The sequence below is a fragment of the Streptomyces roseoverticillatus genome, assembly GCF_000719265.1.
Taxonomy (GTDB): Bacteria; Actinomycetota; Actinomycetes; order Streptomycetales; family Streptomycetaceae; genus Streptomyces; species Streptomyces roseoverticillatus.
The window spans coordinates 54806-112476 of record NZ_JOFL01000009.1; the positions used below are offsets into that span (position 1 = coordinate 54806).

The following is a 57671-nucleotide window of genomic DNA, read 5'->3' on the forward strand; positions in this document are numbered from 1 at the left end:
TCAGGGGCTCCGACGTGGTCACCGGCGAGGACTGCCGCGCCTACGTCCGCCGCGAGTACCACGCCTGGAACCGCGCCCAGCTGTTCTGACTTCGCCCGGGGCAGCGGTCTACCCGGCAAGGACGCCCGCTGCCCCGGCCTCCCCATCCCGCAAAGGATTCAGGAGGTGCCACCAGCATGCACCACATCGACGACGCCCCGCCGCCCGGGGCCGCTGGAACCGGCATGGAGGCCACGTGACGACCCGTGGCCGTAAAGGCGGCGACAAGCTGACCGTGGACGAGCTCTGCGAGGAACTGCGCATCGCACGCTCGACCTTCTACGACTGGCGCCAGAAGGGCCGTGGCCCGCGCTGCATACGGCTCCCGAACGGAGCCCTGCGCATTCGCAGGGACGACCTGGACAACTGGCTCACCGACTGCGAGGACCGCGCATGACGACCCGGTCCTTCAAAGTCAGCTTCTACGAGACCGAGATCTACGAGGGCAAGCGCGGCACCACCTATACCGTCCGCTGGTCCGTCAACGGCAGGCGTCACGGAGAGACCTACAAGACGAGCCCTCTCGCGGAGTCCTTCCGCGCCACGCTCCTCGTCGCCGCGAACAACGGCGAGCCCTTCGACATGGAGACCGGTAGACCGGTCTCACACGCCACGCCGGCTGCTGAGGTCACGACCTGGTACGCGTTCGCCCTGCAGTACGTCGACATGAAATGGGCCCGCATCTCGGCGAACAACCGCAAGAACACCGCCAAGGCCCTCACCAAGGCCACTATCGCGCTGCTGCGCACACAGCCCAAGCAGTTCGACCCCGTCGCCGTGCGCAAGGCCTTACGCGAGTACGCCTTCAACAAGCTCCGCCGCGACGAAGCGCCGCCCGAGGTCCGCACGATCCTGTCCTGGATCCGGCGCCACTCCCTCGCCATGAGCGCCTGGGAGGACACGAAGCACGTGGACAACGTCATGCTCGCGCTCAACACGCTCCTGGACGGCAGGCGCGCGGCCGCCAGCTCGGTCAACCGCGAGCGACGGATCCTGAACGTGGTCATCAAGTACGCCATCCGAGAGAAGATCCTGAAGACCAATCCGCTGCCCAAGGGCAAGGACGACAACGCCCCGCCCAAGCCGGCCCAGGCCATCGACAAGCGCTCTCTCCTCAACCCCACCCAGGTCGCCCTCCTCCTCGCCTGGATCGCGGCCCGCCCCCGCACCGGCCACCGCCTCCACGCCTTCTTCGCCACCCTCTACTACGCGGGTCTGCGCCCGGAGGAAGCCGTGGCCCTGCGCCGCAAGGCCGCCACACTGCCCGAGTCCGGCTGGGGCGAGCTGCTCGTCCACACCGCCGAACCTGAGGTCGGCAGCGCCTGGACCGACAACGGAACGGTCCACGAGACCCGCGACCTCAAGGGCCGTGCCGCCGGCGACACCCGTCCCGTCCCCGCCCATCCCGCGCTAGTCGCGATCCTCCGCGACCTGATCGAGCGAGACGGCCTCAAGCCGGGCGACCTCCTCTTCGCGGGGGAGAAGGGCGGGCTGCTCGCCGGATCGGTGTTCCGCCGCGTCTGGCGCATGGCTCGCAGGGCCGTCCTCAAAGAGCACGAGTACGACTCACCCGTCGGCAAGCGCGTCTACGACCTCCGCCACACCTGCCTGACGACCTGGCTCAACAGCGGCATCCCGCCCGCCCAGGTCGCCGAGTGGGCCGGCAACAGCGTCCCCGTCCTCCTCGCCACCTACGCCCGCTGCATCACCGGTCAGCTGGCGGACCTCCAGAAGCGCATCGAGGGGCCGCAACAACTCCCCGGCACGGCTCGCGCCTCGCAGTGACCGCGGCGGGTCGCCCGTCAGAACTTCGGGAGGTTTTCGGGAAGAACACCCGCCGAGAGCCGTTCCAGGCCGGCTTCAGCCGGACGCAGCCGCACAGCAGTGCACCACGTGGTGCACTGCTCTGTGGGCTTCAGTCACCGTCTCACGTCGCTCTGACCAGCAAAAACGCCCCTCCCGACGGGAGGGGCGTGCAGTGTGGAGCGAGCGCCCCCGGCAGGACTCGAACCTGCGGCCAAGCGCTTAGAAGGCGCCTGCTCTATCCACTGAGCTACGGGGGCCGGTGTGTGCGGCGGTGTCGCGGACGGCTGAAGCCCCGGGCTCGGTGGTGCCGTGACCTTGCCGGGGACAAGGATAGGGCTCCGCTCACCTCGTCCCGGTTGCTTCACCTCCGTGCCACGATGTGGAGGTTTAGTGAAGCGGTCCTGATAATCGCAGGCAGGTACGAATCTTGCACCGTTTTTCACGCCTCAGGCGACGGGTGTTGTGTACTCGTTATGCCTGAGCCCCGTGCGCCACGCCTCGCGCGCCATGGCCTATACGCTTCAAAATCACACCAGAATTGGGCATTCTGCACGTGTGGCGACCTTGGACGTACGGCCCCGACTGCTCGACGCACTGTCCGCACTGCGTGACCGTGTCGACGCCGCACGCTTCCCCCTTCCCCTTCCCGGCGCCGCCCGCGCCCGCCGGAACCGTGCCGAACTCCTGGCGCAACTCGATGACTACTTGGTGCCCCGCCTGTGCGCCCCCGAAGCGCCGTTGCTCGCGGTCGTCGGGGGCTCGACGGGGGCCGGCAAGTCCACCCTCGTCAACTCCCTGGTGGGGCGGCGGGTCACTGAGGCGGGGGTGCTGCGGCCGACGACCCGTACGCCTGTACTGGTCTGCCACCCGGACGACCACCACTGGTTCGCGGGACAGCGCGTCCTGCCCGAACTGCGGCGCGTCTGGGTGCCCGCCCAGGACGTCTCCACCCTCTACGACCCGGACCCCGACGCCCGCCGCGGCGACGAGGAGGACGCCGGCGAGCCCCCGTCCCTGCGCATCGAGACCGATCGCGCGATGCCGCCCGGGCTCGCCCTCGTCGACGCCCCCGACATCGACTCCCTCGTCGCCCGCAACCGCGAACTCGCCGCCGAGCTGATCTGCGCGGCGGACATCTGGGTACTCGTCACCACCGCGACCCGGTACGCCGATGCGGTGCCGTGGCACCTGATGCGGACGGCCAAGGAGTACGACGTCACTCTCGTGACTGTGCTGGACCGGGTGCCCCATCAGGTCGCCACCGAGGTCTCCAAGCACTACGGGGCGCTGCTGGCCGCCGCCGGCCTCGGGGACGTCCCGCGCTTCACCATCCCCGAGCTCCCGGAGTCCACGGGCGGCGGCACCGGGCTGCTGCCCGACACCGCCGTCGCGGGGCTGCGCGCCTGGCTGCACCAGCGGGCGCAGGACCCCGCCGCCCGCGCCGTGGCCTCCGCCCGCACCGTCGCCGGACTGCTGGCCTCCCTGGGCTCGCGGCTGCCCGGGCTCGCCGGCGCCGCCGCCGTCCAGCACGCGGCCGCGGTCCGGCTGACCCAGCGCGTGGAGGACGCGTACGCGAAGGCCGCGGCGCGCGTACGGGACGGGGTCGCGGCCGGGGAGGCCCTCGCGGGCGACGCCCTCACCCACTGGCGCGGACACCCCGAGGACAGCACCTCCGACGAGCTGCTCGGCGCGCTCACGGCCGCCCTCGCCGCCCTGGTCGGCTGCGCCGTCGCCGCCGCCGACGAGGAGGTCGCCGCGGCCTGCGCGGGCGACCCCGCCGCGGACGCTGTCCTCGCCCCGCGCGACCCGGACGGCGCGGTCGGCCGGATCGGCGTCGCCGTGCGCCGCTGGCGGCGCTGCCTGGAGGAGCTCGCGGAGGAGGAGGTGCGGGCCGCCGAGCGCGGGGCCGGTCTCGACGCCGACCGGGCGGCCGCCCTCCTCGCCGCCGCCCTGCTGGGCGGCGGACAGGCCCGCCCGGCGGGGGAGAGCCTCGCCGAACTGCTCGGCGCCCAGGGCGCCCTGCGCCTGCGCGACCGCGGCGGTCACCTCCTCGCCGAGTGCCTCGACGGCGTGCTCGACGCCGAACGCGACCGCCGGACCGCCCCGCTGGAAGCCCTGGAGGTCACCCCCGACCACCAGGTCGAGCTCATCGCCGCGCTGTCTGTACTGCAGAGGGAGAGGTGACCACCGTGCGCCCCACCGACCGATCCGCCGACCGCCCCGCCGAGGGAGCCGCTCCGTCCGCCCCTCCGCCCGCGCCTCCAATGCCCCCTTCACCCCCTTCACCCCCTTCTTCTCCGTTCACCGATCCGTCCGCCCCTCCGGCCGCCGCCCGCCCGCGCACCTCCGCGGGCATCTGGGACGACGGCCTCATCGCCCGCCGCGCCCGCCCCGGCCGCCCCCCGCGCGCAGGCGGCGGCCCCGAGGTACGCACCGCGCCCCCATCGCGCCCGGAGACCGCCCCGCGCCCCCCGTCCATGCCCGCGCCGCACCCGGGCGCCGCCGTCCTCCGGCCGCGCCTGGACGCCCTGCGGGAGCTCGTCGGGCTCTCCCGGGCGCGCCTGGACCGGCGGACGCTCGCCGAGGCGGGACGCGTCCTGGACGAGGCCGTCGCCCGCCAGCGGCACCCCCTCGACCTCACCGTCGTGGCCATCGCCGGGGCGTCCGGCAGCGGCAAGTCCACCCTCTTCAACGCGCTCGGCCGGGCCCAGCTCTCGGAGGCGGGCGTCCGCCGCCCCACCACCGCCGCGCCCGTGGCCTGCGTGTGGACGGAGGAGCCCGAGCGCGCGGACGGCGTCCTCGACCGGCTCGGCATCCCCGCCCGCTCCCGCCGGCAGCCGGTCCGCCCGTACGACCCGGCCCTCAACGGGCTCGTCCTCCTCGACCTGCCCGACCACGACTCGGCCACACCCGGCCACCGCGAGCAGGTGGACCGCCTCCTCGGGCTCGTCGACGCGGTGATCTGGGTGGTGGACCCGGAGAAGTACGCGGACGCCGTCCTCCACGAGCGCTACCTGCGGCCCCTCGCGGGCTACGCCGAGGTGTCGTTCATCGTCCTCAACCAGACCGACCGGCTGGGCACGGACGCCGCGGACCAGGTCCTCGACGACCTGCGGCGGCTCCTGGACGACGACGGCATCGCGCTCGGCGAGCACGGCGAACCGGGCGCCGAGGTGCTGGCCCTGTCGGCCCTCACCGGCGACGGCGTCGGGGAACTGCGCGAGATCCTCGGCCGGTTCACGGCCTCGCGTGGCGCCGCGCTGCGCCGGCTGACGGCCGACGTCGACGGGGTCTCGGCGCGGCTGCGGGGCGCGTACGTGGCGGACGGGCGGCCCGGGCTGACGGAGTCGGCCCGGCACGAGTTCGAGGACCGGCTGGCCGAGGCGGTGGGCGCCCAGGCGGCCGGGCTCGCGGCGGAACGCGCGTGGCTCCGGGACGCCGGACGGGCGTGCGGGACGCCGTGGACGCGGGCGCACCGGTGGTACGTACGGGGCCGCGCTCGACGGAAGTCGACGAGTGCGGCGAGCGGTGCGGCTGCGATCGCAGAGGCAGTAGCGAGGGCAGAGGCGGCAGCGATTGCCGGGATGATCGCGGGGATGCGTACGCCCGAGGCCGCAACGGTCGGGACGGCTGGAACCGCTGCAACCGCTGCAACCGCTGCAACCGCTGCAACCGCTGGAACCGTAGGGGCGAGTGCGGCCCTGGAGACTGCTGCAGCCCTAGGGACTGCTACGGCCCTGGAGACGGGCACGGTGAAAACGGGTGCGGGCCTCGGCGCGGGTGCGCCCCCCTGTCGCGCCGTCTCCCGCCCGCTCGTGGAGCAGGCCGTACGGGCCTTGGCCTACGAGGCGTCCACCGGGCTTCCCGACCCCTGGTCCCTGGCCGTGCGCGAGGCGGCGCGGCGCGGGGCCGAGGGCCTCGCGGAGGCCCTCGACGCGGCGTCCGCCGCCGCTGCCGCCGCAATGGCCGCGGCGGGGCCGGGACGCGCGGGGATGTGGCGCACCGGGGCGCGCCGGGCGAGCGCCTGGTGCACGAGCGTGGGGCGCCAGGCCGGGTCTCCGGAGGCCCCCGGCCCCGGCCGCACCGGCGACCCTGCCGGGGGCCGCACGGGCGGGTGGATCATCGGCGGTCGACGGGCGCGCGCGGGCGGCCCGGTCCGGCCGGTCCGGCCGGGCTGGTGGGCCGTGGCGGCCGCCGTGCAGTGGGTGCTGTCGGCGCTGCAGGTACTCACCGCGGCGTGGCTGCTGGGCCTGCTGACCGGCGCCTGGGGCGGCGAGTGGTGGATCCCCGTGCTGCTGCTGACAGGCGCCGTCGCGAGCGGCCCGGCCCTGGCCTGGTGCTGCCGGGCGATGGCGCGGGGCCCGGCGCGCCGCTACGGGCTGGAGACGGAGCGGCGGCTGCGGAACGCCGCCGCGGGCTGCGGGCGGGAGCGGGTGCTGGAACCGGTCGCCGCGGAACTGCTGCGGTATCAGGAAGTCCGCGCCCAGTACGTGATCGCGGCCGGCGAGGCCTGAGGACGGGCCTGGGAACGGAACCTGAGGACGGACCTGGGAACGGAACCCGGGGACGGACCTGGGGAGGGAACCTGGAGACGGGCCTGGGGGCAGGCCTGGTGAGGGAACCTGGCACGGGCCTGGAGGCAGGCCTGAGGATGGACCTGGGCAGGGAACCTGGGGACGGACCTGTGGACGCCCCGGGGATGCCCCCGTGGTTGTGCCGGGGACGCCCGGGACGCCCCTGAGGGTGACGGAGTTGTCCACAAACGCTCCGTCGTCCACAGCCCCCGGCAGGATTCCGCCGTCGCGGACACCATGGCTCCACGAAGCAGTTGCCGAACGTGAAAACGGGGGGATCCGCATGAACGAGACGCTGGTGACGGTCGTGGGAAACGTCGCGACGGAGCCGGAATTCAGGGAGGCGGCGAACGGCGCGGCGTCCTCGCGGTTCCGCTTGGCGGCGTCGGTGCGCCGCTGGGACCGGGCCAAGGAGGAGTGGGCGGACGCGTACACGAGCTTCTACACCGTGTGGGCGTGGCGCGCCCTCGCGGCCAACGTGGCGGCGTCGCTCGGCGTGGGGGAACCGGTCGTGGTCCAGGGCAAGTTGCGCATCCGCGAAGAGGAGCGTGAGGGAAAGCGGTGGCTGTCGGCGGACATTGACGCAGTGTCGATCGGCCACGACCTGAGCCGCGGCACGTCGGTGTTCCGCAGGGTGTCGCAGGCGAGGCAGCTGCCGACGGACCCGGTCCGGTTGGCGGCGGCCTCCGCGGAAGCTCCTGCTCCGGCCATTCCGGATCGGGAGCCCGCGGCCGCCGGCGCCGAGGTGCCGCCCTTCTGAAACACCCGGTTTGTCCCGGCGATTTATCGATATTGCCGGGTCCGGCCGCGGTCCGCTGGTAACGATTCCGATTCGGATCGATTGAGCGGCCCCCCGCGTGGGGATGGCGCCGTGCCCGCTCCTTAAGATCACGTTCACAGCAACGTGCAACGGGGGGCCGCGGCGACGTGTCAACGGCTGCGAGCGACAGCGTGCAACGGGGGCTTCTGAGTCTTGAGTTCGGTGGCGAGGCGCGCCGACTTGTTCTGCGTTCGCCCGGAAGGAAGTCGATGATTTCTGTCAGGAGGCGGGGATCCGCCCGCCTTGCCGCAGCCTGCCTGGCAGCGGGACTCGCCGCGGTGGGCACGATAGCCGTGGCGGGCCCCGCCGCCGCGGACGACGCGCCGCAGAACCCGGGGGGCGTCACCGCCACGCTCGGCGGCCTCACCGCCGGCTCGGGCGTCGTGGTGCACGACCGGCGCCGGACGGCCGAGATCCCGGCGGGTCTGTTCGAGATGAAGGTCGACGGCGGCGGCTCGCTGCAGACGTACTGCGTCGACATCCTCACCAACACCGTGGACGGCGCCCGCTACCGCGAGGTCGGCGCGGCCGAGTCGTCCCTGCACGCCAACAAGGACGCGGGGAAGATCCGCTGGATCCTGCAGCACTCCTACCCGCAGGTGAACGACCTCGCGGCGCTCGCCAAGGACGCCGGCTCGGGCCCGCTCGACGCGAACACCGCCGCCGCCGGCACCCAGGTCGCCATCTGGCGGTATTCGGACGCCGCCAAGGTCGACGCCAAGGACCCCGCGGCCGCCAAGCTCGCCGACTACCTCTACAAGTCCGCGAAGGACGTCGAGGAGCCCGAGGCGTCGCTGACCCTGAGCCCGTCGGCGCTCTCCGGCAAGCCGGGCCGCAAGCTCGGCCCGGTCACGGTGCGGACCACGGCGAGCAGTGTGACCCTCACCCCTTCGGGTGACGCCGTGGCCAGGGGCGTGAAGATCGTCGACAAGGACGGCAAGCCGGTCGCCGCCACCGGCAACGGCGGCGAGTTCTACGTGGACGTCCCGGCGGGCGCCCCCGACGGCTCCATGTCGCTGAAGGCCTCGGGCGCCGCCAAGGTCCCCGTCGGCCGGGTCTTCGCCGGCGACCACACCACCACCCAGACGCAGATCCTGGCCGGCTCCAGCGAGAGCACCGTCTCCGCGGGCGCCACCGCGCACTGGACGGCCAAGGGGGCGGCCCCGGCCCTGTCCGCCCGCAAGAACTGCGCCAAGGGCGGCGTCGACGTCACCGCCGACAATCAGGGCGACGCCCCCTTCACCTACGAGCTGGCCGGCCGAACGCACACCGTCGCCCCCGGCCGCTCCGAGACCACGCTGGTGAAGGTCGGCGAGGACCGCGCCTACCGGTTCACGATCACCGGTCCGGGCGGGCTGTCCAGGACCTTCTCCGGGATCATGGACTGCGCGACCTTCGCCGCCACGGCGGCCGCGCCCCCCGCGGAGGGTGCCGCAGGCTCCGGCCACGAGGACGGCGCGGGCTCCGGCGCCGCTGCCGCCGGGGACGGCGGCACCAAGGCCACCCTGGCCTCCCGCATGAGCCCGGCGTCGACGGGCGGCGGCACCGGCAAGGCGGCCGTCAGGGCCGACGGGGACCTCGCCGCGACCGGCGGCAGCAACACCACCCCCACGATCGCCGGGATAGCGATCGCCCTGATCGTCGCCGGCAGCGGCGCGGTCTACCTGCTGCGCAGGGAGCGCGCGTCCGCCGGGGAGTGATCCGCCGGGGAGTGACCCACCGGGCCCCGGCGTGCGGGCCGCAGGGCGGGGCCCGGCGCCCCGCCCCGGGCGCCCGGAGGGCCGGAAAGCCCTCCGGCGGCCGCCCTCCGGCGGCCCGTGAGCGGGCCGCGCCCGAATCGGGTTTCCGCCCCGGGCGTCCGGTGCGGCAAGATGGGTGTATCTGCCCTCACGCGGCGGAGCCGCACATTGGCCCTTCTCGATTGCCGGACGGTTTCTCTTGGCTGAGTACATCTACACCATGCGCAAGACGCGCAAGGCGCACGGCGACAAGGTCATCCTCGATGACGTGACGCTGAGCTTCCTGCCCGGTGCGAAGATCGGTGTGGTCGGCCCCAACGGTGCCGGTAAGTCCACCGTCCTCAAGATCATGGCGGGCCTGGAGCAGCCGTCCAACGGCGACGCGTTCCTGTCGCCGGGCTACAGCGTCGGCATCCTGATGCAGGAGCCGAAGCTGGACGAGTCCAAGACCGTCCTGGAGAACGTCGAGGACGGCGTCGCGGAGGTCAAGGGCAAGCTCAACCGCTTCAACGAGATCGCCGAGCTCATGGCGACCGACTACTCGGACGCCCTGCTCGACGAGATGGGCAAGCTCCAGGAGGAGCTCGACCACGCCAACGCCTGGGACCTCGACGCCCAGCTCGAGCAGGCCATGGACGCCCTGGGCTGCCCGCCCGGCGACTGGCCCGTCGTCAACCTCTCCGGTGGTGAGAAGCGCCGCGTCGCCCTCTGCAAGCTGCTGCTTGAGGCCCCCGACCTGCTGCTCCTCGACGAGCCCACCAACCACCTCGACGCCGAGTCGGTGAACTGGCTGGAGCAGCACCTGGCCAAGTACGCCGGCACCGTCGTGGCGATCACCCACGACCGGTACTTCCTGGACAACGTGGCCGAGTGGATCCTGGAGCTCGACCGCGGCCGCGCCATCCCCTACGAGGGCAACTACTCCACCTACCTGGAGAACAAGGCCTCGCGTCTGAAGGTCGAGGGCCAGAAGGACGCCAAGCGCCAGAAGCGCCTCAAGGAAGAGCTGGAGTGGGTCCGCTCCAACGCCAAGGGCCGCCAGGCCAAGTCCAAGGCGCGCCTCGCCCGTTACGAGGAGATGGCGGCCGAGGCCGACAAGATGCGGAAGCTGGACTTCGAGGAGATCCAGATCCCGCCGGGCCCGCGCCTGGGCTCCATCGTCGTCGAGGTCAACAACCTCTCCAAGGCCTTCGGTGAGAAGGTCCTCATCGACGACCTGTCCTTCACCCTGCCGCGCAACGGCATCGTGGGCGTCATCGGCCCGAACGGCGCCGGCAAGACCACGCTGTTCAAGATGATCCAGGGCCTGGAGACCCCGGACTCCGGTTCGATCAAGGTCGGCGAGACCGTCAAGATCTCGTACGTCGACCAGAGCCGCGCCAACATCGACCCCAAGAAGACGCTGTGGGCCGTCGTCTCCGACGAGCTGGACTACATCAACGTCGGTCACGTCGAGATGCCCTCCCGCGCCTACGTCTCCGCGTTCGGCTTCAAGGGCCCGGACCAGCAGAAGCCGGCCGGCGTGCTCTCCGGTGGTGAGCGCAACCGCCTCAACCTGGCGCTGACCCTCAAGCAGGGCGGCAACCTGCTCCTCCTCGACGAGCCGACCAACGACCTCGACGTCGAGACCCTCTCCTCGCTGGAGAACGCCCTGCTCGACTTCCCGGGCGCCGCTGTGGTCGTCTCCCACGACCGCTGGTTCCTGGACCGGGTCGCCACGCACATCCTGGCGTACGAGGGCGACTCGAAGTGGTTCTGGTTCGAGGGCAACTTCGAGTCCTACGAGAAGAACAAGATCGAGCGCCTCGGCCCGGACGCGGCCCGTCCGCACCGCGCCACCTACAAGAAGCTCACCCGGGGCTGATCGTGGCGCGTCACCTCTACTCCTGCCCCCTGCGCTGGTCCGACATGGACGCCTTCGGCCATGTCAACAACGCGGTGTTCATCCGCTACCTCGAAGAGGCGCGGATCGACTTCATGTTCCGGCTGGCGCCGGGGGAGGGGAGCGAGTCGTTCCAGGGCGGGTCCGTCGTGGCCCGGCACGAGATCGACTACCTGCGCCCCCTGGTCCACCGGCACGCGCCGGTGACCGTGGAGACCTGGGTGACCAAGGTGGGTGCCGCGTCCCTGACCGTCGCCTACGAGGTCAAGGACGAGGACCACGTGTACGTGCGGGCCAGCACCGTCGTCGTCCCGTTCGACTTCGAGGCGGGCCGGCCGCGCCGGATCACCGACGAGGAGCGCATGTTCCTGGAGGAGTTCCGGGACGGCGCCGCGGAGGAGGCCGTCGCCGCATGACGGGGCTCCAGCCTCCGCCCGGGCACCGGCTGCGGTTCGCCGGCGCCCGGGAGGCGGCCGACCTGGCCGCCTTCCTGGCCCGGCTGATCCACTACGACCGGGCCGCCGTCGTCCGGCTGCAGGCCGGCGACGGCGTCCTCGGCGTCTTCGGCCGCCCGCCGTCCTTCGAGGTCCTCGCGGTGCGCACGGCCCGGCTGGCCCGCGGCGGGACGTTCGACGTCACCGTCTCGGCCGGGCAGCTCGCCGACGCGCTGGACGCGGCGCCCGCCGAGCCCTCCGGCGAGCTGGAGATCACCGTCCCCGACGCCGTCACCGGCCCGCCCTGGGCCGGTGTGCTGCCGCCCCGCGGCGGCTGGCAGCGCGTGCCGGGGCTGCCCGGCCAGGAGGCCCTGCGGGGTGCGGTCGGGGCGGCGGTCGCGGAGTTCCGCGCCCGCGACGAGGCACTGCCCGAGCACCGGCGCACGCGGGTCGAGCGCGACCGCATCGGCCGCGAGATCTGGTCCCGCACGCTCGGTGACACCGAGCTGCCGCTGCGCGCGGTGCACGCGGCGCAGTCCCTGGGTTTCCTGCGGCCCGCCCGGGCCGCGGTAGCCGCTCCGGCGCGCGGCAGCGCGGGCACGGCCACGGGCACGGCGCTCGCGCCGGAAGAGCCCGTGGCGCTGTTCGCGGCGTCCGGGTGGCTGCGCCTGAGCACGCCGTACGGCTCAGTCGCCGTACGGACAGGCGGGCTCCCGGGGCTGACGGTCACCCCTGCCTGAGCGGGGCTTATCCGGGGGCTTCGCCCCCTGGCCCCCCTATCGCGCTGACGCGCTCGTCCTCAATCGCCGGACAGGCTGATTTATGAGCTGGTGTTCACCATCGACGCCGCCGCGTACGTCAGGTAGTTCCACAGCTGCTGCTCCAGCTCCGGAGCGAGCTTGAGCTCGTCCACCGCGTCCCGCATGTGCCGCAGCCACGCGTCGTGCGCGGCCCGGTCCACGGTGAAGGGCGCGTGGCGCATCCGCAGCCGCGGGTGGCCCCGGTTCTCGCTGTAGGTCCGCGGCCCGCCCCAGTACTGCATGAGGAAGAGCACCAGGCGCTCCTCGGCCGGGCCGAGGTCCTCCTCCGGGTACATCGGCCGCAGCAGCGGGTCGGCGGCCACGCCCTCGTAGAAGCGGCGGACCAGGCGCCGGAAGGTCTCCTCGCCGCCGACCTGCTCGTAGAAGGTCTGCTCCTGAAGGGTGCCGCGCGGAATCTCCATCACCCTTCCATGGTCTCAGACGGACCGGCCGAGGACCGCAGGTCTAGGACCAGCCCGCGGTTCCGGTGGCCGCGCGTTCCGCCGGAGCCTCGCCGCCGTGGCCGGGCGCCGTACCGGCGGGCCTTTCCTTCCGCGGCGGCGCCGGTGCACCACGGCGCGGGCCGGTGCCGCCGGACCTCCTTGCGCCACGGCGCAATGACCGTCACCGTGGCGCACAGTGGAGGCATGGGCGGTACGCACCTGAAGGGGGACGCCGAGCTCTCCTCCGCGCTGCGGGCCGAGCTCGTCGAAGGGCTGCGGGCGGCCGGTGAGCTCACCGATCCCCGGTGGCTGCGCGCCTTCGCCGACGTGCCCCGGGAGCTGTTCGTGCCCGCCTACTACGTCGGAGTCGTCGGCGGCTACCAGCGCTTCTCCGGCGACGACCCCGACCCCCTGCGCCACGAGAGCTGGCTGGTCGGCGCCTACGCGGACGAGCCGCTCGCCACCCACGTCCGGGACGGGGAGCTGATCTCCTCCAGCAGCCAGCCCTCCCTGATGGCGAAGATGCTCGCCGCCCTGAACGTCCAGGACGGCCACACCGTGCTGGAGATCGGCACGGGCACCGGCTACAACGCGGCGCTGCTCGCCCACCGCCTCGGCGACGCCGGGGTCACCACCGTCGACCTCGACCCGGAGATCACCGGACCCGCCCGCGCCCGCCTCGCCGAGGCCGGCTTCCACCCGGAGGTCGTCACGGGCGACGGCGCGTTCGGCTGCCCGTGGCGCGCCCCCTTCGACCGGATCCTGGCCACCTGCGCGATCACCAGGGTGCCGCCGGCCTGGCTCGCCCAGACCCGCCCCGACGGCCTGGTCCTCGCCCCGCTCGCCACCGGCCTGATCGCCCTGCGGGTCAGGGACGCCACCCACGCCGAGGGCCGCTTCCTGCGCACCCCCGCCTACTTCGTCCCGCTGCGCGGCGCCGCCCCCGCGCCCGTGCCGCGCGTACGTGGCCTGCCCTTCCGGCTGCTGCAGAGCGACCGCTTCCGCTTCCTGCTGGCGCTGACCGCGGGCGTGCTGGATCCGGGCGACGCCCACCAGCTGTGGCGCGGCCTGGGCCGCCCGGGCCGCGAGCGCTACGGCGTCTCCGTCGCGGGCGACGCCCAGTGGGCCTGGCTCGACCACCCGGACGGGCCGTACCGGTGGCCGCTGGGCGCCGCGGGCCCGCGCGGGGCGGGCGTCAGCCCCGGCGCAGCGTGATCGTCGTCCACGCCCCCACGTGCACCCGGTCGCCGTCCTGCAGCGGCACCGGCACGTAGGGCTGGATCGGCGTCTCCGAGCCGTTGATCGTCGTGCCGTTGGTGGAGTCCTGGTCGACGACCGCCCAGGTGCCGTCCGGCTGCTGGACGAACATCGCGTGCTGGTGCGAGACGCCCGGGTCCTCCGGCGGGCGCGACAGGTCGATGTCCGGGGACTCGCCGGTGCTGTGCCGCTTCCGGCCGACCGTGACCTGCGGGCCGCTCAGCTGCAGCTGCAGCTCGGGGGAGTACGCGGGGAGGTTGAGCCCGGAGGCCTCGGGGCCGCTGCGGTTCATCATCGCCGTGAAGTACTCGCGGTCGGGCGCCACGACGGCCGTCCACGCGGCCGGCGCCTGCTGCTGCGCGCCCTGCTGGCCCGGCACGCCGCCCGTCGCCCCGTGCTCGTAGCCGTACGGCGGCGCGGGCTGCGCCGGGGGCGTGCTCGGCGGCGGCAGCATCCAGTCGCCGCCGGGGCCGTCGGCGTAGGACGGCGATTCGCTGTACGGGGACTCCGCGTAGGGGGAGTCCCCGTATGCCGGGTCCGCGTACGGCGAGGCCGGGTGCGTCTCCGGAGTGAGCGGCTCGGCGGGGCGGTTGATCCGCGACGGGCGCGAGCCGTAGTACTCGTACGACTGCGGCGGCTGGGTGTGCTGCGGCGGGGGCGGCGGCGCCGACTGCAGCCCCTGCGGCGGGGGCGGCCCGAAGCCTGCGGTACCCGTCCGCGTCAGGAAGTTGTAGCGGCACTCCTCGCAGAAGGGCGCCTGCGCCTCGCGTGGCGTACGGCAGTGCGGGCACAGCTCCGCCTGCACGGTCGTGTCCCCCGTGTGCTCGGGCTGCGCGCTCCCGGTGTGCGGTCCGTAGCCGTAGCCGGGGGCGCCCTGCGGGCCGCTCGGGGGCGGCAGCGGCGCGCCCGTTGGCGGGGCGGGGGGCGGCGGCGGGACGGCCCCGCCGGCTCCCGGAGCACCGGAGGGGACGGGCCGGTCGGGCGCCCCCGACATGCGGTGGCCGCACACCTCGCACCAGTCCTCGGCCGTCGACTGGTGGCCGTTCGGGCAGGTCGGCATGTCGGTTGATCCCCCTCGTGTGCCGTTCGTTGCGGTCGTCACCGGTACGCGTTCCCCGCGCCCGGTGCTACTTCTTCACCCGTACGGTTTTCGTCGAGCGCGTTTCGAGGGTCATCTGCGCCTCCGCGGTGACCGTCGCCTTCAGCCGCACAGTACCCGTCGCGGCATCCACCACGTCCACCACCTTGGCGAGGAGTTTGGCCGTGTCCTCGTTGCCGGAGCGGTTCGCCAGCTGGACGGCGCGGCCGAGCTTGGCCGTCGCGCCGTCCAGGTCGCCGGAGCGGCGCAGGTCCAGGCCCTCCTGGATGTACCGGGCGAGCTCGGCCTGGCCGGTGTAGTGGGCGACCTGCGCGTTGATGGAGGTCGACGCGGACAGGTCGTCCGTCCAGACCGCCCGCACCAGGCCCTGGGCGAGCACGCGCGGTGAGGACCCGTCAGGCGTGGGCAGCACCAGCGAGACCCGGGCGGCGAGCATCTCCTCGCCCACCGCGGCGGCGGGCACCCGGACGCACAGGTGGTAGTCGCGCGACTCGTCGCCCCAGGAGCCGGTGGGGTAGTCGCCGATGCGCGGGCCCGCGTCGACGCGCCGCTCGGTGAGCGTCTCCAGCGCGGGCGCCACCTGCTTGAGGAACTTCACCTCGGCGCCCTGCGGCGTCCACAGGCGCAGGGCGACGTCCGCGACCTCCTTGCCCATCGCGGTCTCCATCATCCGCGTGAAGTCGGCGGCGAGCCCGGCCGGGTCGGCGACGATGTCGGCGGTGCCCAGCAGCGCCGAGGCGATCGCGGTGACCTCCTTGACCTCCCAGTCGGTGCCCACGCCGCGCGCGTCGCAGGTGAACCGGCCCGCGCAGTGTTCCAGGGAGGCGCGCAGCGCGTCGGGCTCCTCGTGCTCGTTGCGGCCGTCGGTGAGCAGGATGCCGTGGCGCATCGGCGCCTCGGACGTTTCCAGCAACTGGTCGGCCAGGCGCAGCCAGGTGCCGATCGCCGTGCCGCCGCCCGGAGTCAGCTTGCGCAAGGCCTCCTTGGCCTGCTGCCGGGTGGTGGCGTCGGCCAGGGCGAGCCGCCCGCCGCCGGGATAGGCCTCCTTCGCCTGGTGGGTGCCGGCCACGACGGCGAAGGCCACGCCGTCGCGCAGGGTGTCGATGGCGGCGGCGGTGGCGGCGCGGGCGTTGCGCATCTTGGTCGGCGGGTAGTCCATCGAGCCCGAGCAGTCGACCATGACGACCACGGCCGCGTCCGGCCCCGCGGGCTGCGGGCCGTACGAGGACGGGGACTGGTGGGGCACGACCGGGACGAGGGGCGTCGTCGCCGTGGTCCCTCCGCCCGTGGCGGTGACGGTGACGATCGCGTCGACCTCGCGCCCGCCCTCGGGCAGATGGGTGTTCTGGTACACGTCGACCGCGAACCGGTGCCCGCCGCTCTTGGAGAAATTGGCCATCTGATCCGCTCCTCGGTACTCCGTCCGTGCCGGGGCACGAGGGGGCGGGCCGGCGCGCGGTGCCGCGCGGGCACCGGCGTCGCATCCCCCCTGCGACAGCCCCGGCCTCAGGCCGATCCTGCCCCCTCGGGCGCCAGGGGGAACGGCAGTACGGCCACTGTTACGTTGTCGTGGCCCCCTCCGTCCAGGGCGTGGGCCAGCAGTTGCCGGGCGCACTCCAGCGGCCGGGTCCGGGCGTCGGGCGGGGTGACCTCGGCCATCAGCTCGGCGGACTCGGCGTAGTTCCACAGCCCGTCCGTGCAGACGATCACCACGCCCTTGCGGTCGGGGTGGAAGGACGCGGTGTGCGGCTCGACCTCGTAGGCGTCCGCGCCCAGCCAGCCGGTGATGGCGTGGGCCCGCTCGTCCGCGTACGCCTCGGCCTCCGTCAGCAGGCCCGCCGCGACCATCTGGGCGGCCCAGGAGTCGTCCTCGGTGAGCCGGGCGGGCTGGGTGGAACGGTCCTCCGGCACCCAGTAGGCGCGGCTGTCGCCGACCCAGCCGACGGTGAGCAGGTCGCCCGCGACGACGGCCGTCACGATCGTGCAGGCCGGGGCGTTCTCGTGGCGGTGCGGGTCGTGCTCCAGCGGCCCGCGCGCGGGCGCGGCCAGCGAGTTGACGGCCTCAGCCGCCCGCATGATGGCGTCGTGGGTGGCCTCCCGTGGGTCCTCGCCCTGCGGCAGGGCCGTGACCAGCAGCTCCCGCGCGGCCGCGCAGGCCGCCGCCGACGCCTCGTCGGGGCGGGTCGCGGACGACACGCCGTCACTGACGACGGCGACGGTGGCCGGGGCCCCGTCGGCGAGGGCGATGGCGGACACGGCGTACGCGTCCTCGTTCCGGTGGTGGCGCAGTCCGCGGTCGCTGACCGCCGCGACGCCTGGCAACTCGTGCTCCATGTGATCCCGTTCGCGCGGCTGTGCATGCCCGCAGTGTTCGCAGTACCCGTCCTTGTCGATCATGCCGGATCGGCACGCCCCGCAGCTCCGCCCGGTCCCGCCCGCGCCCGGGCGGACGGCGCCCGGCCCGGGCGGCGCCCCGGGGGCCGCGTGGCCGGCCTGCGGAGGGACCCCCAGCACAGCGCCGGTGCGCGGGTCGGGCGCGCCGGGCCCGGCCGAGGCGTCGGCGCCCGGCGGCCACGCGGGCCGGTGCGGGCCGTCGCCCGGGGGCGCGGGAGGCACGAGGGGAGCCCGCGCGGCCGCACGGGCGCCGGGGTCGGGCAGCGCGAGCCGGTAGTCGGCCGGGCCCTCGTCGAGGAGGGCCGGCGACGGCACCGCCGACAGGTCGGCGCCGCAGCCGCCGCAGAAGTTGTCGGCCGGGTCCAGCGGCTCGCGGCAGGCGGGGCACGCCGTCAGCTGTGAGGGGCGCGGCACTTGCGACATCGATCACACCCATGTCCTGGGGCGGAAGCGGTTGGCCCGCTCCACCAGTTCGATCCGTTCCTCGCCGCGCTGGGCCAGCCGCGCGAGCACGCGGTACGAGCGCTCCAGCCCGAAGCGCAGCTCGCGCTCGTCCAGCCCGCGGCCCAGCAGGGCGCCCGGGCGGGCCGCCGGCGGGCCGCCCGCGCCGGGGGAGCCCGACAGCACCCAGTCCAGGGCGCTGCCCAGCACCTCCGCGGAGAGCCGCTCGCGGCGCACGGCGTCCAGCCCGAAGTCCGCGAGCCGCTCGACCTGGCCCGCGGCGGCCACCAGGTCGTCCAGCAGCGGCTCCTGCGGGGAGCGCCGCCGCAGCCGGGCCCGCACCGCGGCGACGCGCGCCGCGGTGTAGTGGATGGACGCCTCCGGCACGGACTCCAGGGCGCGCACCGCGCCCGGGCGGTCCCCGCCGGCGAGCCGCACCCGCGCCAGCCCGAAGGCGGCGCTGACGTAGCTCGGGTCGGTCGCCCACACCAGCCGGTAGTACTCGGCGGCGTTGTCCAGCTGCCCGAGGACCTCCGCACACACGCCGAGCGCCAGCTTCGGGGCGGGTTCGCCCGGGAAGGCGTCGTAGACCGCATCGAAGGACAGCGCCGCCGTCTCCTTGTCGCCGCGGACCAGTGCGTGGAGCCCGCGGTACCAGACGATCCGCCGGTCGCCCGGGTGGGCGGCCTCCAGGCTCTCCAGAGCGTGGGACGCCTGCGCTTCCTCGCCCAGTTCCAGCTGGGCGCGGATCCGCCGCAGCCGCAGCTCCGGCGACTCGGCGGGCGCGGTCTGCAGCGCGGCGTACAGCTCGGCGGGCTGCGAGGCGATCAGACCCGCGAGGAAGCCCGCGTTGGGGTCGCCGGGGTCGACGAGCGGCACGGGCAGGGCGAGCGCGGCGGCGCGGGTGTCGAGCGCGGCGACGGGCGGGGCGAGGGGCGTCCCGGCCTCCGCGGCGGCCCCGGGCGCGGCGGACAGGGCGGCGGGAGCCCCGGACGGCGGCGTTCTGCGGCCCGCCGGCACCCGCCCGCCCAGCGTGGACACCTCACCGTCGGCCTCCGCGAACAGCCGGGTGTCCACCACCCGCAGCTCCGGCCCGAACAGCGTGGACAGCGCCGGCCGCGGCCGGCCCGTCTCCAGCGCGACGACCTCCCGCAGCACCCCCGTCAGCTGGTCGGCCATCTCCGCGGCGGACGCGAACCGCCGCGCCGGATCCGGGTCCGTGGCGCGCACGAGCAGCCGGTAGAAGGACTCGTAGCGGGCGAAGACCTCGATGTGGTCCGGATCGGGCAGGCGGTCCGCGAAGACGTTCGTGTAGCCCTGGAAGTCGAAGGTGAGCACGGCGAGCGTACGGGCCACCGTGTACAGGTCGGAGGCGACCGACGGGCCCACCTCCGCGACCTCGGGGGCCTGGTAGCCCACCGTGCCGTAGATCGCGCTGTCGTGGTCGTCCATCCGCCGGACCGCGCCCATGTCGATCAGCTTGAGCTGGTCCTGCTGCTGGATGGCGTTGTCCACCTTGAAGTCGCAGTACAGCAGGTTGCGGCTGTGCAGGTGGCCGAGCGCCTCCAGCGCCTCGATGCCGTACGCGCAGGCCTGCGCGACCGGCAGCGGGTCGCGCCGGCCGTCCGGCGCCCGCCGCGCGTTGGCGATCTCCTTCAGCGACCTGCCGCCGACGTACTCCATGACGATGTAGCCGTCGAGGCTGCCGGTGCGCTGGTCGAGGTGCTCGACGAAGTTGTAGATGCGGACGATGTTGGCGTGCTCGATCTCGGCGAGGAAGCGCCGCTCGGAGACCGCCACCGCCAGGGCGTCCTCGTCGCCGGTGTCCAGCAGGCCCTTGAGCACCACCCAGCGGTCGGACACGGCCCGGTCGATGGCCAGGTAGATCCAGCCGAGCCCGCCGTGCGCGAGGCAGCCCGCCACCTCGTACTGCCCGTGCACCACGTCGCCCGCGCGCAGCTTGGGCACGAACGAGTACGGGTGACCGCACTTCGTGCAGAAGCCCTCCGTGCGGCCGGGCCGGTCGCCGCGCGCCCGGCCCACCGGCGCCCCGCAGTCACCGCGGCTGCAGAAGCGCTTCCGCTCGGGGACCTCCGGGTTCTCCAGCACGGCCGCCCGCGGTTCCGGACGCGGCACCTCCGGCACCTTGACCAGCCCGGCACCCAGCTTGCCGCGGCCCGAACCCGCGGGCACCGAGCCGGAGCTGCGCACCGACACCGCCCGCGACGACGAGGGCGACGCGCCCTCGGAGCCCGGCCGGGAGCGCGACAGCCGCCCCGACACCGAGCGGCGCGACGACGCCGAGCGCGCCGAACCGGACCGGGACGAGCCCTGCGAGCCGGACCCCCCGCTGCCGCTGCCCTTCGAGGACGCGCTCGCCGCGCCTCCCGTGACCCCCGTGGCCGGCGAGCCCACCGACCCGTTCGGCGACACGACCGGCGCCAGGCCGCACGTGTCGCAGTACATCTCGCCCCCGCCGACGTCCTCGTACGAACCGGCACACCCCGGCCGCTGACACGACCCGCTCACGACTCCCCCCTCCGGCCCGTGGCCCGCTCCCCGGCACCCGTCGCCGCCAGCGCCTCGGCCAGCGCCTGCTGATAGCGCAGTACGGCCCCTTCGGCGGCGACCAGATCGCACGGCGCACTCCACAGCATGCGCCGCGCCGCGTCGTAGCGCTCGACGAGCAGCGAGTCCTCCGCGAGGCCGTGCCGGGCGGTCTTCGCCTTGTACGCGTCCAGGCGGCCGCGCAGCTCCGCCCGGACCGCCAGCGGGGCCGTCACCGCCGTCAGCGACTCGCGGGCGCGCAGCAGCTCCTCCTCCGCGCGCTGCTCCAGCCCCTCCAGGAGCGGCGACAGCCGGTGCCAGCGCGCGTGCCTGCGGTGGTCGGCGGCGGCCGACAGCTGCTCGTAGAGGGCCGTGGGCGGGCCCGACACGGCCGGCACCACGGAGGCGGCGATCTTCGACAGGACCTCGGCGCGCGCCTGCCGGGCCTCGTTCAGCGTGCGGTCCGCGCGCGAGAGGATGTCGCGCACGCGCATCAGCCGCTGCTCGGCGTCCTGCCGGACGTCGAGGACGGCCTCGACCTCCCGGCGGACGTCCTCCAGGGCCCGCGCGGCCCGGTCGTAGCGCGTGGTGTCGGGGCGGCCGCCGCCCGGCGCCGAGCTGGGCGAGGCACCGGCCCAGAAAGCCAGGGGATCCCCTATCACCTCGGCCCGCAGGGCGGTCAGTTCCCGCGTGATCTGCTCCAGGTCGTCGCCGGAGGGGTGCTCGCCGGGCCGCACGCCCACCGAGTGGGCGAGGGAGCGGGTGCGCCGCAGCTCGGCGGCGAGCAGGTCGATGCGGGCGGGCAGCGCGGACCACACGGAGTCGGCGATGACGACGACATCGAGGGCCTGGGCGTACCAGCCGTTCATCCGGTCCAGCAGCTCCTGCAGGCTCAGCCGCTCGCTGAGCCGGGCCGTGAGGCCCGCCGTGCCCGCCGGCAGGGCCGACGTGCCGTGGGCGGCCAGGGTGATGCCGGAGCCGCGCAGCAGTTCGGTGAGCTCGGACAGCTCGCCCTGGGTGGGCCAGCGGCGGCGGGAGCGCAGCTCGCGGGCGGTGGTCAGGGCGGCCGTGTAGGCGTCGAAATACGCCCACAGCTGCCCGATGAGGGCCTCGGCGGCCGCCCACCGGCTCCTGGTCTCGCCGGTGAGGTCCGCCCCCTCCAGCAGGCGCCGTCCCGCGTGGTCCTGGAGGGCGAGCAGCGAGGATTCGACGGCCTCGTGCTCCGCGCCGAGCCTGGCCAGCGCGCGGTCCGCCTCCTCGCGGGTCAGGGCCGGCCCGGTGGGCTCCGCGACCGCCATCGATCCCCTCTCTCCTGTCCGCCGCCCGCGCCGCGGGCCGGTCCGTTACGGCTGTGCTCCCCGTCCCGCCGCCGTCAGTCCCGGTACTCGGGCGCCGGCGGGCCGTTGATCCCCTTCAGGTCGCTGGCGAGCCACCGCTCGTACGCCTTCATCCAGAGGCTCGTGGCGCCGCCGCTGCGGTAGTCCTCCAGCACCTTGTTGACCCGGCGTACCAGGTCCGTGTCCGAGAGGTTCATCGCCACGCCGTACGGTTCGGTGGTGAACGGCTTTCCGACGAGCTGCACGGACGGGTCCTGGGCCGCCTGGCCGGCCGCCAGCGCCCTGTCGTTGACCACCGCGTCGACCTCGCCGAGCTGGAGCCGCACCAGGCAGTCCAGGTGGTTGGGGACGGTCAGCAGGGACGAACCGTGCGGTTCCTCCCGGACCTTGAGCTCGGCCGTGGACCCCTCCGCCGTACAGACCTTCTTCCCCTTCAGCGAGTCGTCGAACGCGGTCACCGGTGACCCCTTGGGGACCATGACCTGCTGCCCGGATTCGAAGTACGCCGTGGAGAACGCCACTTGCCTGATCCGGTCGCAGGTGATGGTCATCGTGCGGGCGACGATGTCCACCTTGCCCGTTTGGAGGGCGGGTATGCGCCGGCTCGTGGGGATCGCGAGAAAGGTGACCTTCTCCGGGTCGCCGAGGATGTCCTTGGCGATGGCGCGGACGAGGTCGATGTCGAAGCCGCTCAGCTCGCCGTCGGCGGGGTTGCGGTAGCCCCAGCGGTAGCTGTTCTGGTCGACGCCCGCGATCAGCCGGCCGCGGGCCTTGATGCGCCGCACGGCCGGGCCGTCGGTCTCGCCCGCGGGCCGCAGGCTCGCCTCGGGGTCGGTGCACTGCGCGGGCGCGGCAGCGGCCTCCGGGCCGGGTGCGGGTGCGGCGTGCGCGGCCGGCGAGGGACGCGCGGGCCCGTCCTGGCCGGGCCCGCCGCCGGCGGGCAGCAGGGCCGCGGCCACCGCGGCGAGGGCGCACGCGGCTGCCGCCACGGCCGCGGGCCGGGACCGCATCCGCAGCCGCCGTGCCGTCCGGGTCTCTCCCACGGTCTCCCCCTCCTCCCGCAGCACCGGCCTCACCGGTACTCCGACAGCCTGCGCCCGACGCCGGCCACGGCGCCGGCCGCGCCGAGAACGGTCAGCACGGCCGCCCCGGCGGCCAGGCCCGAGAACGCGCCGCGCCCGTCGTCGGCCGCCTGCCGGAACTCGTCCTGCTCATAGCCGAGCGCGCGCTCCAGTTCGGTGTCCACCCGGTCGAAGGACGCGCCGGTGCTGTCCTTGCCGCCGATCACCTTCTGCAGGGCGTCCTTGTAGTCGCCGCGGTCGTCGGCGAGCGCCCGCACCTCGCCGTGGCGCTGCTGCCACGTGCGGACGTCCTTGATCGCGGCGTCGACCGGCGCGCGGCCCTCGGCGTCGTCGGCGAGGTCGCGGGCGCGGTCCAGCAGGCTGCCCTCGCGGGCCGGGCCCTGGTCGCCGCCGATGAGCCGGCCCATGCCGGCGCGGTAGTTACTCTCGTACTGGTCGTCACCGTTCTTTGTGAGCACGGCGCCGCGGGCGACCATCGTGAGGTTCTCGTCGCCGCGGGCCTGGAGCGAGCCGATCCGGGCCTCGGTCAGCGCCTGCAGGGACCTCGCGCCGTGGGCGTATGAGCTCTCCAGGCCGGAGCGGGCCACGGCGTGGCCGGCGACCAGCCACAGCAGGACGACGGCGGTGGCCGCGGTGGCCGCCAGCAGGCCGTGGTTGAAGACCCGGTTCGTGCGCAGGTAGTTGCGCCGCTGGGCCCAGGCCAGCGTGCCGAGCGCGACGACGCCGAGCGCCAGGGCGGCCCACGGCCAGGACTGCGCGTCGTCGTAGTCCGAGCCGAGGCGGCCCGTCTCGGCCTCGTACAGGCCGCGGGCGGCGGGCAGCAGCTCCTCGCGCATCCGGTCGCCGGCGTAGCGCAGGTAGGCGCCGCCGAGCGGCAGGCCCTGGCGGTTGTTGGCGCGGGCGGCCTCCACGAGGCCGGTGTAGCGCGGCAGTCCTTCGTTGAGCGCGGCGATCTTGCCGCGGGCCGCGCCCGAGCCCTCGCCGGCGGCCGCGGCCTTGACGAGCAGCCGCGAGGCGAGCGCGATGTCCTTCTCGTAGCGCTGCCGGACCGCGCGCGGCTCCTGGCCGCCGGCGAGGAAGCCGCTCGCGGCCGTGGTGTCGGCGTCCGCGAGCGAGCGGTAGATGGCGGCCGCGTCGGCGCTCAGCGGCTGGCTGGTGTCCACGACGGCGTCGGCCGCCGCGGATCTGGTCGCGACCTGCCAGGCGGTGACCGCCCCGAACGCCACGAGGACCAGGGCCAGGACGGCGCCGATGGCGCGCAGCCGGCCGGGTTCGGTGACGGCCGCGGCCCGCACGCGGTCGAGCGCCTCGCGCCAGGCCGGGACGGCGGCGCTGCGGCCGGGCGCCCCTGGCTTTCCCCCCGCCGGCTGCGGCTGTGACACGTGACCTCCCCCTCGGTCGCTGAGGGCGGCCCGTCGCCCGGATCGCGGGGGAACAGGTGCCCGGCCAGCAGTATGGCCGCAAGAACCGGCAAACACACCGGTGCCGGACCGATCTTGTGTGCGGTCGCGCTCTTCACCGGGGCCCGCGGCGGCCCTCGCTCCCCATCACGCCCGCCGGCCCGGTGCGGTTCCCCGCACCGGGCCGGACGCGCGTGCGCCTGTGCCGTGCCTTACGCGTACGTGTAGTACGTGCTGTGGTTGAGCATCTGGGCCGGGGTGACGTTGTTCCACGGACGCATGGTGTCGTTGAGGTCGACGACGTCCGCGGTGCCGGCGGCCGGCAGGTAGGCCGAGGAGGGGTGCATGCGCTGCCAGTCGGACCACAGCTTGTCGATGTGGGCGTGGTGCAGCCAGAAGACCGGGTCGTTGGGGGAGACGCCGGTGGCCATCTGGCCGCCCATCCACACGTGGACGCTGTTGTGGACGCGGCCCGCGCCGCGCCAGCCCTCCAGGTAGTTGCGGAAGCTGCCCTCGGAGGCGCTGTTCCACGGGGCCGTGTCGTAGACGGGCATGGCGAGGACGGCGTCCACCTGGGCACGGGTGGGCAGCGTGCCCGAGGCGCCTATCTCGCGCTGCAGGAAGGGACGGTTGTCCACGCTGACGTTGATGTTCCACTTGCCCGTGGAGTAGGCGAAGGGGCCGGTGGTGACCTGCGCGTCACGGCTGCGGCCGTTGCCGCCCATGAAGTCGGCGCCGAAGATCGAGGCGCCCGCGGTGCGGTCGGCGGTCCAGTCCCAGTAGGGGAGCGTGACCGAGGAGTCGACCTTCTGCAGCTCCTGCTCGAACTGGATCAGGAAGCGGCGGTGCCAGGGCAGGAAGGAGGGGGAGCGGTGGCCGACGCGGTCGCTGTCGTCGCGGTCGCTCATGATGAACTCGTTGTGCGTTCTGACGAAGCCGTCGTAGACGCCGGTGCGCTTGAGCTCCAGCAGGGCGTTGACGAAGTTGCGCTTCTCGGTGGCGGTCAGGTTCGCCTGGTTCTTGCGCACTGCCATGGGGTTCGTGTCCTCGTGAGTGAGAAGTGTGGGTCGGTGGGGTGCGTGCGGCAGTGGCCGGTCAGTTCATCGCGATCGGGACGAGCGTCGCGCCGCGGAGGGCGTCGACGCCGGCGCGGGTGAGCGCGAGCGGCTGGTCGAAGACCTGGTAGTGGTTGATCACGCTGATCCAGGTGCCGTCGGCGTTCTGCATGACGTGCAGTTCCTGGCCGTCGATGGTGACGGCGAAGCCGCCGTGGTGGGCCTCGTGGCCGCTCGTCGCCGGCTTGCCGACGATGCGGCGGCCCTTGTAGACCTCGTCGAACGCCATGGGCCCGGTGCCATGGCCGCCGTGACCGGTGTGGTCCATGGTGTGGCCGGTGTGGTCGGCCGCCCGGGCGCCGGTGGCGAGCAGCGCCACGCCGGCGGTGGCGGCGGCGGTTCCTCTGAGCACAACGCGTCGGCTGACGTTGGACGACATGGTCGGTCCCCCTCGGGTATCGCGCCGGCAAGGCGCGGAATGGACGATCAGCGGCGGAAGTTGTCACGAATGCAGCCGTAAATCCCTTTTGATGGCGGTTGCTTGTTGTATTTCGTGATCAATCCGTGCGGGGCGGACTCTCGCACGATCCGAAAGGGGGAGGAAAACGGTTGACCGGTTTTGGGACATTAGGTAAATGAATGGTCAACAAGCGCTTGAGGGAGGAATTTCCGACTCGTGACGTTATTGACGCCGAGTCAGGAAACTTGACGGCCGCGAGGGGGGTGCGCCGAAAGATCTTCCTGTAAGGGGTGGGGCGTGGTGACGTCTCTCACGATGTGAACATGACGTGAAGAATGCGGCGGTACGGCGGATTCCGGCCGTGGTGGCCGGGTCGGGCGGGCCGGGTGGGCCGGGCGGGCAGGCCCGGCTCTCCTCCCCGCGCGGCGCGGCCTCGCTCATGCGCGGCGCGGGCCCCGCCCTACGCGTAGTGCGCGCGCAGCCGCGCGTACGCCGCCGCCGGGGCCCCCGCGCGGTCCAGCGCCAGCAGCGCCGCGCCCAGCACGGGCGGCGCCGTCACCACCACGGGCACGGCCCCCGGCGCACGCCGCGCCAGCAGGGCCGCCACCCGCTCGTGCAGCAGGGGGTGCCGGGCCGCGAGCACCCCGCCGCCCAGCACCACCGGCACCCGCGCCCCCAGCAGCCCCAGCCGCCCCAGCGCGACCGCGGCCATGGTGACGACCTCATCCGCCTGCCGGGCCACGATGCCGCGGGCCACCGCATCGCCCGCGGCGGCCACCGCGAACAGCACCGGCACCAGCTCGTGCCGCCGCGCCGCGGCGACCGCGCCCAGGTGCAGCGCCTCGATCAGCGCGGGCATCCCGTCCAGGCCGAAGTGCGCGGGCAGGGCGTCCGCCAGCGCGGTGGGCCCGCCGCGGCCGTCGGCCGCCCGCGCCGCCCACCACAGCGCCTCCTCCGCCAGGTCCGTGCCGCCGCCCCGGTCGCCGGAGAACCGCCCGAGCGCCGGGAAGCGGGCCGTCCGCCCGCCCGGGCCGAGCCCGGAGCAGTTGATGCCCGCCCCGCACACCACCGCGACCCCCACCGGCTCGCCCCCGTCGGGCAGCCCCGCCCGCAGCAGCGCGAAGGTGTCGTTGGCGACGGCGACCGTCCGCCCCCAGCCGCGGGCGGTGATCTCCGCGGCCAGCCGCTCCTCCTCCACCGGCAGGTCGCAGTTGGCCAGGCACGCCTGGACGCGGGCGGCGTACGGGAGCGGGCCGGGCCCGCCGGCGCCGGCTCCCGCGACGGCCCGTTCCACCAGCTCCGCCAGGCCGTCCACCGCGCTCCGCACGTTCCCGCCCTGCGGCTGGAAACCGCCGCCGCGCGCCGCACCCAGCACCGCGCCGTCCGGCCCCACCAGCGCCACGTCGGTCTTGCTGTTGCCCGCGTCGACGGCGAGCAGCGCGCCGTCCGCGCGCGTCACGCCCACGCGAGGTGGTCCCGGTTGTGCGCGAGGAGGGCGTCCGTCAGCCGGTCGGCGTGGTCGAGCTGCCCGATCAGCGGGTGCGCGAGCAGCGCCGCGAACACGCGGTCCCGGCCGCCCTTGAGCGCCGCCTCCAGCGCCAGGTGCTCGTACGCCGTGACGCTCGCGACCAGCCCCGCGTAGAGCGGCTCCAGCGGGCGTACGGGCAGCGGGTGCGCACCCCGCGCGTCCACGGCCGCGGGCACCTCGATCACCGCGTCGTCCGGGAGGAAGGGCAGGGTGCCGTTGTTGAGGGCGTTGACGACCTGGACGTCTCCGGTGTCCCGCAGCAGCGACGCGGTCAGGGCCACCGCCGCCTCCGAGTAGAAGGCGCCGCCGCGCTTCGCCAGCAGCGCGGGCTTCTCGTCGAGCGCGGGATCGGCGTACAGGGTCAGCAGCTCCCGTTCCATGGCGGCCACTTGGGCGGCCCGCGACGGCCCGGTCCGCAACTCCCGGACGACGTCGTCGTGCTGGTAGAAGTAGCGCAGGTAGTAGGAGGGCACGACGCCGAGCCGGTCCACGACCGAGCGCGGCATGCGCAGGTCCGCGGCGATGGCGTCCCCGTGCCCGGCGATCAGCTCCGGCAGGACGTCCCGCCCGCCCACGGTCACCGACCGCTCCCACGTGAGGTGGTTGAGGCCGACGTGCTCCAGTGCCACGTCCCCCGGCGCCACCCCGAGCAGCCGGGCGAACTTCCGCTGGAAGCCGATCGCCACGTTGCACAGCCCCACGGCCCGGTGCCCGGCGCCCAGCAGCGCCCGGGTCACGATGCCGACCGGGTTGGTGAAGTCCACGATCCAGGCGTCCGGGCTGCGCCGCCGCACGCGCTCGGCGATGTCCAGCACCACCGGGACCGTGCGCAGCGCCTTGGCGAGCCCGCCCGCGCCGGTGGTCTCCTGGCCGACGCAGCCGCACTCCAGCGGCCACGTCTCGTCCTGCTGCCGGGCCGCCTGGCCGCCCACGCGCAGCTGCAGCAGGACGGCGTCCGCACCGTCCACACCGGCATCCAGGTCAGCGGTCCAGGAGACGCGGCCGGGGTGGCCCTGCCGGGCGAGGATCCGCCGCGCGAGCCCGCCGACGAGCTCCAGCCGCCGCGCGTCCGGATCGATCAGGACGAGCTCCGTCACCGGCAGCACGTCGCGCAGCCGGGCGAAGCCGTCGACGAGTTCGGGGGTGTAGGTGGAGCCGCCACCCACCACTGCGAGCTTCAACCGTGACTCCTTCGTCGGTCGCCCCGGCCGGGGCGACGAGGGCCTCAGGCCGTGTCGAACGCGGTCTCCCGGGCCGCCGCGAGCGCCGTCCGCAGCGCGCCGGTCAGGATCGGGCGGCCCTCCACGGCGCTCAGCCGCAGCTCGGGCCGGGGCAGGGCCAGCCCCGTGAGCTCGGCCTCGATCATGGCGCGCAGCCGCTCCCCGCCCGCCCGGCAGACCGCGCCGGAGAGCACCACCAGGGCGGGGTCGACCACGGCGACGACGGCCGCGAGCCCGACCGCCAGCCGCCGGCCCAGCTCGGCGAAGACGTCGTCGCCGGCGCCCGGCAGCTCCGCCGCGCGGGAGAGCGCCTCGGGAGCCGTACGGGCGTCGATGCCGTGGGAGCGGGCCAGCGCGACGACGGCGGAGGAGGACGCGAGCATCTGGAAGCCCCCGCCGCCGTCGGGGCCGGCCGTGGCGTCGTCCCCGCCGCGGGCGAGCGGCGCGCCCGGCAGCGGCATGTAGCCGATCTCGCCGGCGCCGCCCGTGGCGCCGCGCAGCAGCCGGCCGCCGAGCACGACCGCGGCGCCGACGCCGTCGTCCGCCCACACCAGGACGTAGTCGCCGCAGCCCTGCGCCGCGCCGGCGTGCTGCTCGGCGACGGCGGCGAGATTGACGTCGTTCTCGATGACGACGGGCGTGCCCAGGGCCGCGGTGAGCTCGCCGCGCAGGGTGCGGGACTGCCAGCCGGGCAGGTGCGGGGCGTAGCGCAGGACGCCGGTGCGCGGGTCGAGGGCGCCGGGGGTGCCGATGACGGTGTGGTGCAGGGCGGCCCGGCCGAGGCCGGCCGCGGCGAGGGCGCCGTCGACGGCCCGCGCGACGAGCTCCGCCGTCTCGCGGCCCTCCTCCGGGCGTACGCGGTGCTCGCCGGCGACCACGCCCGCGATGTCCGCGACCTGCGCGGTGATGCCCTCCGGGTCGACGGCCAGCGCGGCGACGTGGGCGATGCCCGGATCGATCTCGTACAGCTGGGCGCTGGGGCCGGGCCGCCCGGTGACGCTGCCGGTGCGGCGCACCAGGCCGGCGTTCTCCAGGCGGGTGAGCAGCTGGGAGGCGGTGGGCTTGGACAGGCCGGTCAGCTCGCCGAGGCGGGTGCGGGTGAGCGGGCCGTGGGCGATGAGGAGGTCGAGGGCGGCGCGGTCGTTCATGGCCCGCAGCACGCGCGGCGTCCCCGGGGCCCCGGCCATCTCGCTCCGTCTCCTCTGTCTGTTAGGAAACCTTCCTATTGGTGATCGGGAGCGTAGGCGCCCACCGCGCCGGGCGTCAACGTCCTCACCCGAAAATCGGGCGACGAAACGCCCGAACGCTGTTAATTTCCCTGACCATGCAACCGCTCGCCGACAACGACATACGCGCGTCCTTCGTCAACTGCTCCAAGGGGGAGGCCCGCCGGATCGCGCTTCCGCGCAACCTCTCCGAAGTCCCCTGGGAGGATCTCGACTTCCTGGGCTGGCGGGACCCGGGCGCCCCGGACCGCGGCTACGTCGTCGCCGAGCGCGACGGCCGGCTGACCGGCGTGACCCTGCGGGTGCCACAGGGCGGGCCACGGAGCATGGCGAAGACCACGATGTGCTCGCTGTGCCTGACGAGCCACCCGGGCTCGGGCGTCTCCCTGCTGGCCGCCCGCCGCGTCGGCGCCGCCGGCCGCGAGGGCAACACCGTCGGCGCGTACATGTGCGCGGACCTCGCCTGCTCGCTCTACGTGCGGGGCAAGCGGGTTCCGGAGCTGTCGATGCGCTACAAGGAAACCCTCAGCGAGGAGGAGCGCATCGCCCGCATGCTCGTGAACCTGGACGACTTCCTGGCGAAGGTCCGGCGCGGCTGACGCGCCGCGGAACGGCGGAAAGCCGGAGGGGCCCGACCGATGCGGTCGGGCCCCTCCGGCTCTGACGTCACGTCCCGGGACCGGCTCGGAACCCCTCCGGACCGGCTCGGACGTCACTTCCCGAGCGGCTGACCCGGCGGTATCGGCGTCGTCGCCTGGGACTGCGGCGAGGCGGGATTGGCCAGCACGGACGGGGCGGCAACGGCGGCCATCGGGTCCGCCCCCGCCTCCGTTTCCAGATTCGCCTCGGGCGGGCGCCCGAGGATCCGGATCCCCTCCGCGTCCAGCGCCTGCTTGATGCGCCAGCGCAGCTCCCGCTCGACGCCCAGCGCCTTGCCCGGCATCGTCTTGGCCGACACCCGGATGACCACCGAGTCCAGGTAGACCGCGTTCAGGCCCAGGACCTCGACCGGCTCCCACAGCCGCTCCGTCCACGGCTCGTCCTTCTGCATCTCCTCACCCGTACGGGTGAGGACCTCGCGCACCCGGTCCAGGTCCTCGTCCGCGCGGACCTGGACGTCGACGCCCGCCGTCGCCCAGCCCTGGCTCAGGTTGCCGATGCGCTTGACCTCGCCGTTGCGCACGTACCAGATCTCGCCGTCCGTGCCGCGCAGCTTGGTCACGCGCAGGCCCACCTCGATCACCTCGCCGGAGGCGACCCCGGCGTCGATCGAGTCCCCGACGCCGTACTGGTCCTCAAGGATCATGAAGACGCCGGAGAGGAAGTCGGTGACCAGATTGCGGGCGCCGAAACCGATGGCGACGCCCGCCACGCCCGCGCTCGCCAGCAGCGGGGCCAGGTTGATCTGCAGGACCGACAGCACGGTGAGCGCCGCCGTGCCCATGATCAGGAACGAGGTGACGCTGCGCAGCACGGAGCCGATGGCCTCCGAGCGCTGCCGGCGCCGCTCCGCGTTGACCAGCAGGCCCCCGAGGGCCGTGCCGTCCACGGCCGAGGCCGTGCGGTTCATCCGCGCTATCAGCTTGGTGATGGCACGCCGGATCAGGGAACGCATCACGACCGCGATGACCAGGATCAGGATGATGCGCAGGCTGTTGCTGAGCCAGACGGACCAGTTCTCCTCGACCCAGCCGGCGGCGTCGTTCGCCGTCCGTTGTGCCTCGTCGAGAGAGACAGGCCGAGGCGTCTCTTCTGCGGCCAGGGCAGCGGACCAGAACACTGCAGGAACCCTCCGTGTGTGATACCGGCCCGCGGGGAGGCGGGCAGGCAAGACCCCCCACACTATCGGGGCGCAGGTGATCGTCCGTTGCTGTGTTCGAGATGCGACCGGTCCTGAGCGGGGGATGAACAAGATGTGTTCCAAAACACCCGTGACCCGTTACCTGGTCATGGTGGCGCTCCGACCAGGGGCCGGGGGACACTTGCAGGAGATCGTCCCGGCGCGAGCCACGCGCCGCCGGCGTACAAGGAGGCACCCGTGCCGCATGTCCTGGTCCTCAACGCGTCGTACGAGCCGCTCGGCGTCGTACCGCTCCGCCGCGCGCTCATACTCGTCCTCAATGAAAAGGCCGTCAGCCTTGAGGACACCGGCGCCTATATGCACAGCGCAACGTGCACCATCCCCGCTCCCAGCGTGGTCCGCCTCAAACGCTTCGTGCGCGTGCCCTTTCGGGGGCCCGTCCCGCTCACCCGCCGTGCTCTCTTCGCCCGTGACGGCGGGCGCTGCGCGTATTGCGGTGGCGTCGCAACCAGCGTCGATCACGTGGTCCCGCGCAGCCGAGGCGGCCAGCACGCCTGGGAGAACGTAGTGGCGGCCTGCCGCCGCTGCAATCACGTCAAGGCCGACCGGCACGTCGCCGAGCTGGGGTGGCGGCTGCGCCACCAGCCCGCGCCGCCGTCCGGCCTGGCCTGGCGCATCATCGGCACGGGCCATAGGGATCCGCGCTGGCTGCCTTATCTGGAGGCATTCGGCGCGGAGGACGCGATGGCCCGGATCGACGGCATATCCGCCTGACGGTTCCGGGCCATCATCGTTGGCACTGGGCGATGCTCCGGCTTGCGGTACCGGCGCGGTTCCGCCGGCCGGAGCCCTCGCCGTTGCGGCGGGACAGATCCACCCGCCGCAACGGCGATCCGCCACGACGGCGAGAGTCCGGCGGAACGTACCGCAACCGAAGCAGCACGTCCTGCCGAGCCGGCCCGCGCTAGCGGGCTGTGGTTGCCTCGTACGCCTCCACCCCCCGCAGCGCGCCCCCGGACCCCTCGCCCTGCACGCGGACGAAACGGGTGTCCGGTGCGTCCATGCGCACCGCCTCCGTCCCGCCGGCGCCGGTGCCCCGGGCGGCCTCCCGCCAAGTGCGGCCGTCCGCAGACACCTGGACGCGGTAGCCGGCGGCCTTCTGACCGTCCCGCCCGTCCTGCCAGTGCAGCACCAGCCGCCCCAGCCGTACGGGGCGGGCCAGCTCCAGCTGCCGGGCGCCCTCGCCCGGGGAGCTCAGGGACGCGCCGCGCGCCAGGTCCGGGCCGCCGGCCCGCGGGTAGGCCCGTACGGTCAGGATCCGCTCCTGGTCGCCCAGGCGCACCGGCACGGCGAAGGTGCGGGCCGAGCCGCCCGCCGGGACCGCGAGCTCGATCCGGGCCGTGGCCACCCCGCCGCGCGCCACGCTCACCTCGGCGGGGGCCGTCACCCGGACCCCGTCGGGCGCCCGCACGGTGAGCTTCTCCCGCACCTGCTCCGGCCGCCGGTTGATCATCCGTACGTCCACCGCCGCCGGGGCCCCGCCGAGCTCCGCGTCCGCCTCCGTGCGCGTGAGCTCGACGTCCGCCGTGGGCGTGTCCGCGAACCACGGGGCGAGCTCGTGGACGGGCGGCGGCGTGCCGTCCCCCTCCCACACCACCCGCAGCGCGTCCGCCTTCAGACCCTTGCCCGGCACCTGCGTCCAGCCGCTGTCCGACACCGCGCCCAGCGGCTGCCAGCCCTTGGCGACGTCATGCGCCCAGGCCGTGCCGCGCGCGCCCGGCGCCGGGGCGGTGAGCACCGTGACGGCCGTCAGCGGCCGCGGCCCGGCCAGCCGCACGGTCAGCGGCTCGCCCGCGGCGCCCGTGAACGCGGTGGCCGGGTCGCCGTCGGTCGCCGCGCCCGCCGAGCGCGCCGGCCGGTCCACGCCCGTCCAGCCGTTCGCCCGGGCCAGCGCCTGGTCCAGGAAGGGCGTGAGCACTCCCTTGCCGACCGTCACCGGGTTGTCCTTGATCCGCTCGCGCAGCCGCTGCACGTCCAGCTGGGCCCGCCAGGCCCCCGCGCCGTCGCCGCGGGCCTGCGCGAGCAGCATGTCCAGCGCCCGCGCCCCGGCCTCGCCGTGCCGCGCGAGCTGCTCCAGCCACGGGCCGACCTCGTCGCCGAAGGTCCCCGACAGGCGCTGCGGGGCGTCCCGCATCGTGCCGAAGGCGGCCCGCAGCCGGCCCGCGGCCTCTTCGCGCGCCGTGGCGTCCGTCCCCGACAGGGCGGTCCAGAACGCGTCCAGCAGCGGGCGCAGGTACGCGGACTCCTCGCCGCCGAGCACCGACGACGCGTCGTTGCCCGCCAGCGCCCGCAGCGCCTCCCGGGTGCGCGCGTCCGGCCCCGCCAGGTCGTCGACCGCCGCCTGCCACGACTCCTGAGGGCGGTAGCCGCGCGGGTTCCAGGCGTAGTCGGCCGCCGTGAACAGCGGGATCCGCGCGACCGCGGCCTGGGACGAGGCGTTGGCCAGCAGCGCGGCGGAGCCCGCCGCGACGGCCGGCTCGCGGCCGGTGTACGGGCCGAGGAAGATACGGTCCTGCGCGAAGTCGTTGACCGGGTAGTTGTCCATCGTCACCAGCGGGTGCCCGAACGCCGCCCGGGCGTCGGACAGTTCACCCCCGGTGATGGTCTTCGGCACCACCCCGACGCCCGTCCACGCCACCTCCACGCGCGGGTCGAGCTGCTCCGCCAGCGCTCTGCGGAAGGCCGTCCGCCCGTCCTGGTAGTACTCGGTGGGCAGCAGCGACAGCGGGGCCGCCTCCGGGCCCTTCGCCGCCAGGTGCTCGGCCAGCGCGCCCGCGACCTTCGCCTGCGCCTTCGCCGCCGCCTTCGGCCCCGACCCGAACGCGTCCGCGTCCGCCCCGCAGTGCCACTCGCTGTAGCTCACGTCCTGGAACTGCAGCTGGAACGCCCGGAAGCCCAGCGCCCACATGCCGTCCACCTTGCGCTTGAGCGCCCGCAGGTCCTCCGCCGACGAGAAGCACATGGCCTGCCCGGGCGTCACCGCCCAGCCCAGCGTCACGTGGTTGCGGCGCGCCCGCTCGGCCAGCGCCCGGAACTCCTCGCGCTGCGCCGCGGGATAGGCCGCGCGCCAGCGGGCCTGCCGGTACGGGTCGTCGCCCGGCGCGTACAGATAGCGGTTCTGCTTGGTGCGGCCCATGAAGTCCAGCTGCGCCAGCCGCTGCTCGCGCGTCCACGGTTCGCCGTAGAAGCCCTCGGACAGGCCCCGTACCGCCGTGCCCGGCCAGTCGCGCACCACCGCTCCCGCGAAGCCCTTCGCGCCGCCCCGCTCCACCGTCAGCTGACGCAGCGTCTGCACCGCGTGGAACAGCCCGTCGGCGCCCGCGCCCGCGAGCGCCGCCGTCGGCCGGCCCGCCACCTGACCCGTCGCCAGCCGGTAGCCTCCGGCCGGGAGGTCCCCGGCCTCCGGCGCGCCCAGCGCCCGCAGCGCCTCCTCGGCGCCCTTCCCGCCCGCGTAGACGATCAGCCCGCTCGGGGGCGGCGTCCCGCCGGGGGCCGCGTCCACGACCGTACGGGCGCCCGCCGCGTGCAGCACGTCCCGCAGCGCCTCGACCGCGTACGGGTCCGTGCCCGGCTCCGCCATCAGCGTCACCTCGTCGCCGGCCGGGGCGAACGAGCCGAGCGCGCGCGAGGCCTGGGGCCGCGGCCACACCGGCGGCAGCGCGCCGTCGCTCTGCGGGTCGGTCGCGGCGGCGGTCGCGTCGCCCGGGCGGGGCGCCGCGGCGGTCCCGGGCGCGCCCGCCAGCAGGCCGCTGAGCAGGGCCGCCGCCAGGACGGTCACCCCGGCCCGCCGGGGGCGCGCGGGCCCGTGGCCGCCGGGTGAGGAGTCGCTGCCCCGGAAGTGCACGGCCGTCTCCCTCGCCTCGCGGTACTCCGGACGGGGGCGAGCCCATCACCAGCCGGTGAACGTGTCAACGCACGTGACCGAAGTGCCTGTATTGCCCGGCGCGTCGACGGCGAAAGCCGAACGTCCGCGGGTGAACGGGAATTCGAGTGGTGTCCCGCCGCCCGGCGGCGGGTACGGCCTTCGGCACGGACACCTGCGGAGGTGGTGATGGCCGAGGTGCTCACGGCCAGAGCGCGGCTCGCCGCACTGCACGGCATCGCGACGTCATACAGCCCCGCGCCCGGCCGCAGCGTGGAGGTGCCCGAGGACACCGTCGTCGCGGTCCTCGCCGCGCTCGGCGTCGACGCCGCCACGCCCGCCTCCGTGCGCGACGCCCTGGCCGCCCACGAGGACGCGGCCCGGCGCAGGCTGCTGCCCGCCACCGTGGTCCTGCGCGCGGGGCGCGGCGCGCTGCCCGTCCTGCCGCCCGGCACCGAGGCGTGCGTGGAGACCGAGGACGGCGCGGTCGTCGTCCTGGACCCCGCCTCCGGCGGCCCCGGGGCGGGCGGCGCCGGGGCGGCCTCCGCGTACGCCCCCGGCGCGCTCCCGCTCGGCACGCACCTGCTGCGCGCCCACGCCCCCGACGGCCGCACCGCCGCCGCGCCCCTGATCGTCGCCCCGGACCGCCTGCCCGCCCCGCCCGCGCGCGGCCACGGCTTCCTCGTCCAGCTCTACTCCCTGCTCTCCGCCCACTCGTGGGGCATGGGCGACCTCGGTGACCTGGCCGCGCTCGCCGCCTGGTCCGGCCGCGCCTTCGGCACGGACTTCGTCCAGGTCAACCCCCTGCACGCGGCCGTCCCCGGCGCCGGAGGCGCCCCCACCGACCCCTCGCCCTACCGGCCCTCGTCCCGCCGCTTCCCCGACCCCGTCCACCTGCGCGTCGCGGACGTCCCCGAGTTCGCCCTGCTCACCGGCGAGGCGCGCGAGCGCGCCGGAGGCCTCCTCGGCCGGGCCGCCGCCCTGCGCGACGCCGTCCTCCACAAGGGCGAGCTCATCGACCGCGACGCCGCCTGGGAGCTCAAGCGGCGCGCCCTGGAGCTCGTCCGCACCGTGCCGCTCGCCCCCGCCCGCCGCGCCGCCTACGAGGCCTTCGTCGCCGAACAGGGCCGCGCCCTCGACGACCACTGCGCCTGGAACGCCCTCGCCGAGGTGCACGGCCCGCACTGGCGCTCCTGGCCCGGAGGGCTCGCCGACCCCCGCTCCGCCGGCACCGCCCGCGCCCGCACCGCCCTCGCCGGCCGCATCGGCTTCCACCGCTGGCTCGCCTGGCTCACCGACCAGCAGCTCGCCGCCGCCCAGCGCGCCGCCCGCGCCGCCGGCATGCGCATCGGCCTCGTCCACGACCTCGCCGTCGGCGTCCACCCCTCCGGCGCGGACACCTGGGCGCAGCAGGACGCCTACGCCGCCGGCATGTCCGTCGGCGCCCCGCCCGACGCCTTCAGCCCCCGCGGCCAGGACTGGGGCCTGCCGCCCTGGCGCCCCGACGCCCTGGAGGCCGGCGGCTACCGCCCCTACCGCGAGCTGCTGCGCGGCCTCCTGCGGCACGCCGGCGGCCTGCGCGTCGACCACGTCATGGGCCTCTTCCGGCTCTGGTGGGTGCCGGAGGGCGAGGAGCCCACGCGCGGCACCTACGTGCGCTACGACCCCGAGGCCATGCTCGGCGTCCTCGCCCTGGAGGCGCACCGGGCGGGCGCCACCGTGGTGGGCGAGGACCTCGGCACGGTCGGGCCCGGGGTGCGCGAGGCCCTGGCCGAGCGCGGGGTGCTCGGGACGTCCGTGCTGTGGTTCGAGCGGGACTACGGGTCCGGCACGGCCGCGCCTCTGCCGCCCGGCCGGTGGCGCCCCGGCTGCCTCGCCACGGCCACCACGCACGACCTGCCCAGCACGGCCGCCCGGCTCACCGGCGACCACGTCGGCCTGCGCCACCGGCTCGGGCTGCTCACCCGCCCCCTCGCCGAGGAGCGGCGCGAGGACGCCCGCGAGGTGGGGGAGTGGCTGGAGCTCTTCGCACGGCTCGGGCTCCTGCCCGGGGGGCCGTACGGCGAGGACGACGAGGAGGCGCTCGTCCTGGCCGTCCACCGCTACCTGCTGCGCACCCCCGCCCGCCTCGTCGGCGTCTGGCTGCCCGACGCCGTCGGGGACCGCCGCCCGCAGAACGTGCCCGGCACGTGGGACCAGTACCCCAACTGGCGGCTGCCCGTCGCCGGGCCCGGCGGGCGCCCGCTGTCCCTGGAGGAGCTGATGGCCTCGCCCCGGCTGCGGGCCCTGATGGCCGAGGTGGGAGCGGGGAGGGAGCCGTAGCCCCACCCCCGGGCGCGCGGGCCTCTTATGCTCCCGATATCTTGAGGCCGTGAGCTCTAAGAACAAGAACGCCGTGCGAGCCGGTGCCATCTCGGCCGGCACGCTGCTGATGCTGCTGATGTCGTCCCCCGCGTTCGCGCTCACCCGCGACGACGGTGACGACCCGGGTCCGGGCCTGAGCGTGATCAACACGCTCGGCCTCTACGTCGCCGCGCCGATCGTCCTCTTCCTGGTGATCGCCGGCCTCACGATGGTCGCCGCCAGGCACTCGGACAACCCGCACACCGTCGACACCCACCACCCGCGCACGCGCTAGCCGCCGCTTCCCCCGCTTCAGCCCGGTGCCCCCGGTCCTTCAAGGACCGGGGGCACCGGGCTTTTGCGCGTGTGTTCCCGGCCTCATTTCCGGAACTGGGGATTTCGCTTTACGGGCCGCGTAACCTACGGTGTCGTAACCTACGCAGCCGTAAGTACGATCTTCCCCTGGAGCTGTCCGTGACCATCGCCCCCCTCCGCCACCATGCCCGGGCCGTGTGGAGCGACAGCCGCCTGCTGTACGCGCTCGAAGAGGTCGTCGAGACCGAGCTCAACCGGCACCTGAAGGTCGCCAAGGAGTGGATGCCGCACGAGTACGTGCCCTGGAGCGACGGGCGCAACTTCGACGGCATCATGGGCGGGGAGGCCTGGGCGCCCGAGCAGTCCAAGGTCACCGACATCGGCCGCACCGCGCTCGTCGTCAACCTGCTGACCGAGGACAACCTCCCCAGCTACCACCACGAGATCGCCCAGCTCTTCGGCCGCGACGGCGCCTGGGGCACGTGGGTGCACCGCTGGACCGCGGAGGAGGGCCGGCACGGCATCGTCATGCGGGACTACCTGCTGACCTCGCGGGCCGTTGACCCCGTCGCCCTGGAGCGGTTCCGGATGTCGCACATGAGCGAGGGCTTCGAATCCGACAACCGGCACAGCATGCTGCACTCCGTCGCGTACGTGGCCTTCCAGGAGCTCGCCACCCGGATCTCCCACCGCAACACCGGCCACCACTCCGGCGACCCCGTCTGCGACCGGATGCTCGCCCGCATCGCCACGGACGAGAACCTCCACATGGTCTTCTACCGCAACCTGCTCGGAAAGGCGTTCGAGCTCGCGCCGGACCAGACGATGTCGGCCGTCCGCGACGTCGTCGTGGGCTTCCGGATGCCCGGCCACGGCATCCCCGGCTTCGAGCGGGCCGCGGCCCAGATGGCGATCGGCGGGATCTACAACCTGCGCATCCACCACGACGACGTGCTCCAGCCGGTGCTGCGCTTCCTGAAGGTCCTGGACATCACCGGCCTGGGCCCGGACGGCCTCCAGGCCCAGGAGGAACTGGGCCTGTTCATGAACGGCCTGGACGACCAGGCGACGAAGTTCGACGAGCGGCGCGCGGCGTTGCTGGCGCGACGCGCGGCCCGGGCCGAGCAGGCCTGAGCCTCGCGGCCGGGCCCGTACGCCTGTCCCTGGTTGTGAGGCCATGCCTCGCATTCCCGCCGCGACGGTGATCAGCCGCAATGGCGGCATCCGGCGGTGCCGGGCCTACCTGAGCCCGTACGGCACCGCCGGACCGCGCCATGGGGGTTTCTCGCCGCTGCGGCGGGGTCAAGGGTGCGAGCACCCTTGACCCCGTGCGCGCCCCGTCCGGAGGGCAGGCCGCGGGGTGAAGGGCGCGTACCCCGCACCCTTCGCGCAGCGAGCGTCAGCTCGCCGCGGCCGCGTCCGCCGCCTGCGCCCGCAGCGCCCGCTCGACGCCCGAGCGGGACTCCATCACCAGACGCCGCAGCGCAGCGTTCGGCGACGCCGAGGACAGCCACGCGTCCGTCGTGTCCAGGGTCTCCTGGGAGACGAGGAGCGCGGGGTACAGCCCGACCGCGATCTGCTGGGCGATCTCGTGGCTGCGGGTCTCCCACACGGGCTTGACCGCGGCGAAGTACTTCTCGACGTAGGGCGCGAGCAGCTCCCGCTGGTCCGACTGGACGAAGCCGCCGATGACGGCTTCCTGCACCGCGTTGGGCAGGTCGGCCGACTCGACGACCGACTTCCACGCGGCGTCCTTCGCCTCGGCGGTGGGCCGGGAGGCCCGCGCCGCCGCCGCGTACCGCTCGCCCGCGGAGGTCCGGTCGCGGTCGAGCTCCGCCGCGATGGCGGCCTCGCCGGCCCGGCCGGTGGCCGCGAGGCGGCCCAGCAGCGCCCAGCGCAGCTCCGTGTCGACGGCGAGGCCGTCGACCTTCTCGGTGCCGTCGAGGAGCCCCTGCAGCAGGTCGAGCTGCTCGTCGGTGCGGGCCGTGGCGGCGAAGGCCCGGGCCCAGGCGAGCTGGTGGTCGCTGCCCGGCTGCGCGGACTTCAGGTGCGCGAGGGTCGCCTCGGTCCACTGGGCGAGCCCGGTGGTACGCCACTCGGGGGCGGCGTACAGGTCCATGGCGAGCTTCACCTGCCGCTGCAGCGACTGGACGACGCCGATGTCCGACTCCTTGGCGATGCCGGAGAGGACGAGCGCGAGGTAGTCGCGGGCGGCGAGCTCGCCGTCGCGCGTCATGTCCCACGCGGAGGCCCAGCACAGGGCGCGCGGCAGGGACTCGGCGAAGTCGCCGAGGTGGGCGGTGACGGTCGCCAGCGACTGCTCGTCGAGGCGGACCTTCGCGTACGACAGGTCGTCGTCGTTGAGCAGCACGACTGCCGGCCGGGCTTTGCCGGCGAGCGCGTCGACGGGCGTCAGCTCGCCGTCGATGTCGAGCTCGATCCGCTCCTTGCGGATGAGCTTGCCGCCCTCCAGCTCGTACAGGCCGACGGCGATCCGGTGCGGCCGCAGCGTCGGCTCGCCCTTGGCGCCGGCGGGCAGCGCGGGCGCTTCCTGGCGGACGGCGAAGGAGGTGATGACGCCGGACGCGTCGGTCTCGATCTCCGGGCGCAGGATGTTGATGCCGGCGGTCTCCAGCCACAGCTTCGACCACGTGGTCAGGTCGCGGCCGGAGGTCTTCTCCAGCGCGCCGAGCAGGTCGGTGAGGCGGGTGTTGCCGTAGGCGTGCTCCTTGAAGTACGCCTGGACGCCGCGGAAGAACGCGTCCTCACCCACGTAGGCGACGAGCTGCTTGAGGACGGACGCGCCCTTGGCGTAGGTGATTCCGTCGAAGTTGACGAGGACGTCGTCCAGGTCGCGGATCTCGGCCATGATCGGGTGGGTGGAGGGCAGCTGGTCCTGCCGGTACGCCCAGGTCTTCATGGAGTTCGCGAAGGTGGTCCACGCGTGGGGCCACCGCGAGCCCGGGGCGGAGGCCTGGCAGGCGATCGAGGTGAAGGTGGCGAACGACTCGTTCAGCCACAGGTCGTTCCACCACTCCATGGTGACGAGGTCGCCGAACCACATGTGGGCCAGCTCGTGCAGGATCGTCTCGGCCCGCGTCTCGTACGCGGCGTCCGTCACCTTCGAGCGGAAGACGTACTGGTCGCGGATGGTGACCGCGCCGGCGTTCTCCATCGCGCCCGCGTTGAACTCCGGCACGAACAGCTGGTCGTACTTCGGGAACGGGTAGGCGTAGGCGAACTTCTCCTCGAACCAGTCGAAGCCCTGCCGCGTCACCTCGAAGATGTGGTCCGCGTCCAGGAACTCGGCCAGCGAGGGGCGGCAGTAGATGCCCAGCGGAATGCTGCGGCCGTCCTTCTCGTACGTGCTGTGCACGCTGTGGTACGGGCCGGCGATCAGGGCCGTGATGTACGTGGAGATCCGCTGCGTCGGCGCGAAGCGCCAGACGTTGTCGGCGGGCCGCTCGGGGGTCGGCGAGTTGGAGATGACCGTCCAGCCCTCGGGCGCCTTCACGGTGAAGGTGAAGACGGCCTTCAGGTCGGGCTGCTCGAACGACGCGAAGACGCGCCGCGCGTCCGGCACCTCGAACTGCGTGTACAGATAGGCCTGCTGGTCGACGGGGTCGACGAAGCGGTGCAGGCCCTCGCCGGTGTTGGTGTAGGCGCAGTCCGCGACGACCTTCAGCTCGTTGCGGCCGGCCACCAGGCCCGGCAGCGCGATCCGGCTGTCCGCGAACACCTCGGCCACGTCGAGGGCGGTCCCGTTCAGCACGACCTCGTGCACCGTGGGCGCCACCAGATCGATGAACGTCCCGCCCGCCTCGGCCGCGTCGAACCGCACCACGGTCTCGGAGCGGTAGGTGCCTCCCTCCTGCGCGCCGGAGAGATCGAGCTCGATCTCGTACGCGTCGACGGTCAGCAGACCAGCCCTCCGCTGCGCCTCTTCGCGGGTCAGATTCGTTCCAGGCACCTGGGCATCTCCTTAACTTCGCGACTTTCCGGCCATCCTTCCACGCCGGGTGCCCGGGGCGCCCGCACTGTTTTCCGCAAGCGAAATGCCCGCGCCGCCCGGCCCCGAGGGGCCGGGCGGCGCGGGAAGGCCGGGGGGAGGGTCAGCCCTTGAGCTCGGCGGCGACCAGCTCCGCGATCTGGACCGCGTTCAGCGCGGCGCCCTTGCGGAGGTTGTCGTTGGAGAGGAAGAGCGCGAGGCCGTTCTCGGCGGTCTCGTCCACGCGGATGCGGCCCACGTAGGAGGCGTCCTTGCCGGCCGCCTGCAGCGGGGTGGGGATCTCCGAGAGCTCGACGCCGGGGGCGTCCCCCAGCAGCTCGTACGCGCGCTCGACGCTGACCGGGCGCTCGAAGCGGGCGTTGACCTGCAGCGAGTGGCCGGAGAAGACGGGGACGCGGACGCAGGTGCCGGAGACCTTGAGGCCCGGGATCTCCAGGATCTTCCGGGACTCGTTGCGGAGCTTCTGCTCCTCGTCGGTCTCGAAGCGGCCGTCGTCCACGATCGAGCCGGCGAGCGGCAGCACGTTGAAGGCGATGGGGCGCTTGTAGACGCCGGGCTCGGGGAATTCGACGGCCTCGCCGTCGTGGGCGAGCTCCGGGGCGCGCTCGCCGACCGCGCGGACCTGGCCGTCGAGCTCGGCCACGCCGGCCACGCCCGAGCCGGAGACGGCCTGGTAGGTGGTGGCGATCAGGGCCGTCAGCCCCGCCTCCTCGTGCAGCGGGCGCAGCACGGGCATGGCGGCCATGGTGGTGCAGTTCGGGTTGGCGATGATGCCCTTGGGGCGGTCCTTGACCGCGTGCGGGTTGACCTCGGAGACGACCAGCGGGACCTCGGGGTCCATGCGCCAGGCGGAGGAGTTGTCGATCACGACCGCGCCCTGACCGGCGACCTTCTCGGCCAGCGCGCGGGAGGTCGCGCCGCCGGCGGAGAAGAGGACGATGTCCAGGCCGGTGTAGTCGGCGGTCGAGGCGTCCTCGACCGTGACCTCCGTGCCCTTCCAGGGGAGGGTGGATCCGGCGGAGCGCGCCGAGGCGAACAGGCGCAGCTCGCTGACCGGGAAGTCCCGGTCGGCGAGGATCTTGCGCATGACTCCGCCGACCTGCCCGGTGGCTCCGACGATTCCGATCCTCATGAGGGCTCCCTACTCATGTACATCACATGCAACCTGCGATCTGCTGCCAGGGACGTCGCGCCTGGCACGCCGGTTCCATCATGTGGTTACACCCGTACCAAAAGTCCAATCCTTTGACGGGTGTGCGACGGGGGGCCGGGCGGCACGGGAAATCTTCAGCTCAGGCGCAGGTCGGCCCGGACATCCTCCGTGCGGGCTTCGGCGGCCGTGCCGGCCGGGCCGGAGACCCGGGCCCGGGCGGTCGCCGTCCCGCCGTCCGCCCGGCACGCCAGGGTGTACGTCCCCGTGGCCGGGGCGGTGAGCGCGAAGCGGCCTTCGCCGTCGGTGACGGCGGCGACGTCGGGCAGCGGGACCGGCCCGTCGGCGAAGGCCACGCGGGCCCCGGCGACGGGCGCGCCCGCGGCGTCGCGGACCGTGCCGCGGATCACGCCGGCGGGCGCGGCGGGGGTGCTCATGCGGATCGGCCCTTCATGAGGACGGGCCGGCCGTGCGGGACAGGGCGGTCATACGGATCGGGTCACGCCTTCCAGGCCACGAAGTTGTTGTAGACCGGTGTGGTGATCCGGGTCCCGGAGTTCACCCGGGCCCCGCCGTACGCGTGGACGGCGACCCCGTACCGGTCGTTGCCGATGATCCGGTAGACGGAGCTGCCGCTCTGCCCGCCGAAGGTGTCGATGTCGTAGTACACCTTGCGCGGCCCCACCGAGTCGATGCGGCGCGCGTCGTACCAGAGCGTGGCGTACGGCTTGTCGGCCGGATAGCCGGCGATGTTGCCGGTGACCTGGAGCAGGTCCGCGTCGGACCAGACGCCGAAGCCGAACCAGCCGGTCTGCGCGCCCAGGTCCGTGGGCAGGATGATCGCGCCGTAGTCGTAGTTCTCGTCGCCGCTCCCGGTCCAGCCGGTCACCGACCGGAAGTTCGTGCTGACGACCGGCCCGTAGGGCGCCGTGCCGCCGTTGCGCCCGGGCCACACCTTGATGCTGCGGACCCAGCCGTCCCGCCCGGGCACCCCGCTGTTCTTGATGAAGACGACGTGCCCGGCGGTGGCGATCGTGTGCGGGCCGATGAACCAGCCGGTGCCGAGCCAGGCGCTGCCGTCGGCGGCCGTGATCTCCAGGAAGCAGTGCACGCGCCACGGGTAGACGCCGGTGGTGGTGATCTGCACCCGGTCGTCCGGCGGGTGGACGGTCTCCGGGCCGGTCGGCGGCCCGAACGAGGCCTCGCCGATGTCGGGGAGGGGGCCGCCGAAGGCGCCGGCGGCCTCGGGAGCCTCCGGCAGCGCGTAGCCCTCGACGGGCTCGGTGCCCGCGTCGCCGCCCGGGGCGGGCTCGCCGCCCTCACCCGTGCCGGGCGGCTGGAACACGGGCTGTCCGTCGGCGGGCAGCAGGTCCGCCGGGGGTTCGCTGGAGACGGGGGTGTGGGGGTCCTGGGGCATGGCGGAACCGTCCCTTCGACGGCGAGGTCCGCAGACCGCATCGAATAGGGCATAAGCGCATCCTGTGCTCGAATCTCCCCGAGGAATCCCAGCCGCAGTAGGGGCGCGAAGGGGCGCACGAAGCACGAAAGGGGCGGGCACCCATACCGCGCGCCCGCCCCTCCTCATCCGTGCGTCCGGCTAGCCGGTGACCTTCTCGATCTTCACACTGCCGTTCCCCGCGACCGTCCCGGCCGCGTTGACCAGCTGCACGTCACCGAAGAAGGACCGCCCCTCGGGAGCCGCCCCCGCGACCACGACGTCCGCCGTGACCTGCGCGGACTGCCCGGCGCCCAGCTTGACCGCACCGTCGGCGACCTTGATCTCCCCCAGCGAGGGCGCGAAGTACACGTCGCGGTAGTCGTACGCGGTCGAGCCCGCGGGCACCGAGTAGCCCGTGACCTCGACGGTGTACTCGCCCGCCGCCGGCTTGGTCAGGCTCACGAGCTCGTCGGAGCCGCCGGTGGTGGAGGAGCCCACGGCCTTGCCGTCCTTGTAGACGGTCAGGTCGAGGTCGGCCTTGGCGTCCGCGGTCGCGCCGATCGCGGCGTCGAAGCGGGTGACGCCCGCGCCGAGCGTGACCTTGGTGACCTGCTTCTCGCCCTCCTTGATCACCGGCCGGGCGATCTTCGAGGAGCCGAGCTGCCCGCCCTTGAGCTTGCCCTCCAGCGCCGCGAAGCCGTTGACGGCCTTCCAGGTCACGGTGGCCGGGGTGCCGATCTTCGCCTCGGGCACCGTCTGCACCGCCGGGTCGAAGGTGACGCCGAGCGCGGTGGCGCTGAGCGTGTACGGGTTCTCCAGCAGCGGCGAGGTGCGCCGCGACTCGACCTCGATCTCCCAGACGCCCGGCAGCGGGTTCGCGTAGCTGCGCAGGTCCGGGCGGCACTTGTTGGCCGGGTTGGGATAGTTCGGGTAGCAGTTGACGGTGGAGGTCTCGTCAACGGGCACGCCGTACGGGTTGATCGCGATGAACCGGGTCTGGCTGTCCTTGGCCAGGCCGCCGAGCGCGACCTCCAGCGTCTTCGCGCCCTTCGGCACACTGATGAAGTACGAGGTGGTGGCGTTGCGCACGGCCGTGGCGGTCTTCTTGACCACGTACGAGGGAGCCGCGACCGGCTCCGCGGCGACGACGGTCGCGAGGACCTGCTTGTCGATGCCCTCGGTGCGGTCGTCGTCCACGGTGAGGATCGCGCTGTGCAGGCCGGCCGTCTTCGCCTTCGCCTTGACCTTGACGGTCACCGGCTTGTTCAGCGGCAGCTTGACCTCGTCGTCGCCGTCGACCTTGAACGTGCCGTCGTTGTTGCGCCACTTCAGCTCGTGCCACACGGCCTTGTCCGGCCCCGAGGTACGGGTGATCGTGACCTCGTACGTACGGGTCTCGCCGGCCTTCAGGCCGCCCTCGCGGTCGTAGATGCCGGTGCCGGAGCCCGGGGTCTTGAGCGCGGAGGACAGCGCGGTGGAGACCGGGGCCCGCACCGTGTAGTCGTGGGCGGTGGCGCGATCGCGCAGCGCCTCCCACGCGTCGGGGATGTTGATCAGGCCGGCGCCCTGCTCGTAGGCCTGCGCGCCCTTGATCTGCTTGGCGGTGCTGGTCAGCGCAGTGCGCAGGTCGGCCGGGGTGAGCTTCATGTTCTTCTGCTTGGCGGCCGAGATCAGCAGCGCGGAGGCGCCGGCGGCCTGTGGGGAGGCCATCGAGGTGCCCTGCAGCATGCCGTAGCCGGGCGGCAGGTCGTAGCCGGCCTCCTTGACGGGGGCGCCCGGCTCCCAGGTCGGCGTGGTGTTGATCGACGCGCCCGGGGCGGTGATCGTCGGGGTGAAGCCGCCGTCCTCGCGCGGGCCGCGGGAGGAGAACGGCATCATCGCGTACTTGGTCTTCACCTCCGAGCCGTAGTTGGCGGCCCAGGTCTCCTTGGAGACGGACGCGCCGACGCTGATGACCTTGTCGGCCAGGCCGGGGTCGCCGATGGTGTTGGCGCCGGGGCCGCTGTTGCCCGCCGAGATCACGAGCTGGACGCCGTAGGTGTCGATGAGGCGCGTGTAGAGCTCGGAGCGGGCGTTGTTGCCGTCGTTGAGCGCGGGCAGGCCGCCGATCGACATGTTGACGATGTCGACGCCGCGGTTGACCACGAGGTCGATCATGCCCTCGGTGAGGGCGACGTTGGTGCAGCCGCCGCTCCAGGTGCACGCCCGGGAGGAGACGAGCTTGGCGCCGGGCGCCGCGCCGTTCATCTTCCCGCCGAAGAGGCCGTTGGCCGCGGTGATGCCCGCGACGTGCGTGCCGTGCTCGGACTCGATGACGCCGATGTTGACGAAGTCGGCCTTCTTGCCGACCCAGTCGCCGCCCTTGGGGTCCATCGGCACGTCCTTGCGGATCTGCACGACGAACGGGATGCGCTCGGCGATCGGGGTCTTCGGGTCGTCCTTGCCGAAGTAGCCGACCTGGAAGCCGTCCTTGTAGGGCCTCAGTTCCTCGTCGTCGGTGAAGTTGCCGTCGTCGTCGAGGTCGACGCGGACGGTGCCCTTCGCCTTGTCGTAGAGGACGGCCCAGGAGTCGGTGGTGTCGCCGTCCCGGTTGAGGTCGCCCTTCATGTCGCCGCCGGCGGTCACGTTCTCCCGGAAGAGGGCGACCTGGTAGGCGCCGTCGCCGGGCGCCGTGTAGCTGCGGCCGTTGAAGGAGAACGACGGGCCAAAGACGTCGGACGTCATCGGCAGCCAGGTGCCGTCCTGGTCGGTCAGCGGGTCGGTCGCGGTGACCCAGTCGACGATCTTGCGCTCGCCGGTGCTGGTCTTCTGCAGCGCCGGGTGGCCCAGGTCGATGCCGGAGTCGAGGATGCCGATGGTCACGCCGCGGCCGTCGGCCTTCGGGTGGTCCTCGGTGAAGTCGACGGCGCCGGTCTCGAAGGCCGGCTGGTAGGGGTTCTTCGCCGGGGTGTCCTTGCCGGGCCCCGGGAAGCCGCCGGCCTTGGCGCCTCGGGCGCCCTCGGCCGCGTCGGCGCGCGGCGTCGGGTCCGGCAGCTTGATCTCCTGCTTGAGGTCGATGCCGTGCACCGAGCCCAGCTTCTGCGCCTCGGCGATGGCGGCGTCGGCCTTGGCCGTGGGCACGGTGGCCCGGACGTAGCCGAGCTTGTCGTCCGTGCGGCCCACGGAGGCGCCCTTGATGGCCCCGAGCTTGCCGGTGACCTGGCCGGTCTGCCCGGGCGCGGTGGCGATCATCATGGTGACCGTCTTGTCGCCGCCCGCCTTGGCGCCGGCGAGCAGCGCGGCGTCCTGCGAACCGAGCTTGTCCGCCGGGGACTTGACCGGCCCCGGCGCGGGCAGCGGGTCGTCGGCGAAGGCGGGCGCGGCGCCCGCGGCCGAGAGCGCGGCCACGAGGGAGGCCGCGACGGCTATTCGGGCCGCGCGTCTGGAGCCGCCGGGGCGGGTGGTGCGGGATTCGGGGGTCATGACCATCCCTGGCTGAATTGACGTGAAGGTGCCGCTGAACAGCGGACGTCCGGAAATCGGAGCCGGATGACCGATCACTTTTATGGAAGTGACGGGGGTTTGGGGAGAGTTGTCGGAGCAGGAAGGTAAGGATGGCGTAAACCCGCCAGGCGCCACTCGGGAGGAAGCGTGACGGAGGCCGTGAAGCGGGCAGCGGTGTTCTCGCAGCTCAGAGGCTGTAGGGCAAACGGACTACAGCTCCGGCCCCGCAACCGGCCCAGTCTTCCACCCGAGAGTGAACGCTGAGTGAGCGTCAGTCCGCCAGGGGACGAGTGCTGTATGTCCGTTCGCATTCGCCAAGATCGATGTGCGGTGATCGGCGGCGGCCGTTGCGGCCGCGTTCACGCCCAGGTCACCCCCGCTGCCAACGATCCTCGGTAGGAAGGATCGCTGCCGGCCGGCACCGCAGCCCGTAGCCCGCTTCAGCCCGCTTCGCGTTCGCACTCGGGGAGACCGCTATGCACCGCAGATCCGACAGATCCGCAGACGCCCGCCTCGACCGTCGTACGTTCCTCGCGGCAGCGGGGGCCGTGACCACCGCCACCGGCATCGGCCTGGCCCTGGGCACCGGCCCGGTGCCGGCCGCGGCGCAGCCCCCGGATCCGGGGCCGGGGACGGGGGCTGCGGGGGCCGCCTCCGCGGGCGCGGACGCCGCGTCCGTCTACGGTCCGAACGGCGCCGGCACGACGCTCGTCTCGGTCGCCGCCCCGCGCGGCACCACCGGCTACCGGCGGCTCGGCGACGGCCCCGGCTGGCCCCGGCAGACCCGCTCCGAGCTGGCCGAGCCGCAGCGGGGCCGCGAGGACCGGCGGACGACGCTCGCCTCGTTCGTGCAATTCACCGACCTGCACCTGACGGACGTGCAGCACCCGCTGCGCTACGAGTTCTTCCGGGCCGGCGAGCCCGGCGCGTGGCGGCCGCACGAGGCGCTGACCCTGCCCGGCGTCGTCTCGCTGATCGAGCGCGTCAACCGGCTCCGGCACGGGCCCGCGACCGGCTCGCCGCTCTCCTTCGTCATCACCACCGGCGACAACGGCGACGAGAACGCCAAGATCGAGGCGGAGTGGTTCCTGACCGCCATGAGCGGCGGCCGCATGACCCCCAACACCGGCGACCCGCGCCACTACGAGGGCGTCCAGAACAGCGGCCTGAAGCTGTTCTGGCAGCCCGAGAGCGCCGTGCGCGACCAGGACAAGCAGGCCGGCTACCCGCGCATCCCCGGCTACCTCGCCGCGGCCACCCGCCAGGTCAACAGCCCCGGCCTCAACATCCCCTGGTACTCCACCTACGGCAACCACGACGGCCTCTCCGGCGGCTGCTACCCCGCCGCGGGCACCTTCATCGCCGAGGCCGCGACCGGCAACAAGAAGCTCCAGATCGTCTCCGCCGCCCAGGCCAAATGGCTGATGGAGGGCGAGTCCAAGGGCGTCGACCCCAAGGGCAAGCGCATAGAGGAGCTGCTGAAGGAGCACAAGAAGGAGATGCGCACGGTCACCGCCGACCCCCGGCGGGTGCCGCTGACGGCGCGTCAGTACGTGGCCGCCCACCTCGACCCCCGCTACAAGGGCCGCGGGCCCGTGGGCCACGGCTACACCCGTGAGAACCTCGACTCCGGCAACCTGTACTACTCCTTCAAGATCTCCGACAAGGTCATCGGCATCAGCCTCGACACCACCGACCCCGGCGGCCACTACCAGGGCTCGCTCGGCACCGGCCAACTGCGCTGGCTGGAGCGCACCCTGAAGCGCTACGAGGACAAGTACGCGCTCGTCTTCAGCCACCACCCCAGCTGGAGCATGGACAACCTCACCCCCGACCCCGCCCACCCCGGCGAGGACCGCCACGACGGCAACGAGCTCATCGCCGTCCTGCAGGACCACAGCAACGTCCTCGCCTGGATCAACGGCCACAGCCACCGCAACCGGATCCGCCCCCGCGGCACCTTCTGGGAGATCGCCACCGCCTCGCACGTCGACTACCCGCAGCTCGCGCGCGTCATCGAGGTCGCGGACAACCACGACGGGACGGTCTCGCTCTTCACCACCCTCATCGAGTCCGCCGCTCCCTACCGCACCGACTTCGGCGACCTCTCCCAGACCGGTCTCGCCTCCCTCTACCGCGAATTCGCCTTCAACGCCCCCGGATCCGACACCTCGCTGGGCGGCGCACCCGGCGACCGCAACACCGAGCTCCTGCTGTCCCGGCGCTGAGGCGGCCTCAACGGGGCAGCACCACCAGATACGCGGCAGGGTCGCGGTCGGCCGACGCCATCAGGGCGGTACGGACCACCGCGGCCTGCTGCTGCGCGGACTCGCGCAGCTTCTTCGGCGTGACGTGCACGACCATGACCCCGAGCCGCTCCAGGTGCTCCCGCTTGCGGAACTGCGCCGACCACACCGCCTCCTCGTCCTGCCGGGGCGTCCGCGCGTCGATCTCCACGGCCACGCTGTGCTCCGGCCAGTACGCGTCCACCCGGCCCAGGTGCGGGCCGCCGGGCAGCCGCAGGTCCACGTTCCACAGCGGCGCGGGCAGCTGGTGGTCGCGCACCAGGTCGTAGAGCCGGCCCTCGGCGACGGCCCGCCCCTCCGCCAGCAGCGTGTCCACCGCGTCCACCACGTGGGCCCGCCCCAGCAGCCGCGCCCGCGTCAACTCCTTGACGACCGCCGCGGCTTCGCAGTGCCCGCCGCGCACCGCCTCCGCCAGCAGCCGGCGCACCGTGGAGGCGTCGGTCAGCTGCCCGATCGCGTCCGCGACCGCCCGCGCGACCGGCGCGACGGGCACCCCGGTCAGCAGCTGCGGCTGCGGCAGGGAGTGCGCCCGGACGATCCGTACGAAACCGGTCGCCCGCAGCCTGCGGGTGCGCGGCACGAGCACGTCGATGTGGTCGAGGGCCAGCAGCGGGGGCACGGACGTGAAGCGGTGCAGGGCCAGCGCCGCCGCCCCGGTGATCATCGCGGGGCCGTAGGGGCCGGCCGCCGCCTCCCGGGCCGCGGCGGTGGCGGTGCCCGGGCCCGGCTGGACGGGCCGGCCCTGGGCGCGCGGCACCGTGTACAGCAGGGCGGCGTGCAGCCGCTCCTCGCTGGTGGCGGGCCCCGTGCGGAGCAGGAAGACGCCGGGCAGCAGCTGCTGCCACGGCCCGCCGGGGCGGCAGCGCTCCCCGGCGGAGGGTCCGGACACGCCGTGGTCGCGCAGCTGACGTGCGGTCATGACACGGTGACGGACGTCGGAGAGGTGATGCAGGGGGCGCGGGGAGAGAGGGGTGTCGGAGTTCATGCCCGGCAGGTTCCCGCGTCCGCGGCGGGCCCTAACCCGGTGTTACAGCCCCGTCGACATTTCCGGACAACGCTGCCCTAAAGTACGGGTGTTCGACGACCGGCTCGCCTTGCGGGCCGGGGCCGGGCTCTTGGCCTTGAGCCGGGGCGGAGTTCCTTCTCGTTCCCGCCGCAGGCGGCTTCTTGTGTCCGCCGCAGTGGCGAGCAACCCAGGTCAACGCGCTCGGCGGTGCCGTACACAGCCCGGCGGGGAAATCCCCGCGCCCCGGCTGCGGGAGCACCCCGCAGCCGGACCGTACCCCGCGCGCCGCGGAGTTACTCCGCGGCGCCGTCGCACTCCTGAGCCCGCAGCGCCCGCGCAAGGTCGTCGCGCCCTTCGAGCACGAGCCGCCGCAGCGCCGCGGGCGCGTCCGCGTGCTCCGCGAGCCACGCGTCCGCCGCGCCGAGCGTGCGGGAGTCGTCCTGAAGGCTCGGGAAGAGCCCCCGCACGACGGCCATCGCGTACTCGATGGACCGCTCGCGCCAGATGCCCTCGATCACCGCGAAGTAGCGCCCGGCGTACGGCGCGAGCAGCTCCCGCTGGCCGGGCTGGTCGAAGCCCGCGATGGTGGCCTCGGCGAGGGCGTTGGAGAGCTTGTCGGAGCCGGTGACGGCCTCCCACGCCTCCTCCTTGACCGCGGCGGACGGCCGGGACGCCAGGCAGCGGACGCTGTGCCGCTCGCCGGAGGCGGTGTTGTCGCGGGCCAGCTCCGCGGCGACCGCCGCGTCGTCGGCCGCGCCCTGCCCGGCCAGCGCGGCCAGGAACGCCCAGCGCAGCTCCTGGTCCACCTCCAGCCCGTCGATCTGCGCGGAGCCGTCGAGCAGGCCGCGCAGGAGCTGCAGGTGGGAGGCGTCGCCCGCCAGCTGGGCGAAGAAGCGCGCCCACGCCAGCTGGTGGCCGCTGCCCGGTTCGGCGAGCCGCAGCTCGCGCAGCGCGCCCTCGGAGAGCTCCCGCCCGCCCTGCTCGCGCCACGCGGGCGACGCGTAGTGCACGAGGGCGGTCCGCGCCCACGCCTGCAGCATCTGCAGCACGCCGACCTCGGTCTCGGCGCCCGCGAACCGCTCCACGAGGCCGACGAAGTCGCGGGCGGGCATCAGGCCGTCGCGCGTGAGGTTCCACAGCGCCGACCAGCACAGGGCGCGCGCGAGCGGGTCCGCGACGTCGCCCAGGCGCGCGCGCAGCGTGTCCAGCGAGCCCTCGTCGAAGCGGACCTTGCAGTAGGTCAGGTCCTCGTCGTTGACCAGGATCAGCTCCGGGCGCTCGGCCCCGGCCAGGCCGGTCACGACCGTGCGCGGACCCGCGACGTCCACCTCGGTGCCGGCGTAGCGCACGAGCGCGCCGTCCGCGCCCTCGCGGCGGTAGAGGCCCACGGCCACCCGGTGCGGGCGCAGCTCGGGGTGCTCGGCCGAGGCCTCCTGCAGGATCGCGAGCTCGGTGATCCGGTCGGCGGCGTCGTACGTCGCGAGCGGCGTGAGCGAGTTGACGCCGGCGGTCTGCAGCCAGGACCGCGCCCACGCGGCCATGTCGCGGCCCGAGGTCTCCTCCAGCACCTCCAGCAGGTGCGACAGCCGGGTGTTGCCGAAGGCGTGCCGCTTGAAGTAGCGCCGGGCGCCCTCCAGGAAGGCCTCCCGCCCCGCGTAGGCGACGAGCTGCTTGAGGACCGAGGCGCCCTTGGCGTACGTGATGCCGTCGAAGTTGAGCTTGGCCTCCTCCAGGTCGTGGATGTCGGCCGTGACCGGGTGCGTGGAGGGCAGCTGGTCGGCGCGGTAGGCCCACGCCTTGCGGCGGTTGGCGAAGGTGATCCAGCCGTGGTCGAAGCGGGTCGCCTCCACCATCGAGAACGTCCCCATGAAATCGGCGAAGGACTCCTTCAGCCACAGGTCGTCCCACCACTCCATGGTGACCAGGTCGCCGAACCACATGTGCGCCATCTCGTGCAGGATGACGTTGGCCCGGCCCTCGTAGGACGTCTGCGTCACCTTGCCGCGGAAGACGAACTCCTCGCGGAAGGTCACCAGGCCCGGGTTCTCCATCGCGCCGAGGTTGTACTCGGGCACGAACGCCTGGTCGTACTTCCCGAAGGGGTACGGGTAGTCGAAGTGGTCGTGGAAGAAGTCCAGGCCCTGCTTGGTGATGGTGAAGATGTCGTCCGCGTCGAAGTGCCGGGCCAGGCCCTTGCGGCACAGCGCGCCCAGCGGGATCTCCAGGACGGTGCCGTCCGGCAGCTTGCGGCTGTAGTGGTCGCGGACCACGTGGTACGGGCCGGCGACGACCGCCGTGATGTACGTGGAGATCGGCAGCGTCTTGGCGAACCGCCAGGTGGCGGCGTCCGGTGCGACGGGCTCGGCCTCGCCCGCCTGCGCGCCGTTGCCCAGCACCGTCCAGCCTGCGGGCGCGGTCACCGAGAGGGCGAAGGGCGCCTTGAGGTCGGGCTGTTCGAAGTTCGCGAAGACGCGGCGGGCGTCGGCGGGCTCGTACTGCGTGTAGAGGTAGACCTCACCGTCCTCGGGGTCCTCGAAGCGGTGCAGGCCCTCGCCGGTCCGGCTGTACGCGCACTGCGCGTCCACGACCAGGACGTTCTCGGCGGCCAGGTCCGTGAGCGCGATCCGCGCGCCGTCGAAGACCGCGGCCGGGTCCAGCGCGCGGCCGTTCAGCGTGACGGCCGTCACGGCGGGCGCCAGCAGGTCCGCGAAGGTCGCGGCGCCGGGCTCGGAACAGCGGAAGCGCATGGTCGTCACCGACCGGAAGGTGCGGTGGTCCTGTCCCGCCCCCACCGCGGACCGCAGGTCGAGCGCCACCTCGTAGGCGTCGACCGACAGCAGCCGGGCCCGTTCGCGGGCCTCTTCGCGGGTCAGGTTCTCACCGGGCACGTCGGGACTCCCTCTGCTGGATGGTGTGTTTCGGACAACAGCGGAATCATGGCACGGGGTCTGTTTGTTGAAACGGCGAATAACTGGCCCGCCTGAGGAGATCCGCGTGACCGCTGTGGAGAACAAGACCCCCGCCGACTTCTGGTTCGACCCGTCGTGCCCGTGGGCCTGGATGACCTCGCGCTGGATGCTGGAGGTCGAGAAGGTCCGCCCGGTCGAGGTGCGCTGGCACGTGATGAGCCTGGCCGTCCTCAACGAGGACAGGCTGGACGAGATGCCGGAGGAGTACCGCGAGGCGATGCGCCCCGGCGGCCGCACCTGGGCCCCCGTACGGGTCTGCATCGCCGCCGAGCAGAAGTACGGCAACGAGGTGCTCGGCCCGCTCTACACCGCCCTCGGCACCCGCTTCCACAACCAGGGCCTGCCGCGGAACCACGAGACGATCGTGGCGGCGCTGGAAGAGGCCGGCCTGCCCGCGGAGCTCGCGGACGTCGCCCACTCGGACGCGTTCGACGGCGAGCTGCGCGCCTCCCACGCCGAGGGCATCTCGAAGGTCGGCCAGGACGTCGGCACGCCCGTGATCGCGGTGCCGGGCGCGGACGGCGAGCAGATCGCCTTCTTCGGCCCGGTCGTCACCCCGGCCCCCAAGGGCGAGGCCGCGGCGCGGCTGTGGGACGGCACGCTGCTGGTGGCGTCGACGCCGGGCTTCTACGAGATCAAGCGGACCCGCACAAGTGGCCCGGTCTTCGACTAGTACCGATTGCGGTGGTCGTGTGTGCCGCCGGACCCTCGCCACGGTGGCTGCTCGCCGTTGCGGCGGGCATTCTTTTCCGCCGCAACGGCGAGAAACCAGCGTGTGCCCGTCCGGCGGTGCTGAACCGAGCCGCAGCGCCGGCAGTGATCCGCCGGGAAGGCCCGGCCGACGGGCGCACACGCCCCGCCTCCCTTAATGTCCCGGTATGGGTCAGACCGATCTCACCCCGCCACTGGGCTTCGACGGCGGCCGCGCGGAAGCGGACCCGCCGGCCGCAGGCCACTTCGCCGAGCAGGCCGTACGCCCGTACGACCTGCTGCTGCGAGCCGGCTGCCAGGCCCTCGTCCCGCTGCGGTCCGCACTCGGCCTGCGCCGGGCGGCCGGGGCCCTGGGGCACTACCTGCGCGGTACCGGCGCCCCGTACCGCGTGGACGCGGACGCCCTGCTCGCCCTTCCGGCCGTGCGCTCCGCGGCCGGGGAGCAGCTGGACCGCTGGCGCGCCGAGGCGCTGGAGCAGTGGCGCGGCGGCCCCCGCACGGCCGCCGCGTACCCCGCGGACAGCGGCTGGCGCGAGGTGGCGCTGCCCCGGGCGTGGGGGAGCGCGGACTGGCGGCTGGCGCTGCGCGCGTTCGCGTACCGGCTGACGGGCACGGTCCGGGTCGCCGCCGACGGCACGGCCTCGGCCGACTACCGCTTCGCGGTGCTCACGTGCTGGGACGCGGGGCGGTTCGCCCGGCTGCACGACGTGGGTCTCGCGAAGGGGTTCACGGTGACGGGCGAGGCCTTCGGCCACGCGTGAGCCGGAAACGAGCAGGCCCCCGCAGTGCGGGGGCCTGCTCCGCCTGCCACGTGAAGGGTGAGAAGACGATCACGAGCAGGACACCGGGGAAATCCGTGCGGAATTACGGAACCAGCAGCAGGTTGCCGCGCTGCTTGGCGGCCTCGAAGCGCCGGGCCACGTCCTGCCAGTTGACGACGGCCCACATGGCGTCGATGAAGTCGACCTTCTGGTTCTTGTACTGCAGGTAGAAGGCGTGCTCCCAGGCGTCGAAGACCAGGATCGGGACCGAGCCCTGGCCGACGTTGCCCTGGTGGTCGTAGACCTGCTCGACGATCAGCTTGCCGCTGATCGGCTCGTAGGCGAGGACGCCCCAGCCGGAGCCCTGCGTGGTCGCGGAGGCCTTGGTCAGCTGGGCCTTGAACTTGGCGAAGGAGCCGAAGGACTCGGCGATGGCGTCCGCGAGCTCGCCCACGCCGTCCTTGTCCAGGGGCTCGCCGCCGCCGTCGCCGGTCATGTTCTGCCAGTAGATGCTGTGCAGGATGTGGCCGGAGAGGTGGAACGCGAGGTTCTTCTCCAGGCCGTTGATGGCACCCCACTGGTCCTTGTCACGGGCCTCGGCGAGCTGCTCCAGGGTGTCGTTCGCGCCCTTGACGTACGCCGCGTGGTGCTTGTCGTGGTGCAGCTCGATGATCTTCGCGTCGATCGTCGGCTGCAGCGCAGCGTAATCGTAGGGGAGTTCAGGAAGTGTGTAGATGGCCATGCCGAGCCCTCCGACTTATTGCAATTAACTTGCAAGTGGACGTTACCAGCAAGAGCATCTGACATGCCGTAAGGGGGCCGATAACCCGGTGGATCTCCGACTAAAGACCGAGGCGGGCTAGGTCCTGAAGATCAGGACCCAGCCCGCCTCGTGGGGGGTGTGGTGGTGGCTTCGGCGGTGGCCGGAAAGCGGCGTGACCGCCGCGGTCAGTGCTTCGCGGCCGTCACGCGCTGTCGCAGGTAGCCGACGAGGGCGAGGGCGACGGTGAGCCCGGCCGTGAAGTACAGCTGTACGCGGGTGTCCTCCTCGCGCAGCATCAGGGCGAGGACGCCCACGATTCCGGCCAGGGCCGCCCAGGTCAGCGCCGGGAAGAGCCACATCTTCACGACGAGCTTCTCCGGCTCCGTGCGCTCCAGCCGGCGGCGCATCCGCAGCTGGGTGACGGCGATGAAGCCCCACACCACGAGCACCGCGGCGCCCGTCATGTACAGCAGCCACTTGAAGACGGTGTCCGGCCACCAGTAGCTGAGCAGGACGGCGACGAAGCCGAAGGCGGAGGAGGCGATCACGGTCAGCCGCGGCACGCCGCCCGTGACCTTGGCCAGGAAGCGCGGGCCCTCGCCGCGCATGACCAGGGAGTGCGACATCCGGGAGGCGCCGTAGATGTTGGCGTTCATCGCGGAGAGCAGGGCGATCAGGACGATCACGTTCATGATCTGCCCGGCGGCCGGGATGTCGAGGTACTTGAGCACCGCCACGTACGGGCCGTCCGTCAGGAGCGACTTGTCGTTCCAGGGCAGGACGGTGACGACGACCAGCATCGAGCCGACGTAGAAGAGGGCGATCCGCCACATCGCCGTGCGGACGGCCTGGGCGACGCCCTTGACCGGCTGCTCGGACTCGGCGGCCGCGATCGTGACCGTCTCCAGGCCGCCGTACGCGAAGACCGACGCGAGCAGGCCCACGACCAGGCCGTTGGCGCCGTTGGGTATGAAGCCGCCGTGGCCGGTGAGGTTGTCGGCGCCCGGAGCCGAGGTGCCCGGCAGCACGCCGCAGATGGCGAGGACGCCGAGGACGAGGAAGACGCCGATCGCGGCGACCTTCAGCGTCGCGAACCAGAACTCGAACTCGC

Annotated in this window: 43 protein-coding genes and 1 tRNA gene (2 of these 44 running past the window's edge); 19 read left to right on the top strand and 25 right to left on the bottom strand. The window is 73.7% G+C overall.

Features of this window, described 5'->3' with window-relative positions:
• The 3 genes from IF61_RS33355 to IF61_RS0112600 form a co-directional block, all read left to right on the top strand.
• Window positions 1-89, top strand: the final stretch of a protein-coding gene (locus IF61_RS33355; RefSeq protein WP_052392661.1) for a hypothetical protein. The gene continues 292 nt to the left of window position 1, outside the view; 89 of the gene's 381 nt are visible here — the last part of the coding sequence; its start codon lies off the left edge, out of view; the stop codon is at window positions 87-89.
• Between the two features lie 146 nt (window positions 90-235).
• Window positions 236-436, top strand: a complete 201-nt coding sequence (locus tag IF61_RS0112595; protein WP_030366420.1) for a helix-turn-helix transcriptional regulator — start codon at window positions 236-238, stop codon at window positions 434-436.
• Entirely contained in the window at window positions 433-1824 is a 1392-nt protein-coding gene (locus tag IF61_RS0112600) for a tyrosine-type recombinase/integrase (protein ID WP_043188891.1), read from the top strand. Before IF61_RS0112595 ends, IF61_RS0112600 begins: the two co-directional genes overlap by 4 nt.
• Window positions 1825-2029: 205 nt before the next feature.
• Here IF61_RS0112600 and IF61_RS0112605 read toward each other — a convergent pair.
• Window positions 2030-2102 (bottom strand) — tRNA-Arg (locus IF61_RS0112605).
• Between the two features lie 250 nt (window positions 2103-2352).
• On the opposite strand from IF61_RS0112605, the gene IF61_RS0112610 reads away from it, so the two are divergent.
• From IF61_RS0112610 to IF61_RS0112640, 7 genes are all read left to right on the top strand, one after another.
• The gene (locus tag IF61_RS0112610) at window positions 2353-4029 is read left to right on the top strand and encodes a dynamin family protein (protein WP_078660178.1); all 1677 of its coding nucleotides are present in this window, start codon (window positions 2353-2355) and stop codon (window positions 4027-4029) included.
• A gap of 293 nt (window positions 4030-4322) precedes the next feature.
• Window positions 4323-6359, top strand: coding sequence for a GTPase (locus tag IF61_RS32280; protein ID WP_043188895.1), 2037 nt, complete (start codon window positions 4323-4325; stop codon window positions 6357-6359).
• Window positions 6360-6702: 343 nt separating this feature from the next.
• A complete protein-coding gene (locus tag IF61_RS0112620) occupies window positions 6703-7179 on the top strand; it encodes a single-stranded DNA-binding protein (protein WP_052392662.1) in 477 nt (158 codons plus the stop codon).
• Between the two features lie 269 nt (window positions 7180-7448).
• Window positions 7449-8939 (top strand): Cys-Gln thioester bond-forming surface protein, encoded by a 1491-nt coding sequence (locus tag IF61_RS0112625; RefSeq protein ID WP_030366425.1) that lies wholly within the window; start codon window positions 7449-7451, stop codon window positions 8937-8939.
• 238 nt (window positions 8940-9177) lie between these two features.
• The gene (ettA, locus tag IF61_RS0112630) at window positions 9178-10842 is read left to right on the top strand and encodes an energy-dependent translational throttle protein EttA (protein WP_030366426.1); all 1665 of its coding nucleotides are present in this window, start codon (window positions 9178-9180) and stop codon (window positions 10840-10842) included.
• Window positions 10843-10844: 2 nt separating this feature from the next.
• Window positions 10845-11276 (top strand): acyl-CoA thioesterase, encoded by a 432-nt coding sequence (locus IF61_RS0112635; RefSeq protein ID WP_030366427.1) that lies wholly within the window; start codon window positions 10845-10847, stop codon window positions 11274-11276.
• Window positions 11273-12034: a DUF8010 domain-containing protein gene (locus tag IF61_RS0112640; RefSeq protein ID WP_043188899.1), complete on the top strand. Its 762-nt coding sequence runs from the start codon at window positions 11273-11275 to the stop codon at window positions 12032-12034. Before IF61_RS0112635 ends, IF61_RS0112640 begins: the two co-directional genes overlap by 4 nt.
• A gap of 80 nt (window positions 12035-12114) precedes the next feature.
• Here the strand turns inward: IF61_RS0112640 and IF61_RS0112645 are convergent, their stop codons facing one another.
• Entirely contained in the window at window positions 12115-12519 is a 405-nt protein-coding gene (locus IF61_RS0112645; RefSeq protein WP_030366429.1) for a globin, read from the bottom strand.
• 222 nt (window positions 12520-12741) lie between these two features.
• Here IF61_RS0112645 and IF61_RS0112650 point away from each other — a divergent pair, with 222 nt between their 5' ends.
• Window positions 12742-13752, top strand: coding sequence for a methyltransferase domain-containing protein (locus IF61_RS0112650; RefSeq protein ID WP_052392663.1), 1011 nt, complete (start codon window positions 12742-12744; stop codon window positions 13750-13752).
• Here IF61_RS0112650 and IF61_RS0112655 read toward each other — a convergent pair.
• From IF61_RS0112655 to IF61_RS0112715, 12 genes are all read right to left on the bottom strand, one after another.
• Window positions 13733-14854: an FHA domain-containing protein gene (locus IF61_RS0112655; protein WP_030366431.1), complete on the bottom strand. Its 1122-nt coding sequence runs from the start codon at window positions 14852-14854 to the stop codon at window positions 13733-13735. The genes IF61_RS0112650 and IF61_RS0112655 overlap by 20 nt on opposite strands.
• Window positions 14855-14921: 67 nt before the next feature.
• On the bottom strand, window positions 14922-16292 hold the full coding sequence (locus IF61_RS0112660; RefSeq protein ID WP_030366432.1) for a vWA domain-containing protein: 1371 nt from the start codon (window positions 16290-16292) through the stop codon (window positions 14922-14924).
• Between the two features lie 107 nt (window positions 16293-16399).
• Entirely contained in the window at window positions 16400-17710 is a 1311-nt protein-coding gene (locus tag IF61_RS0112665; RefSeq protein WP_030366433.1) for a protein phosphatase 2C domain-containing protein, read from the bottom strand.
• 3 nt (window positions 17711-17713) lie between these two features.
• Window positions 17714-20257 carry a tetratricopeptide repeat protein gene (locus IF61_RS0112670; protein WP_078660169.1) on the bottom strand — a complete coding sequence of 848 codons (2544 nt, stop codon included), beginning with the start codon at window positions 20255-20257 and terminating at the stop codon, window positions 17714-17716.
• On the bottom strand, window positions 20254-21573 hold the full coding sequence (locus tag IF61_RS0112680; RefSeq protein ID WP_030366436.1) for a hypothetical protein: 1320 nt from the start codon (window positions 21571-21573) through the stop codon (window positions 20254-20256). Before IF61_RS0112680 ends, IF61_RS0112670 begins: the two co-directional genes overlap by 4 nt.
• Window positions 21574-21647: 74 nt before the next feature.
• Window positions 21648-22622, bottom strand: coding sequence for a glutamate ABC transporter substrate-binding protein (locus IF61_RS0112685; RefSeq protein WP_030366437.1), 975 nt, complete (start codon window positions 22620-22622; stop codon window positions 21648-21650).
• Between the two features lie 62 nt (window positions 22623-22684).
• On the bottom strand, window positions 22685-24076 hold the full coding sequence (locus IF61_RS0112690; RefSeq protein WP_078660170.1) for a hypothetical protein: 1392 nt from the start codon (window positions 24074-24076) through the stop codon (window positions 22685-22687).
• Between the two features lie 230 nt (window positions 24077-24306).
• Window positions 24307-25128, bottom strand: coding sequence for a tyrosinase MelC2 (gene melC2 / locus IF61_RS0112695; protein ID WP_030366439.1), 822 nt, complete (start codon window positions 25126-25128; stop codon window positions 24307-24309).
• A 61-nt stretch (window positions 25129-25189) separates the two neighbouring features.
• Window positions 25190-25588 (bottom strand): apotyrosinase chaperone MelC1, encoded by a 399-nt coding sequence (gene melC1, locus IF61_RS0112700; protein ID WP_030366440.1) that lies wholly within the window; start codon window positions 25586-25588, stop codon window positions 25190-25192.
• A 481-nt stretch (window positions 25589-26069) separates the two neighbouring features.
• Window positions 26070-27074, bottom strand: a complete 1005-nt coding sequence (locus tag IF61_RS0112705) for an N-acetylglucosamine kinase (protein ID WP_030366441.1) — start codon at window positions 27072-27074, stop codon at window positions 26070-26072.
• Window positions 27065-28318 carry a 6-phospho-beta-glucosidase gene (locus IF61_RS0112710; RefSeq protein WP_043188906.1) on the bottom strand — a complete coding sequence of 418 codons (1254 nt, stop codon included), beginning with the start codon at window positions 28316-28318 and terminating at the stop codon, window positions 27065-27067. Before IF61_RS0112710 ends, IF61_RS0112705 begins: the two co-directional genes overlap by 10 nt.
• A 44-nt stretch (window positions 28319-28362) precedes the next feature.
• Complete coding sequence (locus IF61_RS0112715) at window positions 28363-29544, bottom strand: ROK family transcriptional regulator (RefSeq protein WP_030366443.1); 1182 nt, start codon at window positions 29542-29544, stop codon at window positions 28363-28365.
• Window positions 29545-29681: 137 nt separating this feature from the next.
• Between IF61_RS0112715 and IF61_RS0112720 the strand changes: the two genes are divergently transcribed.
• Window positions 29682-30182: an FBP domain-containing protein gene (locus IF61_RS0112720; protein WP_030366444.1), complete on the top strand. Its 501-nt coding sequence runs from the start codon at window positions 29682-29684 to the stop codon at window positions 30180-30182.
• Window positions 30183-30295: 113 nt separating this feature from the next.
• On the opposite strand, the gene IF61_RS0112725 is transcribed toward IF61_RS0112720, so the two are convergent.
• Window positions 30296-31363: a mechanosensitive ion channel family protein gene (locus tag IF61_RS0112725; protein ID WP_030366445.1), complete on the bottom strand. Its 1068-nt coding sequence runs from the start codon at window positions 31361-31363 to the stop codon at window positions 30296-30298.
• A 258-nt stretch (window positions 31364-31621) separates the two neighbouring features.
• On the opposite strand from IF61_RS0112725, the gene IF61_RS0112730 reads away from it, so the two are divergent.
• Window positions 31622-32158: an HNH endonuclease gene (locus tag IF61_RS0112730; protein WP_030366446.1), complete on the top strand. Its 537-nt coding sequence runs from the start codon at window positions 31622-31624 to the stop codon at window positions 32156-32158.
• 190 nt (window positions 32159-32348) lie between these two features.
• Here the strand turns inward: IF61_RS0112730 and IF61_RS0112735 are convergent, their stop codons facing one another.
• The gene (locus IF61_RS0112735; RefSeq protein ID WP_245684494.1) at window positions 32349-35288 is read right to left on the bottom strand and encodes a beta-N-acetylglucosaminidase domain-containing protein; all 2940 of its coding nucleotides are present in this window, start codon (window positions 35286-35288) and stop codon (window positions 32349-32351) included.
• A 207-nt stretch (window positions 35289-35495) separates the two neighbouring features.
• On the opposite strand from IF61_RS0112735, the gene malQ reads away from it, so the two are divergent.
• The 3 genes from malQ (at window position 35496) to IF61_RS0112750 (ending at window position 39098) form a co-directional block, all read left to right on the top strand.
• A complete protein-coding gene (gene malQ / locus IF61_RS0112740) occupies window positions 35496-37628 on the top strand; it encodes a 4-alpha-glucanotransferase (protein ID WP_030366448.1) in 2133 nt (710 codons plus the stop codon).
• Window positions 37629-37737: 109 nt separating this feature from the next.
• Window positions 37738-37944, top strand: a complete 207-nt coding sequence (locus tag IF61_RS32285; RefSeq protein WP_078660181.1) for a hypothetical protein — start codon at window positions 37738-37740, stop codon at window positions 37942-37944.
• Window positions 37945-38123: 179 nt separating this feature from the next.
• A complete protein-coding gene (locus IF61_RS0112750; RefSeq protein WP_030366450.1) occupies window positions 38124-39098 on the top strand; it encodes an acyl-ACP desaturase in 975 nt (324 codons plus the stop codon).
• Window positions 39099-39363: 265 nt separating this feature from the next.
• On the opposite strand, the gene pepN (IF61_RS0112755) is transcribed toward IF61_RS0112750, so the two are convergent.
• From pepN (IF61_RS0112755) to IF61_RS0112775, 5 genes are all read right to left on the bottom strand, one after another.
• Window positions 39364-41934 carry an aminopeptidase N gene (pepN, locus tag IF61_RS0112755; protein WP_030366451.1) on the bottom strand — a complete coding sequence of 857 codons (2571 nt, stop codon included), beginning with the start codon at window positions 41932-41934 and terminating at the stop codon, window positions 39364-39366.
• Between the two features lie 142 nt (window positions 41935-42076).
• Window positions 42077-43105, bottom strand: a complete 1029-nt coding sequence (locus tag IF61_RS0112760) for an aspartate-semialdehyde dehydrogenase (RefSeq protein ID WP_030366452.1) — start codon at window positions 43103-43105, stop codon at window positions 42077-42079.
• A gap of 155 nt (window positions 43106-43260) precedes the next feature.
• Window positions 43261-43560 (bottom strand): carboxypeptidase-like regulatory domain-containing protein, encoded by a 300-nt coding sequence (locus tag IF61_RS0112765; protein ID WP_030366453.1) that lies wholly within the window; start codon window positions 43558-43560, stop codon window positions 43261-43263.
• Window positions 43561-43622: 62 nt separating this feature from the next.
• Window positions 43623-44540, bottom strand: coding sequence for a trypsin-like serine peptidase (locus IF61_RS0112770; RefSeq protein WP_030366454.1), 918 nt, complete (start codon window positions 44538-44540; stop codon window positions 43623-43625).
• Between the two features lie 180 nt (window positions 44541-44720).
• Window positions 44721-48023 carry a S8 family serine peptidase gene (locus tag IF61_RS0112775; RefSeq protein ID WP_030366455.1) on the bottom strand — a complete coding sequence of 1101 codons (3303 nt, stop codon included), beginning with the start codon at window positions 48021-48023 and terminating at the stop codon, window positions 44721-44723.
• Window positions 48024-48520: 497 nt separating this feature from the next.
• On the opposite strand from IF61_RS0112775, the gene IF61_RS0112780 reads away from it, so the two are divergent.
• Window positions 48521-50272 (top strand): TIGR03767 family metallophosphoesterase, encoded by a 1752-nt coding sequence (locus tag IF61_RS0112780; RefSeq protein ID WP_030366456.1) that lies wholly within the window; start codon window positions 48521-48523, stop codon window positions 50270-50272.
• A gap of 7 nt (window positions 50273-50279) precedes the next feature.
• Here the strand turns inward: IF61_RS0112780 and IF61_RS0112785 are convergent, their stop codons facing one another.
• The gene (locus IF61_RS0112785; RefSeq protein WP_030366457.1) at window positions 50280-51335 is read right to left on the bottom strand and encodes a hypothetical protein; all 1056 of its coding nucleotides are present in this window, start codon (window positions 51333-51335) and stop codon (window positions 50280-50282) included.
• A gap of 314 nt (window positions 51336-51649) precedes the next feature.
• On the bottom strand, window positions 51650-54244 hold the full coding sequence (gene pepN, locus IF61_RS0112790) for an aminopeptidase N (protein ID WP_030366458.1): 2595 nt from the start codon (window positions 54242-54244) through the stop codon (window positions 51650-51652).
• Window positions 54245-54359: 115 nt separating this feature from the next.
• Here pepN (IF61_RS0112790) and IF61_RS0112795 point away from each other — a divergent pair, with 115 nt between their 5' ends.
• On the top strand, window positions 54360-54998 hold the full coding sequence (locus IF61_RS0112795) for a DsbA family oxidoreductase (RefSeq protein WP_030366459.1): 639 nt from the start codon (window positions 54360-54362) through the stop codon (window positions 54996-54998).
• A 205-nt stretch (window positions 54999-55203) separates the two neighbouring features.
• On the top strand, window positions 55204-55797 hold the full coding sequence (locus IF61_RS0112800; protein WP_030366460.1) for a hypothetical protein: 594 nt from the start codon (window positions 55204-55206) through the stop codon (window positions 55795-55797).
• 103 nt (window positions 55798-55900) lie between these two features.
• On the opposite strand, the gene IF61_RS0112805 is transcribed toward IF61_RS0112800, so the two are convergent.
• Window positions 55901-56539 (bottom strand): superoxide dismutase, encoded by a 639-nt coding sequence (locus IF61_RS0112805; protein WP_030366461.1) that lies wholly within the window; start codon window positions 56537-56539, stop codon window positions 55901-55903.
• 206 nt (window positions 56540-56745) lie between these two features.
• On the bottom strand, window positions 56746-57671 hold the 3' portion of the coding sequence (locus tag IF61_RS0112810) for an amino acid permease (protein WP_030366462.1). 487 nt of this gene lie beyond the right edge of the window; only the last 926 of its 1413 coding nucleotides appear in the window; its start codon lies beyond the right edge, outside the window; its stop codon occupies window positions 56746-56748.

Coding starts and splice junctions, on each gene's coding strand:
- IF61_RS0112760 (WP_030366452.1), bottom strand. CDS start 43,105: ATGAGGATCGGAATCGTCGGAGCCACCGGGCAGGTCGGCGGAGTCATG.
- IF61_RS0112715 (WP_030366443.1), bottom strand. CDS start 29,544: ATGGCCGGGGCCCCGGGGACGCCGCGCGTGCTGCGGGCCATGAACGAC.
- IF61_RS0112610 (WP_078660178.1), top strand. CDS start 2,353: ATGGCCTATACGCTTCAAAATCACACCAGAATTGGGCATTCTGCACGT.
- IF61_RS0112780 (WP_030366456.1), top strand. CDS start 48,521: ATGCACCGCAGATCCGACAGATCCGCAGACGCCCGCCTCGACCGTCGT.
- IF61_RS0112770 (WP_030366454.1), bottom strand. CDS start 44,540: ATGCCCCAGGACCCCCACACCCCCGTCTCCAGCGAACCCCCGGCGGAC.
- malQ (WP_030366448.1), top strand. CDS start 35,496: ATGGCCGAGGTGCTCACGGCCAGAGCGCGGCTCGCCGCACTGCACGGC.
- IF61_RS0112685 (WP_030366437.1), bottom strand. CDS start 22,622: ATGCGGTCCCGGCCCGCGGCCGTGGCGGCAGCCGCGTGCGCCCTCGCC.
- IF61_RS0112665 (WP_030366433.1), bottom strand. CDS start 17,710: ATGTCGCAAGTGCCGCGCCCCTCACAGCTGACGGCGTGCCCCGCCTGC.
- IF61_RS0112785 (WP_030366457.1), bottom strand. CDS start 51,335: ATGAACTCCGACACCCCTCTCTCCCCGCGCCCCCTGCATCACCTCTCC.
- IF61_RS0112800 (WP_030366460.1), top strand. CDS start 55,204: ATGGGTCAGACCGATCTCACCCCGCCACTGGGCTTCGACGGCGGCCGC.
- IF61_RS0112680 (WP_030366436.1), bottom strand. CDS start 21,573: ATGGCGGTCGCGGAGCCCACCGGGCCGGCCCTGACCCGCGAGGAGGCG.
- IF61_RS0112600 (WP_043188891.1), top strand. CDS start 433: ATGACGACCCGGTCCTTCAAAGTCAGCTTCTACGAGACCGAGATCTAC.
- IF61_RS0112640 (WP_043188899.1), top strand. CDS start 11,273: ATGACGGGGCTCCAGCCTCCGCCCGGGCACCGGCTGCGGTTCGCCGGC.
- IF61_RS0112660 (WP_030366432.1), bottom strand. CDS start 16,292: ATGGCCAATTTCTCCAAGAGCGGCGGGCACCGGTTCGCGGTCGACGTG.
- melC2 (WP_030366439.1), bottom strand. CDS start 25,128: ATGGCAGTGCGCAAGAACCAGGCGAACCTGACCGCCACCGAGAAGCGC.
- IF61_RS0112720 (WP_030366444.1), top strand. CDS start 29,682: ATGCAACCGCTCGCCGACAACGACATACGCGCGTCCTTCGTCAACTGC.
- IF61_RS0112805 (WP_030366461.1), bottom strand. CDS start 56,539: ATGGCCATCTACACACTTCCTGAACTCCCCTACGATTACGCTGCGCTG.
- IF61_RS32285 (WP_078660181.1), top strand. CDS start 37,738: ATGCTGCTGATGTCGTCCCCCGCGTTCGCGCTCACCCGCGACGACGGT.
- IF61_RS0112620 (WP_052392662.1), top strand. CDS start 6,703: ATGAACGAGACGCTGGTGACGGTCGTGGGAAACGTCGCGACGGAGCCG.
- IF61_RS0112655 (WP_030366431.1), bottom strand. CDS start 14,854: ATGCCGACCTGCCCGAACGGCCACCAGTCGACGGCCGAGGACTGGTGC.
- melC1 (WP_030366440.1), bottom strand. CDS start 25,588: ATGTCGTCCAACGTCAGCCGACGCGTTGTGCTCAGAGGAACCGCCGCC.
- IF61_RS0112650 (WP_052392663.1), top strand. CDS start 12,742: ATGGGCGGTACGCACCTGAAGGGGGACGCCGAGCTCTCCTCCGCGCTG.
- IF61_RS32280 (WP_043188895.1), top strand. CDS start 4,323: ATGCCCGCGCCGCACCCGGGCGCCGCCGTCCTCCGGCCGCGCCTGGAC.
- IF61_RS0112765 (WP_030366453.1), bottom strand. CDS start 43,560: ATGAGCACCCCCGCCGCGCCCGCCGGCGTGATCCGCGGCACGGTCCGC.
- IF61_RS0112625 (WP_030366425.1), top strand. CDS start 7,449: ATGATTTCTGTCAGGAGGCGGGGATCCGCCCGCCTTGCCGCAGCCTGC.
- IF61_RS0112775 (WP_030366455.1), bottom strand. CDS start 48,023: ATGACCCCCGAATCCCGCACCACCCGCCCCGGCGGCTCCAGACGCGCG.